Origin of the sequence: Pseudomonas hormoni (assembly GCF_018502625.1) — a bacterium.
In the GTDB taxonomy this organism is placed as follows: Bacteria; Pseudomonadota; Gammaproteobacteria; order Pseudomonadales; family Pseudomonadaceae; genus Aquipseudomonas; species Aquipseudomonas hormoni.
This window is the reverse complement of record NZ_CP075566.1, coordinates 4,998,543-5,053,522: the sequence shown is the minus strand read 5'-3', so window position 1 is coordinate 5,053,522 and position 54,980 is coordinate 4,998,543. Positions and strand designations below refer to the sequence as shown.

Annotated in this window: 63 protein-coding genes (2 of these 63 cut by a window edge); 43 read left to right on the top strand and 20 right to left on the bottom strand. The window is 58.3% G+C overall.

The window, feature by feature from the left end; all coding sequences use genetic code 11:
- From rpsL to bfr, 34 genes are all read left to right on the top strand, one after another.
- On the top strand, positions 1-138 hold the final stretch of the coding sequence (rpsL, locus tag KJF94_RS23580; RefSeq protein WP_002555494.1) for a 30S ribosomal protein S12. The gene continues 234 nt to the left of window position 1, outside the view; 138 of the gene's 372 nt are visible here — the last part of the coding sequence; the start codon falls outside the window, past its left edge; its stop codon occupies positions 136-138.
- Between the two features lie 118 nt (positions 139-256).
- Positions 257-727 (top strand): 30S ribosomal protein S7, encoded by a 471-nt coding sequence (gene rpsG, locus KJF94_RS23575; protein WP_002555493.1) that lies wholly within the window; start codon positions 257-259, stop codon positions 725-727.
- A gap of 30 nt (positions 728-757) precedes the next feature.
- The gene (gene fusA / locus KJF94_RS23570) at positions 758-2,863 is read left to right on the top strand and encodes an elongation factor G (protein WP_150582440.1); all 2,106 of its coding nucleotides are present in this window, start codon (positions 758-760) and stop codon (positions 2,861-2,863) included.
- Between the two features lie 30 nt (positions 2,864-2,893).
- A complete protein-coding gene (tuf, locus tag KJF94_RS23565) occupies positions 2,894-4,087 on the top strand; it encodes an elongation factor Tu (protein ID WP_007896660.1) in 1,194 nt (397 codons plus the stop codon).
- A gap of 156 nt (positions 4,088-4,243) precedes the next feature.
- Positions 4,244-4,555 (top strand): 30S ribosomal protein S10, encoded by a 312-nt coding sequence (rpsJ, locus tag KJF94_RS23560; RefSeq protein ID WP_003186070.1) that lies wholly within the window; start codon positions 4,244-4,246, stop codon positions 4,553-4,555.
- Positions 4,556-4,635: 80 nt separating this feature from the next.
- Positions 4,636-5,271, top strand: coding sequence for a 50S ribosomal protein L3 (gene rplC / locus KJF94_RS23555; RefSeq protein WP_003186059.1), 636 nt, complete (start codon positions 4,636-4,638; stop codon positions 5,269-5,271).
- A gap of 12 nt (positions 5,272-5,283) precedes the next feature.
- On the top strand, positions 5,284-5,886 hold the full coding sequence (rplD, locus tag KJF94_RS23550) for a 50S ribosomal protein L4 (protein ID WP_007896707.1): 603 nt from the start codon (positions 5,284-5,286) through the stop codon (positions 5,884-5,886).
- Positions 5,883-6,182 (top strand): 50S ribosomal protein L23, encoded by a 300-nt coding sequence (gene rplW, locus KJF94_RS23545; RefSeq protein ID WP_002555488.1) that lies wholly within the window; start codon positions 5,883-5,885, stop codon positions 6,180-6,182. The genes rplD and rplW overlap by 4 nt, the downstream gene beginning before the upstream one ends.
- 14 nt (positions 6,183-6,196) lie before the next feature.
- On the top strand, positions 6,197-7,021 hold the full coding sequence (rplB, locus tag KJF94_RS23540; protein WP_003210080.1) for a 50S ribosomal protein L2: 825 nt from the start codon (positions 6,197-6,199) through the stop codon (positions 7,019-7,021).
- A 16-nt stretch (positions 7,022-7,037) separates the two neighbouring features.
- The gene (gene rpsS / locus KJF94_RS23535) at positions 7,038-7,313 is read left to right on the top strand and encodes a 30S ribosomal protein S19 (RefSeq protein ID WP_002555486.1); all 276 of its coding nucleotides are present in this window, start codon (positions 7,038-7,040) and stop codon (positions 7,311-7,313) included.
- Positions 7,314-7,324: 11 nt separating this feature from the next.
- Entirely contained in the window at positions 7,325-7,657 is a 333-nt protein-coding gene (gene rplV, locus KJF94_RS23530; RefSeq protein WP_003103908.1) for a 50S ribosomal protein L22, read from the top strand.
- A 13-nt stretch (positions 7,658-7,670) separates the two neighbouring features.
- Positions 7,671-8,357: a 30S ribosomal protein S3 gene (rpsC, locus tag KJF94_RS23525; protein WP_003176422.1), complete on the top strand. Its 687-nt coding sequence runs from the start codon at positions 7,671-7,673 to the stop codon at positions 8,355-8,357.
- A 12-nt stretch (positions 8,358-8,369) separates the two neighbouring features.
- The gene (gene rplP, locus KJF94_RS23520) at positions 8,370-8,783 is read left to right on the top strand and encodes a 50S ribosomal protein L16 (RefSeq protein ID WP_007896757.1); all 414 of its coding nucleotides are present in this window, start codon (positions 8,370-8,372) and stop codon (positions 8,781-8,783) included.
- Positions 8,783-8,974: a 50S ribosomal protein L29 gene (gene rpmC / locus KJF94_RS23515; protein WP_008030901.1), complete on the top strand. Its 192-nt coding sequence runs from the start codon at positions 8,783-8,785 to the stop codon at positions 8,972-8,974. Before rplP ends, rpmC begins: the two co-directional genes overlap by 1 nt.
- Positions 8,975-8,976: 2 nt before the next feature.
- The gene (rpsQ, locus tag KJF94_RS23510) at positions 8,977-9,243 is read left to right on the top strand and encodes a 30S ribosomal protein S17 (RefSeq protein WP_003176419.1); all 267 of its coding nucleotides are present in this window, start codon (positions 8,977-8,979) and stop codon (positions 9,241-9,243) included.
- A 23-nt stretch (positions 9,244-9,266) separates the two neighbouring features.
- Entirely contained in the window at positions 9,267-9,635 is a 369-nt protein-coding gene (gene rplN, locus KJF94_RS23505; protein ID WP_002555479.1) for a 50S ribosomal protein L14, read from the top strand.
- Between the two features lie 11 nt (positions 9,636-9,646).
- On the top strand, positions 9,647-9,961 hold the full coding sequence (gene rplX, locus KJF94_RS23500) for a 50S ribosomal protein L24 (RefSeq protein ID WP_003176416.1): 315 nt from the start codon (positions 9,647-9,649) through the stop codon (positions 9,959-9,961).
- A gap of 20 nt (positions 9,962-9,981) precedes the next feature.
- A complete protein-coding gene (rplE, locus tag KJF94_RS23495; protein ID WP_003176415.1) occupies positions 9,982-10,521 on the top strand; it encodes a 50S ribosomal protein L5 in 540 nt (179 codons plus the stop codon).
- 13 nt (positions 10,522-10,534) lie between these two features.
- Positions 10,535-10,840, top strand: coding sequence for a 30S ribosomal protein S14 (rpsN, locus tag KJF94_RS23490; protein WP_003176414.1), 306 nt, complete (start codon positions 10,535-10,537; stop codon positions 10,838-10,840).
- Positions 10,841-11,049: 209 nt separating this feature from the next.
- Positions 11,050-11,442: a 30S ribosomal protein S8 gene (gene rpsH, locus KJF94_RS23485; protein WP_003186040.1), complete on the top strand. Its 393-nt coding sequence runs from the start codon at positions 11,050-11,052 to the stop codon at positions 11,440-11,442.
- Between the two features lie 12 nt (positions 11,443-11,454).
- Entirely contained in the window at positions 11,455-11,988 is a 534-nt protein-coding gene (rplF, locus tag KJF94_RS23480) for a 50S ribosomal protein L6 (RefSeq protein ID WP_007896774.1), read from the top strand.
- A gap of 10 nt (positions 11,989-11,998) precedes the next feature.
- A complete protein-coding gene (gene rplR, locus KJF94_RS23475) occupies positions 11,999-12,349 on the top strand; it encodes a 50S ribosomal protein L18 (protein ID WP_003186037.1) in 351 nt (116 codons plus the stop codon).
- A gap of 3 nt (positions 12,350-12,352) precedes the next feature.
- Complete coding sequence (gene rpsE, locus KJF94_RS23470; protein ID WP_007943782.1) at positions 12,353-12,853, top strand: 30S ribosomal protein S5; 501 nt, start codon at positions 12,353-12,355, stop codon at positions 12,851-12,853.
- 2 nt (positions 12,854-12,855) lie between these two features.
- Complete coding sequence (gene rpmD, locus KJF94_RS23465; protein ID WP_003186033.1) at positions 12,856-13,032, top strand: 50S ribosomal protein L30; 177 nt, start codon at positions 12,856-12,858, stop codon at positions 13,030-13,032.
- A gap of 3 nt (positions 13,033-13,035) precedes the next feature.
- Entirely contained in the window at positions 13,036-13,473 is a 438-nt protein-coding gene (gene rplO / locus KJF94_RS23460; RefSeq protein ID WP_007896782.1) for a 50S ribosomal protein L15, read from the top strand.
- The gene (gene secY / locus KJF94_RS23455; protein ID WP_003228718.1) at positions 13,474-14,802 is read left to right on the top strand and encodes a preprotein translocase subunit SecY; all 1,329 of its coding nucleotides are present in this window, start codon (positions 13,474-13,476) and stop codon (positions 14,800-14,802) included.
- 27 nt (positions 14,803-14,829) lie between these two features.
- On the top strand, positions 14,830-14,946 hold the full coding sequence (gene rpmJ / locus KJF94_RS23450; RefSeq protein ID WP_002555468.1) for a 50S ribosomal protein L36: 117 nt from the start codon (positions 14,830-14,832) through the stop codon (positions 14,944-14,946).
- A gap of 130 nt (positions 14,947-15,076) precedes the next feature.
- The gene (rpsM, locus tag KJF94_RS23445; RefSeq protein ID WP_003186020.1) at positions 15,077-15,433 is read left to right on the top strand and encodes a 30S ribosomal protein S13; all 357 of its coding nucleotides are present in this window, start codon (positions 15,077-15,079) and stop codon (positions 15,431-15,433) included.
- 30 nt (positions 15,434-15,463) lie between these two features.
- A complete protein-coding gene (gene rpsK / locus KJF94_RS23440; protein WP_002555466.1) occupies positions 15,464-15,853 on the top strand; it encodes a 30S ribosomal protein S11 in 390 nt (129 codons plus the stop codon).
- A gap of 18 nt (positions 15,854-15,871) precedes the next feature.
- Entirely contained in the window at positions 15,872-16,492 is a 621-nt protein-coding gene (gene rpsD / locus KJF94_RS23435) for a 30S ribosomal protein S4 (RefSeq protein ID WP_003210056.1), read from the top strand.
- A 22-nt stretch (positions 16,493-16,514) separates the two neighbouring features.
- A complete protein-coding gene (locus tag KJF94_RS23430) occupies positions 16,515-17,516 on the top strand; it encodes a DNA-directed RNA polymerase subunit alpha (RefSeq protein WP_003186012.1) in 1,002 nt (333 codons plus the stop codon).
- Positions 17,517-17,558: 42 nt separating this feature from the next.
- The gene (gene rplQ, locus KJF94_RS23425) at positions 17,559-17,945 is read left to right on the top strand and encodes a 50S ribosomal protein L17 (protein WP_007943777.1); all 387 of its coding nucleotides are present in this window, start codon (positions 17,559-17,561) and stop codon (positions 17,943-17,945) included.
- A 200-nt stretch (positions 17,946-18,145) separates the two neighbouring features.
- Positions 18,146-19,600 carry a catalase gene (locus KJF94_RS23420; protein WP_214379165.1) on the top strand — a complete coding sequence of 485 codons (1,455 nt, stop codon included), beginning with the start codon at positions 18,146-18,148 and terminating at the stop codon, positions 19,598-19,600.
- A gap of 149 nt (positions 19,601-19,749) precedes the next feature.
- On the top strand, positions 19,750-20,214 hold the full coding sequence (gene bfr, locus KJF94_RS23415) for a bacterioferritin (protein WP_007943775.1): 465 nt from the start codon (positions 19,750-19,752) through the stop codon (positions 20,212-20,214).
- A gap of 66 nt (positions 20,215-20,280) precedes the next feature.
- Here the strand turns inward: bfr and uvrA are convergent, their stop codons facing one another.
- A complete protein-coding gene (gene uvrA / locus KJF94_RS23410; protein ID WP_084319639.1) occupies positions 20,281-23,115 on the bottom strand; it encodes an excinuclease ABC subunit UvrA in 2,835 nt (944 codons plus the stop codon).
- Between the two features lie 191 nt (positions 23,116-23,306).
- On the opposite strand from uvrA, the gene KJF94_RS23405 reads away from it, so the two are divergent.
- Positions 23,307-24,704, top strand: a complete 1,398-nt coding sequence (locus tag KJF94_RS23405) for an MFS transporter (protein ID WP_214379163.1) — start codon at positions 23,307-23,309, stop codon at positions 24,702-24,704.
- 9 nt (positions 24,705-24,713) lie between these two features.
- Entirely contained in the window at positions 24,714-25,241 is a 528-nt protein-coding gene (locus KJF94_RS23400; RefSeq protein ID WP_017341065.1) for a single-stranded DNA-binding protein, read from the top strand.
- A 70-nt stretch (positions 25,242-25,311) separates the two neighbouring features.
- Here KJF94_RS23400 and KJF94_RS23395 read toward each other — a convergent pair whose 3' ends face one another.
- The 10 genes from KJF94_RS23395 to KJF94_RS23350 all read right to left on the bottom strand — a co-directional run bounded on the left by KJF94_RS23395 (position 25,312) and on the right by KJF94_RS23350 (position 34,720).
- Positions 25,312-27,516, bottom strand: a complete 2,205-nt coding sequence (locus KJF94_RS23395) for an OsmC domain/YcaO domain-containing protein (RefSeq protein WP_214379162.1) — start codon at positions 27,514-27,516, stop codon at positions 25,312-25,314.
- 157 nt (positions 27,517-27,673) lie between these two features.
- Positions 27,674-28,831, bottom strand: coding sequence for a glutathionylspermidine synthase family protein (locus KJF94_RS23390; protein ID WP_214379159.1), 1,158 nt, complete (start codon positions 28,829-28,831; stop codon positions 27,674-27,676).
- 12 nt (positions 28,832-28,843) lie between these two features.
- On the bottom strand, positions 28,844-29,557 hold the full coding sequence (locus KJF94_RS23385; RefSeq protein ID WP_214379157.1) for a DUF1190 domain-containing protein: 714 nt from the start codon (positions 29,555-29,557) through the stop codon (positions 28,844-28,846).
- Positions 29,558-29,575: 18 nt separating this feature from the next.
- Positions 29,576-30,004, bottom strand: a complete 429-nt coding sequence (locus KJF94_RS23380) for a DUF350 domain-containing protein (RefSeq protein ID WP_214379155.1) — start codon at positions 30,002-30,004, stop codon at positions 29,576-29,578.
- A 14-nt stretch (positions 30,005-30,018) separates the two neighbouring features.
- Positions 30,019-30,693: a DUF2491 family protein gene (locus KJF94_RS23375; RefSeq protein WP_214379153.1), complete on the bottom strand. Its 675-nt coding sequence runs from the start codon at positions 30,691-30,693 to the stop codon at positions 30,019-30,021.
- On the bottom strand, positions 30,680-31,714 hold the full coding sequence (locus KJF94_RS23370; RefSeq protein WP_214379151.1) for an ion channel: 1,035 nt from the start codon (positions 31,712-31,714) through the stop codon (positions 30,680-30,682). Before KJF94_RS23370 ends, KJF94_RS23375 begins: the two co-directional genes overlap by 14 nt.
- A gap of 71 nt (positions 31,715-31,785) precedes the next feature.
- On the bottom strand, positions 31,786-32,349 hold the full coding sequence (locus KJF94_RS23365; protein WP_214379149.1) for a rhomboid family intramembrane serine protease: 564 nt from the start codon (positions 32,347-32,349) through the stop codon (positions 31,786-31,788).
- Between the two features lie 212 nt (positions 32,350-32,561).
- Positions 32,562-33,260, bottom strand: coding sequence for a PspA/IM30 family protein (locus KJF94_RS23360; protein ID WP_214379147.1), 699 nt, complete (start codon positions 33,258-33,260; stop codon positions 32,562-32,564).
- Positions 33,261-33,284: 24 nt separating this feature from the next.
- Entirely contained in the window at positions 33,285-33,866 is a 582-nt protein-coding gene (locus KJF94_RS23355) for a YjfI family protein (protein WP_214379145.1), read from the bottom strand.
- A 299-nt stretch (positions 33,867-34,165) separates the two neighbouring features.
- A complete protein-coding gene (locus KJF94_RS23350) occupies positions 34,166-34,720 on the bottom strand; it encodes a cysteine hydrolase family protein (protein ID WP_214379143.1) in 555 nt (184 codons plus the stop codon).
- A gap of 102 nt (positions 34,721-34,822) precedes the next feature.
- On the opposite strand from KJF94_RS23350, the gene KJF94_RS23345 reads away from it, so the two are divergent.
- The 3 genes from KJF94_RS23345 to KJF94_RS23335 all read left to right on the top strand — a co-directional run bounded on the left by KJF94_RS23345 (position 34,823) and on the right by KJF94_RS23335 (position 37,937).
- Positions 34,823-35,815: a GlxA family transcriptional regulator gene (locus KJF94_RS23345; RefSeq protein ID WP_214379141.1), complete on the top strand. Its 993-nt coding sequence runs from the start codon at positions 34,823-34,825 to the stop codon at positions 35,813-35,815.
- Between the two features lie 264 nt (positions 35,816-36,079).
- Positions 36,080-37,189 (top strand): DUF3182 family protein, encoded by a 1,110-nt coding sequence (locus KJF94_RS23340; RefSeq protein ID WP_214379139.1) that lies wholly within the window; start codon positions 36,080-36,082, stop codon positions 37,187-37,189.
- Entirely contained in the window at positions 37,179-37,937 is a 759-nt protein-coding gene (locus KJF94_RS23335; RefSeq protein WP_214379136.1) for an alpha/beta hydrolase family protein, read from the top strand. Before KJF94_RS23340 ends, KJF94_RS23335 begins: the two co-directional genes overlap by 11 nt.
- A gap of 117 nt (positions 37,938-38,054) precedes the next feature.
- On the opposite strand, the gene KJF94_RS23330 is transcribed toward KJF94_RS23335, so the two are convergent.
- The 5 genes from KJF94_RS23330 to KJF94_RS23310 all read right to left on the bottom strand — a co-directional run bounded on the left by KJF94_RS23330 (position 38,055) and on the right by KJF94_RS23310 (position 43,458).
- Positions 38,055-39,041, bottom strand: coding sequence for a lysylphosphatidylglycerol synthase domain-containing protein (locus KJF94_RS23330; RefSeq protein WP_214379135.1), 987 nt, complete (start codon positions 39,039-39,041; stop codon positions 38,055-38,057).
- A complete protein-coding gene (gene clsB, locus KJF94_RS23325) occupies positions 39,028-40,323 on the bottom strand; it encodes a cardiolipin synthase ClsB (protein ID WP_214379133.1) in 1,296 nt (431 codons plus the stop codon). Before clsB ends, KJF94_RS23330 begins: the two co-directional genes overlap by 14 nt.
- Positions 40,320-41,117 carry an endonuclease/exonuclease/phosphatase family protein gene (locus tag KJF94_RS23320; RefSeq protein ID WP_214379131.1) on the bottom strand — a complete coding sequence of 266 codons (798 nt, stop codon included), beginning with the start codon at positions 41,115-41,117 and terminating at the stop codon, positions 40,320-40,322. The genes clsB and KJF94_RS23320 overlap by 4 nt, the downstream gene beginning before the upstream one ends.
- A complete protein-coding gene (locus tag KJF94_RS23315; RefSeq protein WP_214379129.1) occupies positions 41,114-42,040 on the bottom strand; it encodes a DUF72 domain-containing protein in 927 nt (308 codons plus the stop codon). Before KJF94_RS23315 ends, KJF94_RS23320 begins: the two co-directional genes overlap by 4 nt.
- Before the next feature lie 206 nt (positions 42,041-42,246).
- The gene (locus tag KJF94_RS23310) at positions 42,247-43,458 is read right to left on the bottom strand and encodes an MFS transporter (RefSeq protein ID WP_214379127.1); all 1,212 of its coding nucleotides are present in this window, start codon (positions 43,456-43,458) and stop codon (positions 42,247-42,249) included.
- A 346-nt stretch (positions 43,459-43,804) separates the two neighbouring features.
- Between KJF94_RS23310 and KJF94_RS23305 the strand changes: the two genes are divergently transcribed.
- On the top strand, positions 43,805-45,922 hold the full coding sequence (locus tag KJF94_RS23305) for a mechanosensitive ion channel family protein (protein ID WP_214379125.1): 2,118 nt from the start codon (positions 43,805-43,807) through the stop codon (positions 45,920-45,922).
- Positions 45,923-46,021: 99 nt separating this feature from the next.
- On the opposite strand, the gene KJF94_RS23300 is transcribed toward KJF94_RS23305, so the two are convergent.
- On the bottom strand, positions 46,022-50,341 hold the full coding sequence (locus KJF94_RS23300) for a DEAD/DEAH box helicase (RefSeq protein WP_214379123.1): 4,320 nt from the start codon (positions 50,339-50,341) through the stop codon (positions 46,022-46,024).
- Positions 50,342-50,687: 346 nt separating this feature from the next.
- Between KJF94_RS23300 and KJF94_RS23295 the strand changes: the two genes are divergently transcribed.
- From KJF94_RS23295 to KJF94_RS23285, 3 genes are read left to right on the top strand one after another with little or no spacing between them, the layout of a single operon-like run.
- On the top strand, positions 50,688-51,572 hold the full coding sequence (locus KJF94_RS23295; RefSeq protein ID WP_214379121.1) for a sugar nucleotide-binding protein: 885 nt from the start codon (positions 50,688-50,690) through the stop codon (positions 51,570-51,572).
- The gene (locus tag KJF94_RS23290; RefSeq protein WP_214379119.1) at positions 51,565-52,494 is read left to right on the top strand and encodes an NAD-dependent epimerase/dehydratase family protein; all 930 of its coding nucleotides are present in this window, start codon (positions 51,565-51,567) and stop codon (positions 52,492-52,494) included. Before KJF94_RS23295 ends, KJF94_RS23290 begins: the two co-directional genes overlap by 8 nt.
- A 45-nt stretch (positions 52,495-52,539) precedes the next feature.
- Positions 52,540-52,716 (top strand): hypothetical protein, encoded by a 177-nt coding sequence (locus KJF94_RS23285; protein ID WP_214379117.1) that lies wholly within the window; start codon positions 52,540-52,542, stop codon positions 52,714-52,716.
- A gap of 7 nt (positions 52,717-52,723) precedes the next feature.
- On the opposite strand, the gene KJF94_RS23280 is transcribed toward KJF94_RS23285, so the two are convergent.
- From KJF94_RS23280 to KJF94_RS23270, 3 genes are all read right to left on the bottom strand, one after another.
- A complete protein-coding gene (locus tag KJF94_RS23280; RefSeq protein ID WP_214379115.1) occupies positions 52,724-53,422 on the bottom strand; it encodes an OmpW/AlkL family protein in 699 nt (232 codons plus the stop codon).
- Between the two features lie 221 nt (positions 53,423-53,643).
- Positions 53,644-54,162: a DUF3299 domain-containing protein gene (locus KJF94_RS23275; protein ID WP_214379113.1), complete on the bottom strand. Its 519-nt coding sequence runs from the start codon at positions 54,160-54,162 to the stop codon at positions 53,644-53,646.
- A gap of 11 nt (positions 54,163-54,173) precedes the next feature.
- Positions 54,174-54,980, bottom strand: partial view of an ABC transporter permease gene (locus KJF94_RS23270; protein WP_214379111.1) — the 3' portion only. 459 nt of this gene lie beyond the right edge of the window; only the last 807 of its 1,266 coding nucleotides appear in the window; its start codon lies off the right edge, out of view — the gene reads right to left on this strand; the stop codon is at positions 54,174-54,176.

The window sequence follows — 54,980 nt, the reverse complement described above, 5'->3', positions numbered from 1 at the left end:
GTCGTACTGATCCGTGGCGGCCGTGTAAAAGACTTGCCAGGTGTTCGTTACCACACCGTTCGCGGTTCTTTGGATACTTCCGGCGTTAAAGGTCGTAACCAGGGTCGTTCGAAGTACGGTACCAAGAAGCCTAAGTAGTAGTGGCTTTTTGTAAAAACAGATTTTCTATTTTTCTGAGTCGATAAGAGTAAGGTCGGAGGCGTCCCGAAAGGGCACTGATTCCGAGCGAACCTGAAGACCGTTTGAGGGCTTATCCATGCCAAGAAGACGCGTAGCAGCCAAGCGCGAAGTGCTTGACGATCCAAAATACGGCAGCCAGATCCTGGCCAAGTTCATGAACCACGTAATGGAAAGCGGCAAGAAAGCCGTTGCCGAGCGTATCGTTTATGGCGCGCTGGAAAAAGTTAAAGAACGCAAGAACAGCGACCCCCTGGAAATCTTCGAGAAAGCTCTCGACGCCATCGCTCCGCTGGTCGAAGTAAAGTCGCGCCGTGTAGGCGGTGCTACTTACCAGGTTCCGGTTGAAGTTCGTCCGTCCCGTCGTAACGCTCTGGCAATGCGCTGGTTGGTAGACTTCGCCCGTAAGCGCGGCGAGAAGTCTATGGCTCTGCGTTTGGCTGGCGAACTGTTGGACGCTGCCGAAGGTAAAGGTGCTGCAGTTAAGAAGCGTGAAGACGTGCACCGTATGGCTGAAGCCAACAAGGCTTTCTCGCACTACCGCTTCTAATTTTAGCGTCACTAATTTTGCGAGGGCTTTATGGCTCGTACAACACCGATTAATCGCTACCGTAACATTGGTATCGTTGCTCACGTGGATGCTGGTAAAACCACCACCACCGAGCGCGTCCTTTTTTACACTGGCAAAAGTCACAAAATGGGCGAGGTGCATGACGGCGCCGCGACCACAGACTGGATGGTTCAGGAGCAGGAGCGTGGTATTACCATTACTTCTGCTGCCATTACCGCCTTCTGGCAGGGTTCCGAGAAGCAGCACAAAGACCAATACCGCTTCAACGTCATCGACACCCCGGGCCACGTTGACTTCACTATTGAAGTTGAGCGTTCCCTGCGTGTTCTCGACGGCGCGGTCGTTGTGTTCTGCGGTACCTCGGGTGTTGAGCCTCAGTCGGAAACCGTATGGCGTCAAGCCAACAAATACGGCGTTCCACGTCTTGTTTACGTAAACAAGATGGACCGTGCTGGTGCGAACTTCCTGCGCGTGATCGGTCAGATCAAGCAGCGTCTGGGTCACACCCCGGTGCCAATCCAGTTGGCTATCGGTTCCGAAGACAACTTCCAGGGTCAGATCGATCTGATGGCCATGGAAGCTGTTTACTGGAATGACTCCGACAAAGGCATGGTTCCAGTTCGCAAGCCTATCCCTGCTGAACTGCAGGAACTGGCTGACGAATGGCGCGGCAACATGGTTGAGGCTGCGGCCGAAGCCAGCGAAGAGCTGATGAACAAGTACCTCGAAGGTGAAGAACTCACCAACGCGGAAATCAAGGCCGCTCTGCGTCAGCGTACTATCGCTGGTGAGATCGTTCTGGCTGTTTGCGGTTCTTCCTTCAAGAACAAGGGTGTTCCCCTGGTTCTCGACGCCGTTATCGATTACCTGCCTGCTCCAACCGACATTCCTGCCATCAAGGGTACTGACCCGGATGACGAGGAAAAGCAAATGGAGCGTCACGCAGATGACAGCGAGCCGTTCTCGGCTCTGGCTTTCAAAATTGCTACCGACCCATTCGTGGGTACCTTGACCTTCGTCCGCGTTTACTCGGGCGTGTTGGCCTCCGGCGACGGCGTGATCAACTCGGTTAAGGGCAAGAAAGAGCGCGTGGGTCGTATGGTGCAAATGCACGCAAACGCCCGTGAAGAAATCAAGGAAGTACGCGCTGGTGACATCGCGGCCTTGATCGGCATGAAGGACGTCACCACTGGTGAAACCTTGTGCAGCGCTGACAAGCCAATCATCCTGGTTCGCATGGACTTCCCGGAGCCGGTTATTTCGGTTGCCGTAGAGCCTAAGACCAAGGATGACCAGGAAAAAATGGGTATCGCTCTGGGCAAACTTGCTCAGGAAGATCCATCTTTCCGCGTCAAGACTGATGAAGAGACTGGTCAAACGATCATCTCCGGCATGGGCGAGTTGCACCTGGACATCCTGGTTGACAGGATGCGCCGTGAGTTCAACGTCGAAGCCAACATCGGTAAGCCTCAGGTTTCCTATCGTGAGCGCATCACGAAGAACTGTGAAATCGAAGGCAAGTTCGTTCGTCAATCCGGCGGTCGTGGTCAGTTCGGCCATTGCTGGATCCGTTTTGCTCCTGCTGACGAAGGTCAGGAAGGTCTGCAATTCGTGAACGAAGTAGTGGGTGGTGTGGTTCCTAAGGAATACATCCCGGCTATCCAGAAAGGTATCGAAGAGCAGATGAAGAACGGCGTAGTTGCCGGCTATCCGCTGATCGGCCTGAAGGCTACCGTGTTTGATGGTTCCTACCACGACGTCGACTCGAACGAGATGGCGTTTAAGGTGGCTGCTTCCATGGCGACCAAGCAACTGGCCCAGAAGGGCGGTGGTGAGTTGCTCGAGCCGATCATGGCGGTAGAGGTTGTTACACCTGAAGACTATATGGGTGACGTGATGGGCGACCTTAACCGTCGTCGCGGCATGATCCTGGGTATGGAAGATACGGTTTCCGGTAAAGTAATTCGTGCCGAGGTTCCGTTGGGCGAGATGTTCGGTTATGCGACCGACGTTCGTTCCATGTCCCAAGGTCGCGCAAGCTACTCTATGGAATTCAAAAAATACAATACGGCTCCGTCGCACATCGTCGAAACCGTTACCAAAAAACAAGGCTGATTCAGTCCTTTAGGCTAGGAGTTAATTGTCGTGGCTAAAGAAAAATTTGACCGTACCCTCCCGCACGTCAACGTTGGCACCATTGGTCACGTTGACCACGGTAAAACCACGCTGACCGCTGCTCTGACTCGCGTTTGCTCCGAAGTTTTCGGTTCGGCCGTTGTTGCTTTCGACAAGATCGACAGCGCTCCGGAAGAGAAAGCTCGTGGTATCACCATCAACACCGCGCACGTTGAATACAACTCGCTGATCCGTCACTACGCTCACGTTGACTGCCCAGGTCACGCTGACTATGTGAAGAACATGATCACCGGTGCTGCTCAGATGGACGGCGCTATCCTGGTTTGCTCGGCCGCTGATGGTCCGATGCCACAAACCCGTGAGCACATCCTGCTGTCCCGTCAGGTTGGCGTTCCGTACATCGTTGTCTTCCTGAACAAGGCTGACATGGTTGACGACGCTGAGCTGCTGGAACTGGTTGAGATGGAAGTGCGCGATCTGCTGAGCACTTACGACTTCCCAGGTGACGACACTCCGATCATCATCGGTTCGGCTCTGATGGCTCTGAACGGCCAAGACGACAACGAAATGGGCACCACTGCCGTTCGTAAACTGGTTGAGACTCTGGACAGCTACATCCCAGATCCAGTTCGTGTTATCGACAAGCCGTTCCTGATGCCAATCGAAGACGTATTCTCGATCTCCGGTCGCGGTACTGTTGTAACTGGCCGTATCGAGCGCGGTATCGTCAAGGTTCAGGATCCACTGGAAATCGTTGGTCTGCGTGACACCACCGTCACCACCTGCACCGGTGTTGAAATGTTCCGTAAGCTGCTCGACGAAGGTCGTGCTGGCGAGAACTGCGGCGTTCTGCTGCGTGGTACCAAGCGTGACGACGTTGAGCGTGGCCAGGTTCTGGTTAAGCCAGGTTCGGTTAAGCCGCACACCAAGTTCGAAGCTGAAGTCTACGTACTGAGCAAAGAAGAAGGCGGCCGTCACACTCCGTTCTTCAAAGGCTACCGTCCACAGTTCTACTTCCGTACTACTGACGTGACTGGTAACTGCGAGCTGCCGGAAGGCGTTGAAATGGTAATGCCAGGCGACAACATCAAAATGGTTGTCACCCTGATCAAGACCATCGCAATGGAAGACGGTCTGCGTTTCGCTATCCGTGAAGGCGGTCGTACCGTCGGCGCTGGCGTCGTAGCCAAAATCATCGAGTAAGCTCTTTTTGAGTGAGCTTTGATGAGTTGAAAAAGCCCCCGCTTAGCGGGGGCTTTTTTATTGGGTTGACACCTATCTGGGGCGTCTATAGAATTGCGCCTCCTTTTAACGGGCGTATTGCGCCCGGTGGGAATAGCAGCCGGAGTCTGAAATCCAATGCAAAATCAGCAAATCCGTATCAGGTTGAAGGCTTTTGACCATCGCCTGATCGACCAATCCACCCAGGAAATCGTGGAAACCGCGAAACGTACTGGTGCTCAAGTGCGTGGTCCAATTCCACTGCCTACCCGTAAAGAGCGGTTCACCGTTCTGGTCTCCCCGCACGTCAACAAAGACGCGCGTGACCAGTACGAGATCCGTACTCATAAGCGCGTTCTGGACATCGTCCAGCCAACGGATAAAACCGTTGATGCTCTTATGAAGCTTGATCTTGCGGCCGGTGTGGAAGTGCAGATCAGCCTCGGCTAAGACTCGGTCTTAGTCGTGTAACGCTCTGAAATGGGCGGCCATAGCGGGTGAAAGCCCCGTACACTCATGAGGTTTACAACATGACTATTGGTGTAGTCGGTCGTAAATGCGGTATGACCCGTATTTTCACCGAAGAAGGTGTCTCCATTCCGGTCACGGTCATTGAGATCGAGCCGAATCGCGTCACCCAGTTCAAAACTGAAGAGACCGATGGCTATCGTGCAGTGCAAGTCACTGTAGGCGAGCGTCGTGCTTCGCGTGTAACAGCTGCTCAAGCTGGCCACTTCGCTAAGGCGAACGTTGCCGCTGGTCGTACCGTAATGGAATTCCGCCTTGAAGAAGGCGAGTACCAGGCCGGCGATCTGATCAACGCTGAAATCTTCGCCGCTGGTCAACTGGTTGATGTAACCGGTCAGTCCAAAGGTAAAGGCTTCCAGGGTACGATCAAGCGTTGGAACTTCCGCGGGCAAGATAATACCCACGGTAACTCCGTGTCCCACCGCGTTCCAGGCTCTATCGGCCAGTGCCAGACTCCTGGTCGTGTATTCAAGGGCAAAAAAATGTCCGGTCATATGGGCGCTGAGCGCGTGACCGTGCAGTCCCTTGAAGTAGTGCGCGTGGACGCTGAACGCAATCTGTTGTTGGTCAAGGGCGCTGTTCCTGGCGCTACTGGCGGCAACTTGGTTGTACGTCCAGCAGCCAAGGCTCGCGGTTAAGGGGAAGCTGACATGCAATTAAATGTAAATGACGCTCAAGCGATCGAAGTTTCCGAACTGACATTTGGCGGCGAATTCAACGAGACGCTGGTTCACCAAGCAGTCGTGGCCTACATGGCCGGCGGCCGTCAAGGTAGCAAGCAGCAAAAGACCCGTTCCGACGTTCGTGGTGGCGGTAAGCGCCCATGGCGTCAGAAAGGTACTGGCCGTGCTCGTGCCGGTACTATCCGTAGCCCAATCTGGCGTGGCGGCGGTACCACTTTCGCAGCTCGTCCTCAGGATCACACCCAGAAGCTGAACAAGAAGATGTATCGCGCAGCAATGCGTTCCATCCTTGCTGAGCTGGTGCGTACTGATCGTCTGGTTGTGGTTCAGGACTTCGCTGTTGATGCACCGAAGACCAAAGATCTGCTGAACAAACTGACCGGCATGGGCCTGACTGATGTCTTGATCGTGTCTGAAGTAGTTGATCAGAACCTGTACCTGGCTGCTCGCAACCTGCCACACGTTGATGTACGTGACGTGCAAGGTTCCGATCCAGTTAGTCTGATCGCATACGACAAGGTGTTGATCACCGTGTCGGCCGTGAAGAAATTCGAGGAGCTGCTGGGATGAACCAGGAACGCGTATTTAAAGTTCTGCTTGGCCCGCACGTTTCCGAGAAGGCTACGGTTCTGGCTGACAAGAAAGGCCAGTTCGTTTTCAAGGTTGCAACTGACGCAACCAAGCTGGAAATCAAGAAGGCCGTCGAAAGCCTGTTCAGCGTGAAAGTAGAGCGTGTTACTACCCTGAATGTTCTGGGTAAGAGCAAGCGCACTGCTCGCGGTCTGGGCAAGCGTAATGACTGGAAGAAGGCAGTTATCTCCCTTCAGCCAGGCCAAGATCTCGATTTCAGCAGCAGTGCTGAGTAAGGAAGGGGTGCATCATGGCAATCGTTAAATGCAAACCGACTTCCCCTGGCCGCCGTTTTGTGGTCAAGGTGGTCAACCAGGAGCTGCATAAAGGCGCTCCTCACGCACCGCTGCTCGAGAAAAAATCGAAGACTGGTGGTCGTAACAACAATGGTCGTATTACCACTCGTCACATCGGTGGTGGCCATAAGCAGCATTATCGTCTGGTCGATTTCCGTCGCAACGACAAAGATGGCATCGCTGCCACTGTCGAGCGTATCGAATACGATCCAAACCGTACTGCTCACATCGCTCTGCTGCTGTACGCAGATGGCGAGCGTCGCTACATCATCGCCCCTAAAGGCGTGAGTGCTGGCGACCAGCTGATCGCAGGTGCTCTGGCACCGATCAAGCCGGGCAACGCTCTGCAACTGCGTAACATTCCAGTTGGTAGCACCGTACACGGCATCGAATTGAAGCCAGGTAAAGGCGCACAAATCGCTCGTTCCGCTGGTGCTTCGGCTCAGCTGATCGCTCGTGAAGGTGTCTACGTGACCCTGCGTCTGCGTTCTGGTGAGATGCGTAAAGTGCTGGCTGAATGCCGCGCGACCCTGGGTGAAGTCTCGAACTCCGAGCACAGCCTGCGTTCGCTGGGTAAAGCTGGTGCCAAACGCTGGCGTGGCGTTCGCCCAACCGTTCGTGGTGTTGCCATGAACCCGGTTGACCACCCACATGGTGGTGGTGAAGGTCGTACCTCTGGTGGTCGTCATCCGGTATCGCCATGGGGCTTCCCGACTAAGGGCGCGAAGACTCGTGGTAATAAGCGTACCGACAAAATGATCGTCCGTCGTCGCAAGTAAATAGAGGGATACGACAGTGCCACGTTCTCTGAAAAAAGGTCCTTTTATCGATCTTCACCTACTGAAGAAGATCGAAGTGGCGGCGGAAAAGAACGATCGCAAACCAGTTAAAACCTGGTCGCGCCGTTCGATGATCCTGCCACAAATGGTCGGTCTGACCATCGCAGTACACAACGGTCGTCAACATGTGCCAGTTCTCGTGAACGAAGACATGGTCGGCCACAAACTGGGCGAGTTCGCCGGTACCCGCACATATCGTGGGCACGTGGCTGACAAGAAAGCCAAGCGTTAAGGGGTTAGGAAATGGAAGTAGCCGCTAAGTTGTCGGGCGCTCGAATCTCCGCCCAGAAAGCCCGCTTGGTCGCCGACCAGATCCGCGGGAAGAAGGTGGGCGAAGCGCTCAACTTGTTGGCTTTCAGCAGTAAGAAAGCCGCCGAGATCATGAAGAAAGTGCTGGAGTCGGCCGTAGCCAACGCCGAGCATAACGAAGGCGCAGACGTTGATGACCTTAAAGTCAGCACCGTTTTCGTCAACGAAGGGCGTTCGCTGAAGCGAATCATGCCACGTGCCAAAGGCCGTGCTGATCGCATCGTCAAGCGGTCTTGCCATATCACTGTCAAGGTTGCTGACAAGTAACGGAGTCGAAGAGATGGGTCAGAAAGTACATCCCATTGGCATTCGCCTGGGAATCGTCAAGGAGCACACCTCCGTCTGGTACGCAGACGGTCGGACTTATGCGGACTATTTGTTCGCTGATCTGAAGGTGCGTGAGTATCTCCAAGACAAACTAAAAAGCGCGTCCGTAAGCCGTATCGATATCCATCGTCCGGCCCAAACTGCACGTATCACCATCCACACCGCTCGTCCAGGTATCGTTATCGGGAAGAAAGGTGAAGATGTTGAGAAACTGCGTCAGGACCTGACCAAGCAAATGGGTGTGCCTGTGCACATCAATATCGAAGAAATCCGCAAGCCGGAACTCGACGGTATGTTGGTTGCGCAGAGCGTAGCTCAGCAGCTGGAGCGTCGCGTAATGTTCCGTCGCGCTATGAAGCGCGCTGTACAGAACGCCATGCGCATTGGTGCCAAAGGCATCAAAATCCAAGTGAGCGGTCGTCTCGGCGGTGCTGAAATCGCACGTACTGAATGGTATCGCGAAGGTCGTGTGCCACTGCACACCCTGCGTGCCGACATCGACTATGCCAACTACGAAGCTCACACCACTTACGGTGTGATCGGTGTAAAGGTTTGGATCTTCAAAGGCGAAGTAATTGGTGGTCGCCAAGAAGAACTGAAACCACAAGCACCAGCGCCTCGTAAAAAAGCTGCTAAGTAAGGGGTACGCCAAATGTTGCAACCAAAGCGTACGAAGTTCCGCAAGCAGATGACAGGCCACAACCGTGGTCTGGCTCAGCGCGGTAGCAAAGTCAGCTTCGGCGAGTTCGCGCTGAAGTCTGTAGCTCGTGGTCGTCTCACCGCTCGTCAGATCGAGTCAGCGCGTCGTGCACTGACCCGTCACGTTAAACGTGGCGGCAAGATCTGGATCCGTGTATTCCCGGACAAGCCTATTTCCAAAAAGCCTCTCGAAGTTCGGATGGGTAAAGGTAAGGGTAGTGTGGAGTACTGGGTTGCCCAGATTCAGCCAGGCAAAGTCCTGTATGAAATCGAGGGTGTTTCTGAAGAGCTGGCGCGTGAGGCTTTTGCCCTGGCTGCTGCAAAGCTGCCGCTCGCCACCGCCTTTGTTAAACGGACGGTGATGTGATGAAAGCGAACGAACTTCGTGAAAAAGACGCGCCGCAGCTTAACGAGCAACTGCTCGGCCTGCTGCGCGACCAGTTCAATCTGCGTATGCAGAAAGCAACTGGCCAGTTGGGGCAGTCTCACCTGCTCCGGCAAGTTAAGCGTGACATCGCTCGCGTGAAGACTGTGCTCAAACAGCAGGCAGGTAAGTAATCATGGCTGAAGCCGAAAAAACCGTCCGTACGCTGACTGGCCGTGTTGTCAGCGACAAAATGGACAAGACCATCACCGTTCTGATCGAGCGTCGCGTTAAGCACCCGATCTACGGTAAATACGTTAAGCGTTCGACTAAGCTGCACGCGCACGACGAAACCAATCAGTGCCACATCGGCGACAAAGTCACTATTCGTGAAACTCGTCCTTTGGCCAAGACTAAGTCTTGGGCGCTGGTTGATGTTCTCGAACGCGCTGTGGAAGTCTAAGGACTAGGGGTCGGAGAAATTATATGATTCAGACTCAATCCATGCTCGATGTGGCCGATAACAGCGGCGCACGCCGCGTTATGTGCATCAAGGTGCTGGGTGGCTCCCATCGTCGTTACGCTGGTATCGGTGACATCATCAAGGTTACCGTAAAGGAAGCAATTCCTCGCGGTAAAGTGAAAAAAGGCCAAGTGATGACTGCTGTTGTAGTCCGCACTCGTCACGGCGTACGTCGTGCTGATGGCTCCATTATCCGCTTTGATGGCAACGCTGCTGTTCTTCTGAACAACAAGCAAGAGCCGATCGGCACCCGTATCTTTGGGCCAGTGACCCGTGAACTTCGTACTGAGAAGTTCATGAAGATCGTCTCGCTCGCCCCAGAAGTGCTGTAAGGAGATCCGACATGCAAAAGATTCGTCGTGACGACGAGATCATCGTGATCGCCGGCAAAGACAAAGGTAAGCGCGGTAAGGTGCTTAAGGTTCTCGCTAATAACCGTCTGGTTATTGGTGGTCTGAACCTGGTTAAGCGTCATACCAAGCCTAACCCGATGTCGGGCGTACAAGGCGGTATCGTCGAAAAAGAAGCTCCACTGGACGCTTCTAACGTCGCCATTTTCAACGGCGAAACCAACAAGGCTGATCGCGTTGGTTTCAAAGTAGAAGACGGCAAGAAAATTCGTGTCTTCAAGTCGACCCAAAAAGCGGTTGATGCTTGAACACTGCTAGGTAGAAGACCATGGCACGACTAAAAGAGATTTACTGGAAGGAAATCGCACCGAAGCTTAAGGAAGAACTTAAGCTCTCGAACGTGATGGAAGTTCCACGCGTTACAAAAATCACCCTGAACATGGGTCTGGGCGAAGCGGTCGGTGACAAGAAAGTCATTGAGCATGCTGTTGCCGACCTGGAAAAGATCACCGGTCAGAAAGTCGTTGTGACTTACGCTCGGAAATCCATCGCTGGCTTTAAAGTCCGTGAAGGTTGGCCGATCGGCGTCAAAGTGACCCTGCGCCGTGAGCGTATGTACGAGTTCCTGGATCGTCTGCTGTCGATCTCCCTGCCTCGGGTTCGCGACTTCCGCGGCCTGAATGCCAAGTCCTTCGATGGTCGTGGTAACTACAGCATGGGCGTTAAAGAGCAGATCATTTTCCCGGAAATCGACTACGACAAGATCGATGCTCTCCGCGGTCTGGACATTACCCTGACCACCACTGCCAAGAACGATGATGAAGGTCGCGCCCTGTTGCGTGCTTTCAAATTCCCGTTCCGCAACTGATTGGAGTAGGAAAATGGCCAAGATGAGCATGAAAAACCGCGAGCTGAAGCGTCAGCTCACGGTTGCCAAGTACGCCAAAAAGCGTGCAGCACTGAAAGCTATCATCGTTGATCTGAACGCAAGTCCAGAAGCGCGTTGGGAAGCTACAGTAGCTCTGCAGAAGCAGCCACGTGACGCAAGCGCTTCGCGCATGCGTAACCGCTGCCGCCTGACCGGTCGTCCACACGGCGTTTACCGCAAGTTCGGCCTTGGCCGTAACAAACTGCGTGAAGCGGCAATGCGTGGTGACGTGCCTGGTCTGGTTAAAGCCAGCTGGTAAGCACTATCAAAGTCTCGGTGTTCAGGATCGTGAGATCCTGACCGCCGGTGACCTTGAACTTGAATCAAGCCCCTTTTGGGGCTTGATTCATTTGTGGGGTGTGTCTAGAATACCCGGCTCGCCTGAGCCCGTGCTTTTTTCGCATGGATGAACTCGGCGACACGTAGTAGCCGCAAGGCTAATTTTTTTGTATTAGGAGCGTCTAGCCCATGAGTATGCAGGACCCGTTAGCGGACATGCTAACTCGAATCCGTAATGCCCAGATGGCTGAAAAGTCCGTCGTAAGCATGCCATCTTCTACTTTGAAGGTAGCTGTTGCCAAAGTCCTGAAGGACGAAGGTTACATTGCGGGTTATCAGATCAGCAGCGAAATCAAGCCACTGCTGTCCATCGAGCTGAAGTACTTCGAAGGCCGTCCGGTCATCGAGGAAGTGAAGCGCGTTAGCCGTCCAGGCCTGCGTCAGTACAAGTCCGTCGATGATCTGCCAAAAGTTCGTGGCGGTCTCGGTGTGTCTATCGTCTCCACCAACAAAGGTGTGATGACGGATCGTGCTGCGCGCGCTGCCGGTGTCGGCGGCGAAGTTCTTTGCACTGTGTTCTAAGGGGGGATAAGCATGTCACGCGTCGCTAAGAACCCCGTTAAGCTGCCAGCCGGTGTCGAAGTCAAATTCGCAGGCCAACAGCTTTCGGTGAAGGGTGCCAAGGGCACTCTCGAACTGAACATCCATTCGTCCGTTGAGATCGTTGAAGAAGCTGGTGAGCTGCGTTTCGCTGCTCGCAATGGCGATCAACAAACTCGCGCAATGGCTGGTACCACTCGTGCGTTGGTAAACAACATGGTCCAAGGCGTAAGCCAAGGCTTCGAGCGCAAGCTCCAGCTGGTCGGTGTTGGTTACAAAGCGCAAGCAAAAGGCACAGTGCTGAACCTGGCTCTTGGCTTCTCGCACCCAGTGGATTATGAACTGCCGGAAGGCATCACCGCTGAGACTCCTAGCCAAACCGACATCCTGATCCGGGGTATCGATAAGCAGCTGGTAGGTCAAGTGGCCGCCGAGATCCGCGACTTCCGTCCACCAGAGCCGTACAAAGGCAAAGGTGTGCGCTACGCGGACGAAGTCGTCCGTCGTAAAGAAGCCAAGAAGAAGTAGGGCATAGCAAATGACCGACAAAAAAGTTACTCGACTGCGTCGCGCTCGCAAAGCACGCCTGAAAATGCACGAACTCGAAGTCGTGCGTCTCTGCGTGTTCCGCTCGTCGCAGCACATCTACGCCCAGGTCATTTCGGCCGACGGCAACAAAGTCCTGGCATCTGCCTCGACTTTGGATAAAGAACTGCGTGATGGCGCCACTGGCAACATCGACGCGGCCACTAAGGTTGGCCAGCTGGTCGCTACGCGTGCTAAAGCCGCTGGCGTCTCGCAGGTGGCTTTCGACCGCTCTGGCTTCAAGTACCACGGCCGCGTCAAGGCGCTGGCTGATGCTGCTCGTGAAGCTGGGCTGGAGTTCTAAGTTATGTCAAATAACGACCAAAAGCGCGACGAAGGCTACATTGAGAAGCTGGTTCAAGTTAACCGCGTAGCCAAAACCGTAAAAGGCGGCCGTATCTTCACTTTCACCGCGTTGACCGTGGTTGGTGATGGTAAAGGGCGTGTTGGCTTCGGCCGTGGCAAGTCACGTGAAGTGCCTGCTGCGATCCAGAAGGCAATGGAAGCTGCTCGTCGCAACATGATCCAAGTTGATCTGAACGGCACCACTCTGCAGTACGCAATGAAGTCCGGTCACGGCGCTTCGAAGGTGTACATGCAGCCTGCTTCTGAAGGTACCGGTATCATCGCTGGCGGCGCTATGCGTGCTGTCCTCGAAGTAGCTGGCGTTCAGAACGTTCTGGCCAAGTGCTACGGCTCGACTAACCCGGTAAACGTGGTTCACGCCACTTTTAAAGGTTTGAAGGCCATGCAGTCTCCTGAATCCATTGCCGCCAAGCGTGGCAAAAGCGTCAAGGAGATCTTCTGATCATGGCTACCGTTAAAGTTACGCTGATCAAAAGCATGACCGGCCGCATCCCTAACCACAAACTGTGCGTAAAGGGTCTGGGTCTGCGTCGCATCGGTCACACTGTAGAAGTACTTGATACTCCCGAGAATCGCGGGATGATCAACAAGGCTTACTACATGCTGCGTGTCGAGGGTTAATCGATGAAACTCAATGATCTGAGTCCAGCGCCGGGTTCCCGTCGCGAAAAGCATCGTCCGGGCCGTGGTATCGGTAGTGGTTTGGGCAAGACCGGTGGCCGTGGCCACAAAGGTCAGTCCTCCCGCTCCGGTGGCACCATTGCTCCAGGCTTTGAAGGCGGTCAACAGCCGCTGCATCGTCGCCTGCCGAAGTTCGGTTTCGTTTCCCTGAAAGCCATGGACCGCGCAGAAGTGCGTTTGTCCGAACTGGCTAAAGTGGAAGGCGACATCGTCACCGTGCAGTCCTTGAAAGATGCCAACGTGATCAACGTCAACGTACAGCGTGTGAAAATCATGCTGTCCGGCGAAGTGACTCGCGCTGTTACCATCGGAAAGGGAATCGGCGCCACCAAAGGTGCGCGTGCGGCTATCGAAGCAGCTGGCGGCAAGTTCGAGGAATAAATGGCTAAGCAAGGTGCTCTCTCTGCGCTCGGCAAAGGCGGTATGTCTGAACTCTGGGCTCGTCTGCGTTTTCTGTTCCTGGCGATTATCGTCTACCGAATAGGCGCACACATCCCGGTTCCAGGTATCAACCCGGACCGACTCGCGGACCTGTTTCGACAGAATGAGGGGACCATTCTTAGCTTGTTCAACATGTTTTCCGGCGGCGCGCTGGAGCGGATGAGCATCTTTGCACTGGGGATCATGCCGTACATCTCGGCATCGATCATCATGCAACTGATGACCGCCGTCAGCCCGCAGCTGGAGCAGTTGAAGAAGGAAGGTGAAGCTGGCCGTCGCAAGATCAGCCAGTACACCCGCTACGGCACTGTCGTCCTCGCTCTTGTTCAGGCAATTGGCATGTCCATTGGTCTGGCAGGGCAGGGCGTTGCGTTCACTGGTGACTTTGGCTTCCATTTCGTCGCGGTATCCACTTTTGTGGCTGGTGCGATGTTCATGATGTGGCTGGGTGAGCAGATTACTGAGCGTGGTGTTGGCAACGGTATCTCGATGTTGATTTTTTCGGGTATCGTCGCCGGTCTTCCGAGAGCGATCGGGCAGTCTTTCGAGTCTGCACGTCAGGGTGATATCAACATCTTCGCCCTGGTTGCCATCGGTTTGCTGGCAGTAGCGATTATCGGTTTCGTGGTGTTCATTGAGCGTGGTCAGCGTCGTATTGCTGTTCACTACGCCAAGCGTCAGCAGGGTCGTAAGGTCTTCGCTGCGCAGACTAGCCACTTGCCGCTGAAGGTGAACATGGCCGGTGTTATTCCGGCCATTTTCGCGAGCAGCATTTTGCTGTTCCCGGCTTCGTTGGGTGCCTGGTTCGGCCAGTCTGAAGGTATGGGCTGGTTGCAGGACATCTCGCAGTCGATCGCTCCTGGTCAGCCGTTGAATATTCTGCTGTTTAGTGCAGGGATTATTTTCTTCTGCTTCTTCTATACGGCGTTGATGTTCAATCCGAAAGACGTAGCGGAAAACCTGAAGAAGTCCGGTGCCTTTATTCCGGGTATCCGTCCAGGTGAGCAGTCTGCGCGCTACATTGATGGCGTTCTGACTCGCTTGACCATGTTCGGTGCTCTTTACATGACGGCCGTGTGTCTGCTTCCCCAGTTCCTGGTGGTTGCGGCAAACGTACCGTTCTACCTTGGCGGGACCTCGTTGCTGATCGTCGTCGTGGTTGTGATGGACTTCATGTCCCAAGTACAATCGCACCTCGTTTCGCACCAGTACGAATCCCTGATGAAGAAAGCCAACCTGAAGGGTTACGGCAGCGGCATGTTGCGCTGAGTACCCATAAGGTTCGAGGAGTTGGTGATGAAAGTTCGTGCATCGGTGAAAAAGCTGTGCCGTAACTGCAAGATTATTCGCCGCGAAGGTGTTGTTCGAGTAATTTGCAGCGCGGAACCGCGTCACAAACAGCGCCAAGGCTGAGTGTGATTGTGCTTCAAGCCCGGTAGCTAGTGCGCTACCGGGTTGATTATTTGTTATTACAGCGATATTATCTCGCGCCCTATTTCTTGGCTTCCGGGGCGTAGGTAGCTGTCAATTGGAGTCCCACTGAATGGCCCGTATTGCAGGCGTTAACATTCCAGATAACAAGCATACTGTTATCTCGCTGACCTACATCTATGGTGTTGGTCGCACTACTGCACAGAAGATCTGTGCAGTGACTGGGGTAAACCCAGCCGCAAAGATCAAGGATCTGAGCGACGAGCAGATTGAACAGCTGCGTGGCGAAGTGGCGAAGTTCACCACTGAAGGTGACCTGCGTCGCGAAATCAACATGAAAATCAAGCGTTTGATGGACCTCGGTTGCTATCGCGGTCTGCGTCATCGTCGTGGTCTTCCAGTGCGCGGTCAGCGTACCAAGACTAACGCGCGTACCCGTAAAGGTCCGCGTAAGCCGATCCGCAAGTAATCGCCCCAGCGAATCGACAGGAAATTAATCATGGCTAAACCTGCTGCTCGTCCTCGTAAAAAAGTTAAAAAGACAGTGGTTGATGGCATCGCCCACATCCATGCTTCTTTTAACAACACAATCGTGACCATCACCGACCGTCAAGGCAACGCTCTTTCCTGGGCTACCTCCGGTGGTTCGGGTTTCCGCGGTTCCCGCAAGTCCACCCCGTTTGCTGCTCAAGTAGCTGCTGAACGTGCTGGTCAAGCTGCGCTGGAATACGGTCTGAAAAACCTCGACGTTAACGTCAAAGGTCCAGGCCCAGGTCGTGAATCTGCAGTCCGCGCTTTGAACGGCTGTGGCTACAAGATCGCCAGCATCACCGACGTGACGCCAATCCCGCACAACGGGTGCCGTCCGCCGAAGAAGCGCCGCGTGTAATCCAGGAGATTGTAAAGAATGGCTCGTTACATTGGTCCAAAATGCAAACTCGCTCGTCGCGAAGGCACCGATCTCTTTCTGAAGAGCGGCGTGCGCGCGATCGAATCGAAGTGCAACATTGAAGCAGCACCTGGTATCCACGGCCAACGCCGCGGTCGCCAGTCCGATTACGGCACCCAACTGCGTGAAAAGCAGAAGGTCCGTCGTATCTACGGCGTTCTCGAGCGTCAATTCAGCGGCTACTACAAAGAAGCTGCTGGCAAGAAAGGTGCAACTGGTGAGAACCTGCTGCAACTGCTCGAATGCCGTCTGGACAACGTTGTATACCGTATGGGTTTTGGCTCTACTCGTGCCGAATCCCGTCAGCTGGTATCGCACAAATCCGTCAGCGTTAACGGTCAGACCGTAAACGTGCCGTCGTACCAGGTTCGTGCTGGTGACGTGGTCGCGATTCGCGAGAAAGCAAAGAACCAACTTCGCATTGTCCAAGCTCTCGATCTGTGTGCCCAACGTGGCCGCGTAGAATGGGTAGAAGTAGACACTGAGAAGAAGTCGGGCGTTTTCAAGAACGTTCCAGCTCGCAGTGATCTGTCCGCCGACATCAACGAAAGCCTGATTGTCGAGCTCTACTCCAAGTAAGGGCTAGAAAATAGGTGCATCCATGCAGATTTCGGTAAATGAGTTCCTGACACCCCGCCATATTGATGTGCAGGTTGTCAGTCCAACCCGCGCCAAGATCACTCTCGAGCCTCTCGAGCGTGGTTTCGGCCACACCCTGGGCAACGCGCTGCGCCGCATCCTGTTGTCCTCAATGCCCGGCTGTGCAGTAGTCGAGGCCGAGATTGACGGTGTACTCCATGAGTACAGCGCCATCGAAGGCGTACAGGAAGACGTAATTGAAATCCTGTTGAACCTTAAAGGTCTGGCTATTAAGCTGCACGGTCGTGACGAAGTTACGCTGACCTTGTCGAAGAAGGGTTCGGGGGTGGTTACCGCTGCCGATATTCAGCTGGATCATGATGTCGAGATCGTTAACCCCGATCACGTAATCGCTAACCTGGCGTCTAACGGCGCCCTGAACATGAAGCTCACCGTAGCTCGTGGTCGTGGTTATGAACCGGCAGACTCGCGTCAGAGCGATGAAGACGAAAGCCGCAGCATCGGTCGCTTGCAGCTTGACTCTTCGTTCAGCCCGGTTCGCCGTATCGCATACGTGGTGGAAAACGCCCGTGTCGAGCAGCGTACTAACCTGGACAAGCTGGTTATTGATCTGGAAACCAACGGTACCCTGGATCCTGAAGAGGCTATCCGCCGCGCTGCAACCATTCTGCAACAGCAGTTGGCTGCGTTCGTCGACCTCAAAGGTGACAGTGAGCCAGTGGTTGTCGAGCAGGAAGACGAGATCGATCCGATCCTGCTTCGCCCGGTTGACGATCTGGAACTGACTGTACGTTCGGCTAACTGCCTTAAGGCGGAAAACATCTACTACATCGGTGACCTGATTCAGCGTACCGAAGTAGAGCTGTTGAAGACTCCGAACCTTGGCAAGAAATCCTTGACTGAAATCAAGGACGTTCTGGCCTCCCGCGGTCTGTCCCTCGGCATGCGCCTCGACAACTGGCCGCCTGCAAGTCTTAAGAAGGACGACAAGGCGACTGCCTGATCGTCGTAATCACCGAACGTCGTGTTTGGTAAGGAATGAACCATGCGTCATCGTAAAAGTGGTCGTCACCTGAGCCGCACTAGCTCGCACCGCAAGGCCATGTTTCAAAACATGGCAGTGTCGCTGTTCGAGCACGAGCTGATCAAAACTACACTGCCGAAAGCTAAAGAACTGCGTCGCGTTGCTGAGCCGCTGATCACTTTGGCCAAGACAGACAGCCTGGCTAACCGCCGTCTGGCTTTCGACCGTACTCGTTCGAAAGCTATCGTTGGTAAGCTCTTCAACGACCTGGGCAAGCGTTACGCTACCCGTGAGGGTGGCTACCTGCGCATCCTCAAGTGCGGTTTCCGCACTGGCGACAACGCGCCTATGGCGTACGTCGAGTTGGTTGATCGTGCTACCGGCGGTGAAGCTGTATCCGCTGAGTAAGACGTCAGTCTGAAACGAAAAACCGGGCCTTGTGCCCGGTTTTTTGTGGGCGATCGAAAAGTTTTGCCCGTACGACTCGTTAATTAGTTATTTTCTATCGACGCCTACAGGTTAATGAATTAGTCGGTGTAACGTTCCTGATCAATACTCCCTCTCAGCCGGTTAGCCGGCAGTTAAAGACTGACAGAGGAAGAGATCGCATGAGCCAAAATAAAACACTTACAACCGCCAGTGGCGCTCCTGTCGCCGACAACCAGAATTCTCGCTCCGCCGGCCCACGCGGCCCATTGCTCCTCGACGATTTCCACCTGATCGAGAAGCTTGCCCACTTCAACCGTGAAAATATCCCGGAGCGCCGCGTGCACGCCAAAGGTTCGGGTGCTTACGGGACGTTCACCGTCACGCGTGACATCACGGAGTACACCAGCGCCAAACTGTTTGAGTCCGTCGGCAAACACACCCCAACCTTCCTGCGGTTTTCCACCGTGGGTGGTGAGCGCGGTTCGGCCGACACAGAGCGCGATCCACGTGGCTTTGCCCTGAAGTTCTACACCGAGGAAGGCAACTGGGACATCGTCGGCAACAACACGCCGGTGTTCTTCATTCGCGATCCGCTCAAATTCCCGGACTTTATCCACACTCAAAAACGCCTGCCGCAGAGCAACCTGAAAAGCGCGCAGATGATGTGGGACTTCTGGTCGCACTCGCCTGAGGCGCTGCACCAGGTCACCATCCTGTTTTCGGACCGTGGCATTCCTGACGGCTATCGTCACATGCATGGCTTCGGGAGCCACACCTACAGCCTGATCAACGCCAGCGGCGAGCGTCACTGGGTGAAGTGGCACTACAAGACCCAACAAGGGATAAAGAACCTCGCGCCGGCAGAAGCTGCACGCCTGGCCGGTACGGATCCGGATTACGCACAGCGCGACTTGTTTGGTGCAATTGAGCGCGGTGATTTCCCGAAATGGCGCGTCTGCTTTCAGATCATGACCGAGGCCCAGGCTGCGGCGCATTACGAGAACCCTTTCGACGTGACCAAGACGTGGTCGCAGAAAGAGTTTCCACTGATCGAAGTCGGTGAACTGGAACTGAACCGCAATCCGCTGAACTACTTCGCTGAAGTCGAGCAGGCGGCGTTCGGTCCGAGCAACATGGTGCCGGGTGTCGGCCTGTCGCCAGACCGCATGCTGCAAGGTCGCGTGTTCGCTTATGCCGATGCGCAGCGCTACCGTGTCGGCACCAATCACCAGCAACTCCCGGTGAATGCGCCTCGCAGCCCGGTCAACAGCTACCAGCGTGATGGCTCCATGGCGTTTGGCAGCAATGGCGGAGCTGCGCCGAACTACGAGCCGAACAGCTACGTCGAGTCGCCGAAACAGGCACCTCGCTATGCTGAGCCAGCTCTGGCATTGAGTGGCGCGGCTGATCGTTACGATCATCGCGAAGACACCGACTACTACAGCCATGCCGGTGCGCTGTTCCGACTCATGAGTGATGAGCAGAAGGCGCTGTTGGTCAACAACATTGCCGGGGCGATGGCTGGTGTTTCAAGTGATGTGGTTGATCGCCAATTGCAGCATTTCTTCAAGGCCGACCCGGCGTATGGAGAAGCAATCGCAAAGGCACTCAACGTACAGATTAACGAAGTCTAAACGAGAAGCAGAACCGCCCTCATTTGGGCGGTTTTTGCGCTATTTAAACCACTTTTCTCAGAACATCTTCGCTTTTATCGCGCAAACCAAGTGACCAAACAGTCGCTGTGGTTCAAACTACAAACTTTCAAGCAGGGAGATGTAGGGCGATGCAAGGCCACCCAGACGTAATCGATTACCTCAACACGTTGCTGACCGGCGAACTGGCGGCGCGTGATCAATATTTCGTCCATTCGCGGATGTATGAGGACTGGGGTTTCACCAAGCTCTACGAACGTATCAACCACGAAATGGAAGAGGAAGCCGGGCACGCTGATGCCCTGATGCGCCGTATCCTGATGCTTGAAGGTACGCCGCGCATGCGTCCGGACGACCTTGATGTTGGCACCACTGTGCCAGACATGCTCGCTGCTGACCTGCGCCTGGAATACAAAGTCCGCGCCGCACTCTGCAAGGGCATCAAGCTCTGCGAGCAGCATAAGGACTATGTCAGTCGCGAGATGCTGCGGGTTCAATTACATGACACCGAAGAAGACCACACCTACTGGCTTGAAAAGCAGATGGGTCTGATCAAATTGATCGGTCTCGAGAACTACCTGCAATCTCACGCCTGATTGCTCCCGATACAAAAAAAGCCCCTGTCACCGACAAAGTGACAGGGGCTTTTTTATGGGCCTGATTCAGGCCTTGTCGCGAGCCAGCAGCGGCTTGAGGTAGAAGCCGGTGTGAGACTGCTTCATCTCGGAGACTTCTTCAGGCGTACCGACCGCAATGATCTGCCCGCCCTTGGAACCACCTTCCGGCCCAAGATCCACCAACCAGTCAGCCGTCTTGATCACATCCAGATTGTGCTCGATCACCACCACGGTGTTGCCGTGGTCGCGCAGACGATGCAGCACGTCGAGCAGTTGCTGGATATCCGCGAAGTGCAGGCCAGTGGTTGGCTCATCAAGAATATAGAGCGTCTTGCCGGTATCACGCTTGGACAGTTCGCGGGACAGTTTCACCCGCTGCGCTTCACCACCAGACAGCGTGGTCGCCGATTGCCCGAGCTTGATGTACGACAGGCCGACATCCATCAACGTCTGAAGCTTGCGCGCCAGTGCCGGCACCGCGTCGAAGAACACCCGAGCTTCCTCGATGGTCATCTCGAGGGTTTCATGGATGCTCTTGCCCTTGTACTTGATCTCCAGCGTTTCGCGGTTGTAGCGCTTGCTCTTGCAGACATCGCACGGAACATAGATGTCCGGCAGGAAGTGCATTTCAACCTTGATCAGACCATCGCCCTGACAGGCCTCGCAGCGTCCGCCCTTCACGTTGAAGGAGAAACGCCCCGGCCCGTAACCGCGCGAACGTGATTCCGGCACGCCGGCGAACAGCTCGCGAATCGGTGTGAACAACCCGGTGTACGTCGCCGGGTTGGAGCGTGGGGTGCGGCCGATCGGGCTCTGGTCGATGTCGACGACCTTGTCCAGATGCTCCAGTCCTTTGATGCTGTCGTGAGCCGATGCTTCCAGCGTCGTTGCACCGTTGAGTGCGGTAGCGCTCAACGGAAACAGTGTGTTGTTGATCAGTGTCGATTTGCCCGAGCCAGACACGCCGGTGACACAGGTCAGCAGGCCAATCGGAATGTCCAGATCGACGTTGCGCAGGTTGTTGCCGCGAGCGCCCTTGAGGGACAGCGACAACTTCTTGTTACGTGGTGTGCGTTTGGCCGGTACGGCGATCTTCACCCGGCCCGACAAGTACTTGCCGGTCAGCGAGTCTGGGTGAGCCATGACCTCGGCCGGCGTGCCTTCGGCGACGATATGCCCGCCATGCACGCCAGCACCCGGGCCGATATCCACCACATAGTCAGCCAGGCGAATCGCATCTTCATCGTGCTCGACCACGATCACCGTGTTGCCGATATCGCGCAGGTGCTTGAGCGTGCCAAGCAATCGATCGTTATCACGTTGGTGCAGACCAATCGACGGTTCATCGAGGATGTACAGAACGCCAACCAGACCGGCGCCGATCTGACTGGCCAGACGAATCCGCTGAGCTTCACCGCCAGACAACGTGTCGGCACTGCGATCCAGCGACAGATAGTCGAGGCCGACGTTGACCAGGAACTGCAGACGCTCGCGGATTTCCTTGAGGATCTTGTCGGCAATTTCACCGCGACGCCCGGTCAGCTTCAGCACACCGAAGTATTCGCACGCATCGCCAATCGGCAGATTGGTGACGGCCGGCAAAGTCTTCTCGCCCACCCAGACATGCCGCGCCTCACGACGCAGACGTGTGCCACGGCAATCCGGGCACGGCTGGGTACTGAGGAACTTGGCCAGCTCTTCGCGCACGGAGGCCGATTCGGTTTCGCGGTAGCGACGTTCCAGGTTCGGTACGATGCCTTCGAACGGGTGCGAGCGTTTGACGATGTCGCCACGGTCGTTCAGGTACTTGAAATCGACGTTTTGCGAGCCGCTGCCGTGCAGGATGAATTTCTGCTGATCGGCCGGCAGGTCGTTGAACGGTACTTCGAGGCTGAACTTGTAATGCGACGCCAGCGACCCGAGCATCTGGAAGTAATAGACGTTGCGCCTGTCCCAGCCGCGGATCGCGCCCTCAGCCAGGGTCAGTTCGCCATTGACCAATCGCTTGATGTCGAAGAACTGCTTCACGCCCAGGCCATCGCACGTCGGGCAGGCGCCGGCCGGGTTGTTGAAGGAGAACAGTTTGGGTTCCAGCTCGCTGATGGCATGGCCGCAAATCGGGCAGGCGAAGCGCGCGGAGAAGATGATTTCTTCACCCGGCTCATCGTCCATCGGCGCAACCAGGGCAATGCCGTCCGCCAGCTTCAGCGCGGTCTCGAACGATTCGGCGAGGCGCTGTTGCAGGTCGGCGCGAACCTTGAAGCGGTCGACTATTACATCAATCGAATGCTTCTTTTGTTTATCCAGCTTCGGCAGTTCATCCAGCTCGCAGATCCTGCCGTTGACCCGGGCCCGTACAAAGCCCTGGGCGCGCAGCTCTTCGAAGACCGAAAGGTGTTCACCTTTGCGCTCGCGAATCACCGGCGCCAGCAGCATCAGCTTGCTGCCCTCCGGTTGCGCGAGGACCAGGTCGACCATCTGGCTGACAGTCTGCGCTTCCAGCGGAATGTCGTGATCCGGGCAGCGCGGAATACCCACGCGAGCGTAAAGCAGGCGCAGGTAGTCGTAGATTTCGGTGATGGTGCCGACGGTCGAGCGCGGGTTATGCGAGGTCGACTTCTGCTCGATGGAAATGGCTGGCGACAGGCCTTCAATGGTGTCGACGTCAGGTTTTTCCATCATCGACAAAAACTGCCGGGCATAGGCCGACAGCGATTCGACATAGCGGCGCTGGCCTTCGGCGTACAGCGTGTCGAATGCCAGGGACGATTTGCCGGATCCGGACAGGCCGGTGATGACGATCAGTTTGTCCCGTGGCAGGGTCAGGTCGATGTTCTTCAGGTTGTGGGTTCGGGCCCCACGAATCAGGATCTTGTCCAAAGTGGCCTCGCTCGGCGGGCGTCGAAAACGTAGGAGTATACGGCCAAATACTGGATGGATGCACACTATCAAACGAGTGGGTGACTGTCGTACATGAAGAGTCTGTCAGCGAAGCGCGTCAAAGCGTCGCGATATACCCTGTCAATCGATGGGACTGGTAGAATCGCCGCCGGTTCACATGAGGTTTTTCCATGCACGATCCCCACAGCGAACGCATGAGTGGCAGTGAGACCCGCGCAGCAAGCGGTCTGGCCCTCGTGTTCGCCTTCCGTATGCTTGGCATGTTCATGGTGTTGCCGGTATTGGCGACCTATGGGATGGATCTGGCAGGAGCGACCCCGGCCCTCATCGGGCTGGCGATTGGCGCTTACGGCCTGACCCAGGCGATTTTTCAGATTCCTTTCGGTTTCATTTCCGACCGCATCGGGCGCCGCCCGGTGATTTACCTGGGGCTGATCGTCTTCGCCCTCGGCAGCGTGCTGGCGGCCAATGCCGATTCGATCTGGGGCGTTATCGCCGGACGAATCCTGCAAGGCGCCGGGGCCATTTCCGCGGCCGTGATGGCGTTGCTGTCAGACCTGACCCGGGAACAGCATCGGACGAAAGCCATGGCCATGATCGGCATGACGATCGGTCTGTCGTTCGCGGTCGCCATGGTGGTAGGACCGTTGCTGACCCGTGCTTTCGGACTGTCCGGACTGTTTCTCGCCACGGGTGGCATGGCGCTGTTTGGCATCGTGATTGTGATGTTCATGGTGCCGCGTTCCACCGGGCCGTTGCAGCATCGCGAGTCCGGCGTCGCACGCCAGGCGCTGATGCCGACGCTCAAACACCCGGACCTGCTGCGCCTGGACCTGGGCATTTTTGTGTTGCACGCGATGTTGATGTCGAGCTTCGTTGCATTGCCGCTGGCCCTGGTCGAAAAAGCCGGGCTGCCCAAAGAGCAGCACTGGTGGGTCTATTTGACCGCGCTGCTGATTTCTTTCTTCGCCATGATCCCGTTCATTATCTACGGCGAGAAGAAACGCAAAATGAAACGAGTTTTATTGGGCGCGGTGCTGACGCTGATGCTCACTGAGCTATTCTTCTGGCAGTTCGGCGATAGCTTGCGGGCTCTGGTGATCGGGACGGTGGTGTTCTTTACCGCGTTCAATCTGCTGGAAGCTTCGTTGCCATCGCTGATCAGCAAGGTTTCACCGGCCGGCGGCAAGGGCACGGCGATGGGGGTTTATTCCACCAGCCAGTTCCTCGGTTCGGCGCTGGGCGGGATACTCGGTGGTTGGCTTTTCCAGCATGGCGGTTTGTCGGTTGTGTTCTTGGGATGTGCCGGGCTGGCTGCACTTTGGCTAGTCTTTGCTGTTACCATGCGGGAACCTCCGTATGTGACGAGCCTGCGCTTGCCGTTGTCGCCCGAAGCGATTCGTGAAGCTGGCCTGATCGAGCGCCTCAAGGCCGTCGTTGGAGTAACCGATGCAATCGTGGTTGCCGATGAAGCGGCGATTTACATCAAACTGGACACCGAATTATTGGATCGCACTACCCTCGAGCGTCTGGTGAACAACCCGGCCGCGACAGCGTGCGAAGCCTAGGAGAACGTTATGGCCCGTGGGGTTAACAAAGTCATATTGGTCGGCACTTGCGGCCAGGATCCCGAAGTTCGCTACTTGCCTAACGGTAACGCCGTGACCAACCTGAGTCTGGCGACCAGCGAACAGTGGACCGACAAGCAAACCGGTCAGAAGGTCGAGAAGACTGAATGGCACCGTGTGTCGATGTTCGGCAAGGTGGCGGAAATCGCCGGCGAGTACCTGCGTAAAGGTTCGCAGGTCTACATCGAAGGCAAGTTGCAAACCCGCGAGTGGGAAAAAGACGGTATCAAGCGTTACACCACCGAAATCGTGGTCGACATGCAAGGCACCATGCAATTGCTCGGCGGCCGTCCACAGCAGGGCGACCAACAAGGCGGGGGCAATAACTATCAGCAGTCCGCTCCGGCCCCACGCCAGCAGGCTCCGCGTCCGCAGCAGTCGTCGGCACCACAACAGTCGCGTCCGGCTCCACAGCAGCAGGCCGCTCCTCAGCCGGCTCCGGATTTCGACAGCTTTGATGACGATATCCCGTTCTAAAAAGCGGCTATTCGGTCAGTAACAAAAAAAGCGAAGCCAGTGATCTGGCTTCGCTTTTTTGTGGGCGCCGTTAACTGGATAAAGCAGTCACATTGGCCCGCGCCGAGTGCAGTTTCTTGTAGCTGTCGATCAGGCGCAGGTGTCTATCGAGCCCCTCCAGTTTCATGCTGGTCGGCGTCAAGCCATGGAAACGCACGCTACCGTCCACCGAGCCGATCGCTGCATCCATCCGCTCGTTGCCAAACATCCGGCGGAAATTGGCCTCGTAGTCTTCCAGTTCCAGGTCTTCGTCCAGCTTCATCTCCAGCACCACATTGACGGCTTGGTAGAACAAGCCACGTTCAACCGTGTTGTCGTTGTACTGCAGGAACATTTCCACCGCCTCTTTTGCCTCTTCATATTGCTGCAAGGCGAGATAAATCAGCAGTTTCAACTCCAGGATCGTCAACTGACCCCAGGCGGTATTGTCGTCAAATTCGATGCCGATCAAGCTGGTGATGTCGGTGTAGTCGTCCAGCTCGCTTTCCACCAGTCGCTCAGCCAGTGCCTTCAGTTCGTCTTCGTCCAGGCGATGCAGGTTCAGGATGTCGGCGCGGAAAAACAGCGCTTTGTTGGTGTTGTCCCAGATCAGATCGTCTACCGGATAAATTTCCGAATAGTCCGGCACCAGAATACGGCAGGCCGTCGCGCCGATATGCTCGTAGACCGCCATGTACACTTCCTTGCCCATGCCCTCGAGAATGCCGAACAAGGTTGCGGCTTCTTCGGCGTTCGAGTTTTCACCCTGGCCGGAGAAGTCCCACTCCACGAACTCGTAATCCGACTTGGAGCTGAAGAAGCGCCACGACACCACGCCGCTGGAGTCGATGAAGTGCTCGACGAAGTTATTCGGCTCGGTCACCGCATGTCCTTCAAACGTCGGCTGGGGCAAGTCGTTGAGGCCTTCGAAGCTGCGGCCCTGGAGCAATTCGGTCAGGCTGCGTTCCAGCGCCACTTCCAGGCTCGGGTGCGCGCCGAACGAGGCGAACACACCGCCGGTACGCGGGTTCATCAACGTGACGCACATCACCGGGAACTCACCCCCCAGGGACGCATCCTTCACCAACACCGGGAACCCCTGTTCTTCCAGCGCTTGAATACCGGCCAGTATCCCGGGGTACTTCGCCAGCACGTGGGCCGGCACATCCGGCAGTGCAAATTCACCTTCGATGATTTCGCGTTTTACCGCGCGCTCGAAGATCTCCGACAGGCACTGCACCTGGGCTTCGGCCAGCGTGTTACCGGCGCTCATGCCGTTGCTCAGGAACAGGTTTTCAATCAGGTTGGACGGGAAGTACACCACCTCGCCGTCCGACTGGCGCACGTACGGCAGCGAGCAGATGCCACGCTCTTCATTGCCCGAGTTGGTATCGATCAGATGGGAACCACGCAGCTCGCCGTCGCGGTTGTAAATCTTCAGGCAGTACTCGTCGAGAATTTCGGCCGGCAGTGCATCTTTGCGGCCCGGCTTGAACCAGCGTTCGTCCGGGTAGTGCACAAACGCGGCGTTGGCGATGTCTTCGCCCCAGAACTGGTCGTTGTAGAAGAAGTTGCAGTTGAGTCGCTCGATAAACTCGCCCAACGCCGACGCCAACGCGCCTTCCTTGGTCGCACCCTTGCCGTTGGTAAAGCACATCGGCGAGTGTGCATCGCGGATATGCAGCGACCACACGTTGGGAACGATATTGCGCCACGAGGCGATTTCAATCTTCATGCCCAGGTCCGCCAGAATGGCCGACATATTGGCGATGGTTTGCTCCAGCGGCAGATCCTTGCCGGCAATGTAAGTGCTCGCCTCGGAACTGGACGCAGGCATCAGCAACGCCTGGGCATCGGCATCGAGGTTTTCCACCTCTTCGATCACAAACTCAGGCCCGGCTTGCACCACTTTTTTCACGGTGCAACGGTCGATGGATCGCAGGATGCCTTGGCGGTCCTTGTCGGAGATGTCCGCCGGCAACTCGACCTGGATCTTGAAAATCTGGTTGTAACGGTTTTCCGGGTCAACAATGTTGTTCTGCGACAGGCGGATGTTTTCGGTGGGAATACTGCGAGTGTCGCAGTACAGCTTCACGAAATAAGCCGCACACAACGCCGACGAAGCCAGGAAGTAGTCGAACGGACCTGGTGCCGAGCCATCGCCTTTGTAGCGGATAGGTTGATCGGCCACCACCGTGAAGTCGTCGAACTTGGCTTCAAGTCGAAGGTTGTCGAGAAAGTTGACCTTGATTTCCATGGGGGATTACCAGAATAACGGGCTAGACGATTTGGCCGCCATTATCCGGCTTTTCAGCGTTAAGTCTTGTGGTTGTCTGGTCCTTGATCAGGTTTACGCCTGTTTCACCCCAATGCCCGATGCATGGCAGCGGGCCTTTTCACGAATGATGAAATGTTCAGTCGAGTATCAGGTGCGGCAAGAACCGGCTGGAATCCTTGGTGATCAAGCTGTTGTCCTCACGCACACCAATCCCCGCCGCCTGATCGCCGATCACCCAGGAACCGATCAGCGTGTAGCTGTCGCCAAACTGCGGAAGTGGTGCGAACTCCTGAAGGATAAACGGCGCATCCGTGTAGGGCCCGTCCTCTTTGACAATCAGACCGTCGGCAGTTTGCAACTCGATGTTGGCGCCTTCCCGGGAGAAGAATGGCTTGCGCACCCAGCCCTTGGGCACCGCTTTGTTCGGCTCGGTATCCAGGTGGGCGGCGAGCAGGTTCGGGTGACCTTTGTTGAACTCCCACAGCAGCGGCAGGATACCTTTGTTGGAAATGATGGATTTCCAGGCTGGCTCGAAAAACTGCGTATCACTCTGGGCAATCGCTGCGCCAAAGGGCTCGTGGAAGATGAACTCCCAGGCATGCAGCTTGAACAGGTGAGGAATCCAGCGATCTTCGAGGTCGACGAAATGTCCTTCGCTGGTGAGGCCAATGTCTTCGATGTCGATGTGGCGTGATTCTATGCCGACTTTCTCCGCAATCAGGCGCAGGTAGTCGGTGGTGCCTTTGTCTTCGACCGAGTCTTTCATCGATGCAAAGTAGAAGGGCTGAGTCAGTTGCAGTTGGGCGAAGGCCTGATGCAGCTTGGTGTCGATGCTGTTGAACTGGTCGGCGTGCTTGGGCAGCAAACCGCGTTCAATGCACTGCTCCAGCCAGCCCCATTGAAACGCCGCAGCCTCATACAGGCTGGTCGGCGTGTCGTAGTTGAGTTCGAGCAGTTTGGCGGGTCCGCTGCCGTTGTAGGAGAAGTCCATGCGCCCATAAAGATGCGGATGGCCTTCGAGCCATGAAGTACGAACCATGTCTTGGAACGGTGCCGGAATGCTCAGGCGCGCCAGCAATTCCTCGCTCTGCACCACGCGGGCCACCAGGTCCATGCACATCTCATGAATCTCGGTGGTCGGGTCTTCGAGATCGTTCTCGATCTGCTTGAGCGTGAACTGGTAGTACGCGCTCTCGTCCCAATAAGGTTCGTCGTCGATGGTGTGGAACAGAAAGCCGAGGCTCTCGGCGGTCTGTTTCCAGTCATGACGCTCTGCGCAGAGAATTTTCTTCATGGCTCTGTTTCCTTAACTGCTCGACCCGCCGCCGCCCCAGCCGCTGCGTGCACTGGCTTTGCTGCCGAAGCCGCCACGGGAGGTGGACGAGGCAACGGAAACCGGTTTGCCGGCGGAGCGAATGGAGTCGGCGTAGTTGCTGCTTCCGTATCTGGCCTGATTGGATTTGGTAAACGTCGAGCCCTTGGCAATCCGTTGGCCGAGCGTTGAAGACGAATAACTGCCACGGTCATCGCGGTAGCGGTACACCGGCTCGGAATAGTAGCTGTTGCGGTTGTTGCTCAGCATGTTGCCGATCAGCAGACCGGTCAGCAGGCTGGTGCCGGAGAATCCGGAGCCGCCACTGTTCGCTTCCGAGGCGGGCAATTGAGCCTTGGCGGCGTCCACCTGGGATTGCGTCACCTCGCCATCGGCGGTCAGTTCGAAGCCACCCAGTTTCGGGATGAACTTGCCGGCGGAATCCTGCTGGCACCAGTCGGCGACGAAGTCGGCATCGCAATCGGCCTGGTTGTCGTACACCGGCGCAATGCGTCGATGCTCAGCCATGGCGGTCATGAAGGCGTCCGAGCAGACATCTACCGGAAGCTTTTCATCGGCGCATTGCTGCACGGACTGGAAGTTGTACTTTTTCTGTACCGAGTAAGTTTTTTCCGTCGGCCCGCAACCTGATATCGCCATGGCGACCGACGCAGCCAGCGAGAGCTGAACGTACTTGCTTCGTTTCATCGGGAGCTCCGTGCGCAATCAGTTCTGGGAAGGGGTCATGCAGGCGGCGTTCAACATGCCGACGCTGATAGCCACTGCTGCCACGTAGATGCCCGCAGCGATTTCGCCTTTCTTGATGCGCTCGGAGGTGCCCTTGAGCACCAGACTGGTCATCAGGAAAGCCAGCAATTGCACGAACGCGGCGATCACGGCCCAGACGACGAAGTCGAGAATGCTGATCGAATAGGCAATCACATTGCTGGCCGGAATCGCGAAACCGATGATGGCGCCGCCCAAGGCAATCGCGGCAGCCACGTTGCCCGAACGAATCAATTCGAACTCTTTATGCGGGGTAAGTCGGGTGTAGATGAACTGGAACAGCGCGAACAGCACGGCAGCGCCGAGGATGTACGAAACGAAGCCGAACACCGCGGCTTTGTTCAGGGAGATGGAGAGTGCTTCTAGCATGGACGTCTTCCTTTTTAGAACGTATTCAGGTCGGTTGTGTATAGCGAGATGCCCAGCGACGTGCTCAAACTGATGGTGCCTTCGGCGTCTTCTTCGACGGAAAACAGCAGGAATTCCCGGCGATCGGTCAGGCCGGTTTCGCGGGCGTACAGCATCGAACGGTGTTCGATGTGGTAGGACTCCTCCGGATTTTTCAGCTGTTCGCTCAGTGCCACCAATTCTGTCTGGCCATTTTCGGTGCCCCATTCGCGGGTGTATTCGACGTCGTTGTGGGTGTAGGTCGGCAGCCCGATCAGGCTTTGCGGGCCGGCCAGCCGACGCAGTTCCGCTTCGCTGCTGATGGTGACGTAGCTGAGGTAGTTGAACAGGATCACCGACTCGATCTGGCCGGCGATGTCGCCGGTGGTGTGCACTTGCAGCCAGTAGTCTTCGTCGTTCATGTAGTAGCGCGACAGCCAGGTCGACTGTCCGAGGTCAATGGTGCCGTTGCTCCAGATCTGTTGGGAGCCCGGGATGACCACGGCGGTTTTTTCGTCGAGCAGCAATTTAAGCGTGGTGTCGAACATCACGCCTTTGCCCAGCGCCAGACCCAGCGGGCCGGTGGCCGGCTGAGTTTCGCTGGCTGTCCAATTCGATTCCGTCTTCGCGTTCGGGGCCTCAAGCCCCATCAGCTGTTTAAACCATCCCATTGGAGATTTCCTTCAGGCGGGTGGAGGCGATATAGAAGAGTTCGCCGCCGTCAACGCGTGTCGCGCTGGGCGGGTTGATCGACGGTTGCCGGGCGCCTTTGGCGCGGTAGCCGATGAGTGTGGCGTTGTGGTGTTCTTTCATCTGCGTGTACAGATCGCCGAACGTAGCGTTGAACGTCTCGGGCAGTTTCATCAGGTACTGGGTGGCGCCTTGGCCTACGCACAGCAATTCGTTGATGACCACGGACGAACCCGGGTCCTGAGACGCGCGCACCAGCATCTCGATGGCCATGCTTGACGTGCACTCCAGGCTGGGCGCGTAGGCGCTGGCGAGCGCGGCGATTTCACTGTCATTGAAGTGCGCGACCACATGCCCGACAGGCTTCAGTTGATTGACCGCCAGCACCGTGGCCAGGGTCAGGTCGTCTGAATGGGTTCGCACCAGGACGCGTTCGGCGCCCGGAACACCCGCGCGCAGTAACAGCGCCACCGAGGACAGGCTTTCACCCTTGATGAAGGCGGCCTGGCCCGGCATGGGGTTTTCTTCAAGAGTGCAATCGCAAATGACGATCAGGTTGTCGTTGGAGGTTTCATCCTGAAGCAACAATTCAACGACCCGTTCGCTGGCTGCACCTTCCCAGCCGATGAGCACCGTATGCCCGACCTTGCCGGTGTAATCACCTTTGCCCTTCATGCCTTTTCTCCATACATCGATAACGCTGCTGGTGGTTTTACCAATGGCTGCCGTCAGCAGCGCAATGCCCCCGAGCATGACCCAGGTGGCCACGAAAATACGTCCCGCCGATGTCTGGGGCGCGAGATCGCCATAGCCGACAGTGAGCGTGGTGGTGAGATAGAAGTAGGTAAACGTGGCGGGGGCGGTGAGGTGCTGTTCGCCCAGCAACACCAGCCCCAGATACGCTGTGGTCAGGTGTACGCCCAGGGCAATCACCAGTCCCGCCCAACCGAACCGGTGGAAGAGGGACGAGGCGTACATGCGCAGCAAAAGGAAAATCGACATTTCGTCCCTGACTCCATGGGGGCTCATTCCTGGCGAGGTAATCGCCCCGGCGTCTGAATGCTGGAGTGCGGCTACCGAGCGGCATTAAACCTGCTGCGCGGTGCAGATAAAAGTACCTTGGCTGCAATAAATCCGGCGAACGCACCAAACAGATGCCCTTCGAAGGAAACGCCGTGACGGGGAAGGAAGCCAAAGATCAGGCCTCCATAGAGCAAGGCCACGACGCTGGCAGTGATCAGGTTGCCCCAGCTCCTGTGGAACCAGGCACGAGACAGAAGGTAGGCCCACAATCCGAATACCCAGCCGCTGGCGCCAATGTGCACGCCGGCAAAACCGAACAGCCAGACCAGCGAGCCGCCCAGCAGAATGATGATCGCGCTGACGGCAAGGAACCGGTTGAGCCCGTCGACAATGACCAGGGTACCCAGAATCAGGAAGGGAATCAGGTTGGCGCTGAGGTGCGCAAAGGATGCGTGTAAAAAGGGCGAGGTGATGATGCCGACCAGTCCGTGGACTGTTCTCGGCACCAGGCCGAATGCCACAAGGCTGTAGCCCGTCGCGACGTTGAGCAGTTGCAGCGCAACCATGAAAATGGCGAGGCTTGCGATTGTCTTGAAACCCTTCAAGGCATCCATCCTTGACCTCTATTCAACAAAAAAACAGCCCCTTGTAGGAGCAGAATGCTGTTCACTTAAGCGCGGGTGCCCACATTTTGTGGCGAGCGAGCTTGCTCGCGCTGGGCTGCGTAGCAGCCCCAAAAATCTGACAACCATTGTTGATTTTTGTGAGTGCTACGCACTCAAGCGGGAGCAAGCTCCCTCGCCACAGGTAATGCATCCGGCCCTTTTTACTCGGCCGATTTTTGCTTCAGGCGTTCCAGAATCGCATTGGCGCTGCCGGTATCTGGCGTGATGCCGGCTTCGCGAAGTTTGCGCTCAAGGTCGGTACCGGTCGACGCATCGGCCAGTTGGTCCTGCGCTTCCAGTTCAGCGGCGCGTTGCTGCTGCTTGGCTTGCAAGCGGTTCAGCGTGCCGACCGCGGTTTCAAGCTTGCCGTTGGCACCGCCACTGGCGATGGACGCACTGACCTGGGCTTTCTGCACACTTTCGCGCGCCTTGGCCATGTCCACTTGCTGACGCAGGCTTTTGATGCGGCTTTCAGCCTTGGTGATGTCTTTGCGCATGTTGTCCGCATAACCGCCGAATTCGGTGGCCTGCTTTTGCTCGACATCCAGTTCGTTGGTCAGGGTTGAAATGGCTTCGGCCACTTCCAGTGCCAGGTCTTCACGGTTGGCCTGGATCGCGGCCAGGGCCTTGGATTCCAGGTCCTTGATCTTGGCGTTGTATTCGCTGACGCGGTCGGCCGACAGTTTGTGCTTGGCCATGATGGTGACCAGCTCACGCTTGGCGTTGGCCAGCGCGCTGTCAGCATCGCGAATTTCCTGGTCGAGGATGCGCAGGGCCTGCTGGTCGACGATCGATTCGCCGACTTCATTGGCACCGCCACGCAGCGCGGTGAACAATTTGCTCCAGATGGACTGAGTCATTGGATATTCCCTATTCCCGAATAATTAATTGAAGAAACGTTCGAAGGCTTCGCTGGCGCGCTGGACGTTGTCGACGAGGGTTTTGACCTCGGTCACGACGTTGGTCAGGCTCGAGTCGGAGCTCAACGCGCCGAACATGTTGTAAACGACCTGTCCATTGGGCATTGACTCGATACCGATCGACGACAGCGGAAACATTTCCCGGCTGCGCAACACGGCATCATTGAAGACCGGCACGTCCTTGATCGACTCGACGTCGACCAGCACGGTATCGACGATGATCTGGTCGCCCACCACCGCGATGTAAATCGGCAAGCCACCGAAGTCGTTCATTTCCAGCTTGATGCTGGACTCGGAGCCTTGAACCAGGGAGAGGGTGATGTCGTTCGAGACCACTTCGTCCAGGGCTTGAAGGGCGCTGTAGAGGCGATCGATGTTCCAGTTGTTACCTGCGCTCATGTAATTCTCCGACATGAATGAGCCAGCCAGAATCGGTTGGCGTAGCTGTTTCTCCATCTGCTTGAGCAGGCTTCGGTTTTCGGGAAGCACCCAAGTCTCGTGTTTTACATAACCGGCGGCACCCAGGCCCGCGCGCATCTGCTTCATGTAGAAGCTCGACGGTTTTTTCGCGGACGGCTTCGAGCGCTCTCCCTTGCGGCTCGCGGAATCGGTCACAGACCCGGAAGCCGGATCTGGTGGAGAGCTGCTGTTCATGATGCTGACCTCGTTGTGAAAAACTCACGCGTGAGAAACACTACAGGCAATTTTCGCTGCCCTCAATAGCTCACGCGTGAGATTTTGTGACGGGCAGGCAAGGGCGGAACAAAAGAAGGCCAGTAGCGTATGAACGCTACCGGCCTTTCATTTTTCTGGGGCGTCGACTTGTAAACGCTCGACGAAAAACCTTAGCGGCTGGCCGCCACGAACTCGTCGGTGGACACCACGCTGGCATAGGCAAAACCCAGGGCCGACATGAACGCGGCGTGAACGTGGGCGGCCGGAACGGTGATACCGTTGAACTCCAGGTCACGGGAGGCGCAGGCGTCGTGAATGACCGTGACGGCGTAACCCATGTCGGCGGCTGCGCGGGTAATGCCGTCGACGCACATGTGGCTCATGCTGCCGACCACCACCAGTTCCTTGATGTCTTGTTCGTCGAGGATCGACTTCAGTTCGGTTTCGCGGAACGAGTTGACGAAATGCTTGAGCACCACCGGCTCGTCGGCACGGTTGAGGACTTTGGGGTGCAGCTTCGCGCCTTCGGAGCCCGGAGTGAAAAATGGTGCTTCGTCGGAAGTGAATTCGTGACGGATGTGCACCACCGAATCACCGGCATCGCGGAAGGCTTTGAGCAGGCGTACGGCATTGTCCGCAGCAGCATCCGCGCCGACCAGTGGCCACTTGCCTTGGGGGAAGTAGTCGTTTTGGATATCGACTACGATGAGTGCTTGCTTGGCCATGACTGTTTCCTCGAAGTGTGTGTTGGGTGTGGAATGAAGTATCGGGTCTGGCAGGCCGTCCGAGGATTGGCCGCACCGACAATAGAAGGGGGAAAACTGACAATGGACGCACAAAGGGCAATCGCCGAGCTGGGCGTGCTGATTTATCCGGGCGCACAGATGGCGGCGGTGCACGGGCTGACGGACTTGTTCGGGGTGGCGAACCGGATTGCCGCCGACCATCAGGCGTCGCAGTTACCGCTGTTGCGGGTCAGCCATTGGCAAGTCGATGGCGATCAGGCACCCAAGCGCGTCTACGACAGCCATCCCGCGCCGGACGGTGCATTGGTGGCGGTGTTGATCCCGCCGTCGATTGGCGGTTTTTCCGAAGGCCAGGCGCCGCAAGGCTTGCTGAGCTGGATTCGGCAGCAACATGCACAAGGCGCGACCCTCGGCGGTGTCTGCGTGGGCTCGATTCTATTGGCCGAAAGCGGTCTGCTCGACGGCCGCAGCGCCACCACCCACTGGACCTCGGCCAAGGCATTCGCCGAGCGTTACCCGGCGATCAGACTCAAGGCCGACACACCGATCGTCGACGACGGCGACCTGATTACCACCGCCGGGTTGATGGCCTGGTCCGAGCTGGGTCTGCGTCTGGTCGACCGACTGTTGGGACCGAGTATCGCCACCGGCACGGCGCGTTTTCTGGTGGTAGAACACAGCGACAGCGCGAGCGAATGCGGCAGTAATTTTTCACCTATTCTCAGCCATGGCGACGCCTCGATTCTCAAGGTTCAGCACTGGCTGCAAAGCACCGGGGCGACGGATGTGTCGCTGACGGCGATGGCCGAACGGGCAGGGCTGGAAGAGCGCACGTTCCTGCGCCGATTCCGCGCGGCGACCGGGTTGAAACCCACCGAGTACTGCCAGCACCTGCGGGTCGGCAAGGCCCGGGAAATGCTTGAATTCACCAACGGCACCATCGATCACATTGCCTGGACCGTGGGCTATCAGGACCCGAGCGCCTTTCGCGCGACGTTCAAGAAGATAACCGGGCTGGCGCCGAGTGATTATCGGGCGCGGTTTGGTGTTACGCCCTCAACCGTGGCTCGTTAGCCAGAACGCCATGCTGAGAGACGGCACCGAATGGCGATGACGAATGGCAGGGTGAAGACAGTTGCTCCCACATTAGAGCTGCGCGAGGCCTGGGTCGTGCAAATTGCCGGAACTGAATCAGGTGTCGTGCAGAATGAGACAGGCTCAGTGCTATCACCGTTTCGGCAACTGGTTGAATTGCTGAACCTTTCAGTCCCGCCACCGTTGGCCTGATCTCTGCACCCCTACAACTACATTCATCTAGCGCCGATTGAAGGGGGACGCATGACCCCAACAAACCGCAAAAAACTGGTAGTCGCCCATTCAGTGCGCCCCGACGCGCCACAACATGAAGTCGAAACCAATCGCGCGCTGGCCCGTTGGCTGGCGCATATCCTCGGGCTCAAATTCGGTGGCAGTTACGACCGCGAACGGCACAGCGGTCGAGACCTTTATCTGTTGCCCACCCAAACCCTGGTCGGTGCCGCTGCCGCGCGACAGCTCGGAGTCAGCGGACCGGAGGATTTGTGGGGTGGCTACGTCGAGCATGATTTCATCTGCACCAAAGCCATCAGCCACGGCCTGCGCAACAAAAACGCTCATGCCCCGCAAGGTTGGTCGCCGCTGTTTTCCGAACGGGTGCGCAGTGTGGTGCTTGATGGCCTCAGCGTGTTTTCCCTCGACGATGCGCGTCCTGCGGCGGAACACTTGCTCTACAGCGGCCCGATTCGCCTCAAGCCGATTCATGCCTGTGCCGGGCGGGGTCAGGAGGTGATCAACAGCCTTGATCAGTTCGACGCAGTCCTTGCCAGACCCGATGCCCAAACGCTGTTCACCGAAGGCGTGGTGCTGGAACAGGACCTGACCGACGTGGTGACCCACAGCGTCGGCCAAAGCTTCATCGGCGACAAAGTATTGAGCTACTGCGGTGATCAATACTTGACCAAAGATGGTCAGGGCGAGCAGGTTTATGGTGGGTCCAACCTGCTCGTGGTGCAGGGTAACTACGACGACTTGCTCGAGCTGGATCTGCCGGATGAGGTGCGATTGGCGATCCGGCAAGCACAGGTGTTCGACAACGCCGCGGATGAGGCCTATCCCGGTTTCTACGCGTCGCGGCGCAACTACGACATCGCGCAAGGCCTGGACACGAACGGCCGGCAGCGCAGTGGCGTGCTCGAACAGTCCTGGCGCATGGGCGGCGCGAGCAGCGCGGAAGTGGCGGCGTTGCAGAGTTTCGTCAATCACCCGGGCATGCGCGCCATCCGCGTGTCTTCGGTGGAAACCTACATCGATCAGGCGCTGCCGTCGGATGCCATCGAGGTGTACCGCGGGCCGGCGCAAAACAGTGAATTTCTTCTCAAGTACGTAACGGTCCAATCCTATGACGGCTAGAAGCGAAACCATTCAGATCGACATCGACGATGAACAGATGATCGGGACTTTTCTCAGCCCCAAGTCGAAAGTCCCCGGCGTGCTCTTCGTGCACGGCTGGGGTGGCAGCCAGGAACGCGACCTTGAGCGGGCCAAAGGCATAGCCGGTCTCGGCTGCGTGTGCCTGACGTTCGACTTGCGCGGGCACACCGGCGGCACCGGCATTTCGCTGACGCGAGTCTCCCGCGAAGACAACCTGCGCGACCTGCTGGCGGCGTACGACCGATTGCTCGCGCACCCGGCGCTCGATACCTCGGCGATTGCCGTGGTCGGCACCAGTTATGGCGGTTACCTGGCGTCGATCCTGACTTCATTGCGTCCGGTCCGCTGGCTGGCGCTGCGGGTGCCGGCGCTGTATCGCGACGAGCAATGGCATACGCCCAAGCGCGATCTGGACAAGATGGATTTGCGTGATTACCGCAGCACGCTGGTTCGCGCCGATAGCAATCGCGCGTTGCATGCCTGTTCGCAATTTACCGGGGATGTGCTGTTGGTGGAGTCTGAATCCGACGACTACGTGCCACACGCAACGATCATGAGCTACCGCGCCGCGTGCCAACAGACGCATTCGCTGACGCACCGCATTATCGACGGTGCCGATCATGCGTTGAGCGAGCCGGTTTCACAGCAGGCGTACACCTCGATTCTGGTGGACTGGATTACCGAGATGGTGGTGGGTGAGCGGTTGAGCATTATTCAATCCAAGTGATTTGTGGCGAGGGAGCTTGCTCCCGCTGGACTGCGTAGCAGTCCTCTTCTTTTCAGAGATAAAGGGGGCCGCTTCGCGACCCAGCGGGAGCAAGCTCCCTCGCCACAAGAGCCGTTATTACTTGGGCTTTTTCGCAATCCGCAGCGACTTCGCCTTGGCCTCGACGATCAAGTACATCACCAACGTAATCAGCAACGGCAAGATGAAATAAATCGCCCGATACGCCAGCAATCCCGCCACCAGGCTCCCCCGCGACACCTCATGCTGCAGCAACGCCACAAACACCGCCTCCAGCACCCCGAGCCCCGCCGGAATGTGCGTGATGACTCCGGCGATGGCGCTGATCAGCAACACCCCGAGCACCAGCGGATAATCCAGTTTGCTCGGCAGCAAGGTGAAAATCACCGCTGCCATCAACGACCAATTCAGCGCACCGAGTGCCAATTGCAGCACCGCCATGCGCAAGGAAGGCAGGTTGATTTCCACGCCCCGAATGGCCCACTCGCGTCGCGTGGAAAACCGGCACGCCGCCAGATAACCCGCGCTCACCAGCAACAACAAAATCCCCACACCTTGCAACGCACCACTGCTGAGTTTCCATCCGGGCGGCATGCGCACCAGTCCGCTGCTGAACACCGCGCCGGCAATCACCATGTAGCCGAACCAGTTCGTCGCCAGGCTCAGGCCGAGGATTTTCGCGATATTGCTTTTGCTCACGCCGAGTCGCGAGTACAGGCGATAACGCATGGCGATGCCGCCGACCCAGGCGCTGAGGTTGAGATTGAAGGCGTAGCTGATGATGCCCACCGGCAGAATCTGCTTCCAGGTCAGGTCCTGGCGAATGTAGGTGCGGCCGATCAGGTCGAAGCAGGCGTACACCAGAAAACTCACCAGCGTCAGCCCGGAGGCAATGATCAGCGTGCGCACTTTGAAGTCGGCAAGGTTGTCGAACACCTCGCTCCATTCGATGCGCTGGGCCAGCATCGTGAACAGCACGATCAGCGCCAGGAAAAACAGCATCGTCAGCGGTTTTTTCCAGCGGCTCAAACGCGACTTGTGCTGGCTGTCGGCGTGAGGCGCCGAGTGCGCTTCAACGCGGTTCATGATGGTCGCCTCCGTCGAGGTGGGTGAAGGGTTTCAGGCGCGGCTTGTGCGCCGGCAGCCAGCCGGCCCACGCCGGGAAGTGCCGCAGGAAGTGAAACACCAGGAAACCGACGGTCATGTGCCAGACCCGGCCGCGCGGGGATTTGTCCGCACACATGGCTTTGCAGTGGTTGTTGCTCAGCGTTTCGAGGCGTTCGAACAAATCGCGGTTGAAGGCGCGATCGCGGATCAGCACGTTGGCTTCCAGGTTCATCGACAGGCTCAGCGGGTCGAGGTTGCTCGAACCGACGGTGCTCCAGTCCTCGTCCACCAGCGCGACTTTGCCGTGCAGCGGGCGCTCGCAATATTCGTGGATCTGCACACCGGCCTTGAGCAAGTAGTCATAGGTCATGCGCGCCGCCAGTTTGGCCACCATCATGTCCGGCTGACCTTGCAGAATCAGCCGCACCTCGACACCACGGCGAGCGGCGTTGCGTATCTCGCGCAGCAGGCGATAGCCCGGGAAGAAATAGGCGTTGGCGATGACCACGCGGCGCTGGGCACTGCGCAGCACTTGTCGATAAACCTCTTCGATATCGGTCTGGTGATCGCCGTTGTCGCGGTACACCAAACGGACCTGGCCATCGTGGTCGCTGAAGGCCAGTTCCGAACGCCGCTGCCGGCGCCGCTGCCACCAATATTTGGCCCGCGCCGGGCGGCCGCTTTGCAGCAGGGCGAAATGATGAATGTCGGCCACCGCCGGGCCTTGCACTTCAACCGAGTAATCCTGCTTGGCCTCGGGGCCGAAGTCGGCAAGATGGTCGGCGGAAAAATTGATCCCGCCGATAAACGCGACCGTGCCGTCGACCACCACAATCTTGCGGTGCAGGCGCCGGAACCAGTTGGTGCGAAAGCCAAGACGTTTCGGCGCCGGGTCAAATATCTGAATGCGCACGCCGGCCTCGCTCAATGCCGTGAGATAGCCGGTCGTCAGCTCGCCGCAACCGAAACCGTCGAGGCTGGCGGTGACCCGCACGCCGCGCTGCGCCGCCTCGATCAGCACTTGCTGCAGCTCGTTGCCAACCTTGTCCTCGAACACGATGAAGGTTTCCAGGAGGATTTCAGTCTTGGCCTGGCGCATGGCCTCGAACACCCGCGGAAAATACCCTTCACCGTTTTCCAGCAGTTCCACCAGGTTGTTGCCCTGCCAGCCGTATTGGACGTCGACCACGCCGGGCTCACGGATCGGCGGGTTGGTGGACACGTGTTCCACGGTGGTTTTCTCCATCGGAGCGCTGCTCATAGCTCGATCTCCACCGATAGCGGTGCGTGGTCGGAAAGGTGTGACCAGGGCCGCGCCGCCAGGACTTTCGGGTGGCTGGCCTTGAGGTTGCGCACGTAGATGCGGTCCAGGCGCAAGGCAGGCATTCGAGCCGGAAAACTGCGCGCCGGTTTGCCGTGGTGTTCGGCGAACACCTCGCGCAAACCACAGGGCTTGAGCAGCGCATCGGCGCGCTGGCGCCAGTCGTTGAAGTCGCCGGCGACAATCACCGGGGCATCGGTCGGCAATTCTTCGAGGCGCTGGACCAGCAGCTTCAGCTGTTCGTTGCGATGGGTTTCGCGCAGCCCCAGATGGACGCAGATGGCGTGCAGTTCCGGGCCGTCGCCGGGCAGGCGCAATACGCAATGCAGGATGCCGCGGTTCTCGTGTCCGCTGATGGACACGTCGAGGTTGTCGTGGCGAATGATCTGGAATTTCGACAGCAACGCATTGCCGTGATCGCCCGCCGGGTACACCGCGTTGCGTCCGTAGGCGAATTGCGGCCATAGCGTGTCGGCGAGAAATTCGTACTGGGGCATCGTCGGCCAGTTGCTGTAGCGCCGGGGATGATGTTCGTGGGTGCCGTGGACTTCCTGCAAAAACACCACGTCGGCGGACACGCTGCGCACCGCTTCACGCAGTTCCGGCAGGATGAAACGCCGGTTGAGCGCGGTAAAACCCTTGTGCGTGTTGACCGTCAGCACGGTGAAGCGGCGCACGGCGGCCATGGCTGGCGGCTGATCATCGGCGGCGCTGAACGGCTCGGGCACATTCATGGCAGCACCCCTTCGGCAGCAGGCTCGCCGGGGGAGGTGGCGAGGCTCTTGTCGAGATGAAAGTGTTCGAGCAAGCGGCGGGCATCGAAGGGCGCGCGGACCTTGATGTCATTGTCGAAATAGCAAAACACATCCCGGGATTTGCGCGCCTTGGGCTTTTGCCGCGGTGCGATCAGTTGCGGGTCCGAGGGTTGCCGGCCGTGGTTCCAGGCGTCGATCCGCTCGCCCCAGCGCTCCAGCGCTTCGGGGGTGTAACCGCTGGCATAGAGTTCTTCGGCACCGTGCAGACGCAGGTAGACGAAGTCGCTGGTGATGTCTTCGCGATACGGCCATTTACCGGCCGTGTCAGCGATGACCAAGGCGACGTTGTGGCGTTTGAGCAGGCGGACAAACGCCGGGTCGACGAAGGTGTCGTTTCTGATCTCGACGGCATGGCGCAAAGGCTTTTTCTTGTACGCCCTCATGCTGGCGTGACCGGTCACGTGCGAATCATGCTGGCGGGCGAGGGTGGCGGCCTGTTCGGTGTCGTGGGGCAGTTGCTCGAGAAAGTGTTCGAACAGCTCGGCGTCGAATTTGAAGCTGGGCGGAAACTGCCAGAGAACCGGTCCGAGTTTTTCCTTGAGTTCCAGTACCCCTGAGGCAAAGAAATTCGCCAAGGGTTTGTGGATATCCCGCAGGCGTTTGATGTGGGTGATGAAGCGCGGGGCTTTGATGCTGAAGACGAAGTCTGCCGGGGTTTCGTCGTACCACTCGGCGTAACGTTCGGGCCGTTGCAGGGCGTAAAACGATCCATTGATTTCGATGCTGTTGACCGCTCGTGACGCGAACTGCAATTCGCGCTTCTGGGTCAGCCCCTTCGGGTAGAAGTCGCCCCGCCAGGGTGTGTAGCGCCAGCCTGAAATACCAATGTGAATCGCCGCCATGTCGCCTCCCGTCTGGTGGTCCTCGGTTGCCCCGGTCTTTTGATGACTGCGGGGCAAGCGAGAAAGTTTCGACGGCACTACGGACGGTAAACACACCATTTTTCGCATCTGTAGGAGCAAAGCTTGCTCGCGATGTCGGTTTATCAGTCAATCAGCATTGAATGTGACGCCGTCATCGCGGGCAAGCCTTGCTCCTACAAGAGCAATCAATGACCGGCGACGATGCGGGTCGAGCCTTCAGCCGGTTCGGCGTACACCGGGCCGAGACGATCCAGACGACCGCTCCACGCAGTCAACGCCAGCGCCACCAGCACCACCAGACCACCGATCCACGCGGTGTGGATCAGGCCCATGTGAGCGACGATCAAACCACCGCCCCACGCACCTCCGGCAATACCGAGGTTGAACGCGGCGATGTTCAGCCCAGAGGCCACGTCCACCGCGTGCGGCGTGTGATGTTCGGCCTGACGCACCACATACACCTGCAAACCCGGCACGTTGCCGAAAGCGACCGCGCCCCAGACCAGCACGGTGGCCAGCGCCAGCCATGGGTTGCCGGCGGTGAACGTCAGCACGAACAGCACGGCAGCGAGCAGGGCGAAGATGATTTTGAGGGCGCTGATCGGGCCGCGTTTGTCGGCCAGTTTACCGCCCCAGATGTTCCCGACCGCGACCGAGATGCCATAGACCAGCAACACCAGGCTGACGGTGCTGGCGCTGAAGCCGGAGATGTCCTGAAGAATCGGCGCCAGGAACGTAAATGCGATGAACGAGCCGCCGTAACCGACCGCCGTCATCGCATACACCAGCAGCAGACGCGGTTGCTTGAGCACCTGCAATTGCTGCAACAGCGAAGCCGGTTTGCTGTGGGCAATGTTTTTCGGCACGTAGAGCAGGCTGCCGATGAAGGCGATCACACCCAATGCAGAGACGGCGAGGAAGGTTTCACGCCAGCCGAAATGCTGACCGATAAACGTCCCCAATGGCACGCCGGTGACCAGCGCGACCGTCAGGCCGGTGAACATGATCGCAATCGCGCTGGCGGCTTTTTCCTTCGGCACCAGGCTGGTGGCGATGGTCGAACCGATCGAGAAAAACACCCCGTGGGCCAGGCCGGTGACGATCCGCGCAATGATCAGCGATTCGTAGCTCGGCGCTTTCCAGGCCAGCAGGTTGCCAAGGGTGAACAGCACCATCAGTGACAACAGCAACAGTTTGCGCGGGACTTTGCCGGTGAGGGCGGTCAGCACCGGGGCGCCGATGGCAACGCCCAGGGCGTAGAGACTGACCAGCAGGCCGGCGGACGGCAGGCTGACGCCGAGGTCCGCGCCTATCGTGGGTAACAGGCCAACGATGACGAACTCGGTCGTCCCGATGGCAAAGGCGCTGAGGGTCAGCGCGAGCAAGGCAATGGGCATGGCTGCAACTCCGGTGGATTGATTGATGGAGCGCAGTGTCCGGGTTTGGGTTGTGCGGAAAAATAGAGGGGTGGGCATTTGATATTTGCGTGAAGATCAAATATCCCGAGACTGAATGAAGCCTTGTGGCGAGGGAGCTTGCTCCCGCTGGGGAGCGAAGCGCCCCCAAAACCTGCAAATCGGTTAATTCAGATACACCGCGAGCAGTGGGTTTGCGACTGCTGCGCAGCCGAGCGGGAGTAAGCTCCCTCGCCACAGGGGATCGGGTTATCTCACGGACAAAACCGAACTTGCCGGGCATTTGCCAATCAGTTCCTTACCGACCCTTTTCAAGGAGCTCCCCGTTTTGCTCAAGTTCAAGACCGCGATGTTACTGGGGGCGTTGCTGTTTCTAGGCAGCAACGAACTGGAAGCCGCCACGCTGCCGGGGCTTCCCGCCGCAGCCGAGGAGCCGGCAAAACCTGAACCGCTGGTCCAGGGCGGTTTGCTCGGGGCGATCAGTTCCAGCATCGACGACGTTCAGGACAAGCTCGACCTCAACGAAAACCTGGTCGACGCGTGGCGCGTGCGGGCGGATCGGGCGGCGGATGAAGTCGACAAACTGGTGAACCAGCCTTCGTCTCGATCACCGATGAGCGTGGTCGGCGATTTCCTGTTGTTGTCCGGCGTCTGGCTCGGTGTGTTCGCCTTGCTCACGGTGCTCGGCGCACTGCTGGACAAGCGCTTGAGTGAAGGGCGCTTTTTTCGAAAACGGCAGCGCAGCCAGGACCTGCTCGGCTACCTGCTGCCATACACAATTCCCGCGTTGATCTGCCTGCCGCTGACGCTATACGTCAGCCATTTTCTGCCGAACTCGGTGGGCCGGGCGCTGGCCCTGTGTTTTGCCTACGCCACCAGCAGCGGCATTTTCTCCACCTCGATGTTCTTGTGCGTGATCGTCATGTTCAACACCGGGCACAAGCGCCGGGCGGTGCAGATCATTCGTGATTACTGCCCAAAACCGCTGTTTCTGATCGGCTTCCTCGCGGCGCTCAGCGACGCCTTGACCAGCCCGCAGATCGCCCGGCAACTGGGCGGTAACATCACCAGCAGCATCGCCGTATTTACCGGCCTGTTTGCCTCGATCATCTTTGGATTACTGGTGATTCGCCTGAGGCGTCCGGTGGCGCATCTGATCCGCAACCGGGCGCTGGCGCAGCGCTTGAAACAGCCTTCATTGCAGGAATCCCTGCGGATCTTTTCCGGGCTCTGGTACTGGCCGATTCTGCTGATGGTGATGGTCTCGGCGATCAACCTGATCGGCGTCGGCGAGGACAATCAGAAAGCCCTGCGCTGTGCGTTGTTCACCACCATTCTGTTGATCGCCACGGTGTTCCTCAGCACGATTTTCCAGCACCTGTTCAAATCCGGAAAAGCCCAGGCGATCCAGCGCAGCAGTGCCTACAAGGAGCGCTTTCTCAGCTTGCTGCATGCGCTGCTGCGGATTGTCATGGCTGTTGTGTTCATCGAAATTCTCGGGCGGATCTGGGGCGTCTCGCTGTTCGAGTTCGCCGAGCGCAACTCGGTAGGCCGGGCGATCAGCGAATCGCTGAGTAGCATGGGCCTGATCTTTCTGGTGACCTGGTTACTGTGGGTGGTGCTCGATACAGCGATTCAGGAAGCGCTGAAACCGCCGATCAATAAACGCACGACACAGCCCAGTACGCGGGTCAAAACCATCCTTCCGCTGCTGCGCAACGCGATCAAAATCATCCTCGTGGTGATCTGCGCAATCACCACCATGGCCAACCTCGGGATCAACGTCGCACCGCTGTTGGCGGGTGCCGGGGTGGTCGGTCTGGCCATCGGTTTTGGCTCGCAGCAACTGGTGCAGGACGTGATCACCGGCCTGTTCATCATCATTGAAGACACGCTGTCGATTGGCGATTGGGTGGTGCTCGATTCCGGGCATGCCGGCACCGTCGAAGGCCTGACCATCCGCACCTTGCGCCTGCGCGACGGTAAAGGGTTTGTGCACTCGGTGCCGTTCGGGCAGATCAAGGCTGTGACAAACCAGTCGCGGCAATTCGCCTATGCGTTTTTCTCGGTGCAGTTCACCTACGACACCGACGTGGACAAGGCCATCGAGCTGATTCGCGAGGCGGGGGAGTCGATCCGTGAGGACGCGTTTCTCAAGTACAACCTGCAAGGGCCGCTGGACGTGTTTGGCGTCGACAAAATGGACCTCAACGGCGTGGTGCTGACAGCGCAGTTCCGCACGGTATCGGGTGGGCAGTATGCGGTGAGCCGGGCGTTTAACCAGCGCTTGAAGAAGCTTGTGGATAACAGCCCGTGGGTGCATTTTGCGCAGACTTATCCACAGCAGGTTTTGATGCCGAAGCATGCGATGGCCGGGCAGGAAGACGATGGTCCGGCACCGGAGAATTCGCCAGTGTTGTTGCCTGATCAACCACGAACCCAGTAACAACACCTCCCTTGTAGGAGCGAGGCTTGCCCGCGAAGAGGCAATAACATTCAGCAGAGATGTCGACTGCCAGATCGCCTTCGCGGGCAAGCCTCGCTCCTACAGAGGGTGGTGGCGAGTCAGCTTAGTGTGCAGTTCAGCGGAACCCTGCTGATCCAGCTCCAACCAGAAAACCTGCTTCCCGGCGATCTCGGCAGCCGCCGGAAGACCATCGCGATACACCAGCCGATTACTCGCCAACGCCGGTACTTTCGCGCCGGGTAACAGCGTACCCGCCAGGTTCAGCGGATCAACCCCGCACACCGCGATCAGACTCCCGTCATGCGCCCGCCGCCGCACTTCCCGCAGCAACGGAATCGCCTCGGGCAAGGCAAACTGCTCACCGGCCAGACCACTGACGAACCGCCCACCGCGAATCTCCCCGCGCGCCTCCAGCCGATGGAACGTGCGCAGCAATTCGCGCCAGCTCGGCAACCAGTCCGCTTCGCGCTCCAGCAGGCGCCAGAACACCACGCCGTAGCGGCGCAGCAAGGTCATGGCGATGTGTTCCAGCGTGTCGCTCGGCGTTGGATGTTTGTTGTCCACAGTCGGCACTGGCGGCCCGCGTCGAAGCAAGGCCCAGCGACCGGCATCGTCCATGCCACCGATAAACGCCCCGCGCCCGCGTCGACTGCTGCGGGCCTGGCGTTTACTCGCCGGCGTAATCAGCGCCCGCAAACCGGCAAAGCTGTCGGCGTTTACCAGCCCGGCGCCGACCAGTTCCTGCAAGGCGATTTCCAGCTCCGAACGCAGTAGATGAGCCTCGTGAATCAGCTCATCGAAAAACAGCGCGCCGTGTTGACTGAGGGCTTCGTAAACCTTTTGCGTTTTCGGCGACAGTTCGCTGACCGGTGTCTGTTCGGTCAGACTGCTCCACAACCCGACCTGACTGCGCGGCAGCAGCACAATGGGCGTGCTGCGCAACGCGGTGCTGGCGCTTTTGCTGCGTGCGGTCAGGCGCGTCCAGACCAGTTTGCCGCTGCGGCACAGGTCATCCAGCCAACTTGCCGAATAACCTTTGATCCGCGCCGGCAGAATATCGCTGTCCCAAGCGGAAGCAGCGGCTGGGTAGCCTTCGAACTGCCCGACAATCGCGGGCAACACGGCGCTGCCCTGGCCCTGGGTCGCTGCAGAAAGATGCTGCCAGTCGAACAGAAAACGCATGAAATCCTGCAACGCCACGGGTTCGATTTCCCGCCGCAGGCGCTTGACCGTGTAGCGATGAATCCGCGCCAGCAGGTGCCGTTCGCACCATTCCTGCTGATATGCGCCGGGGGTGAATTGCCCGCGCAGCACATAACCTTCGCGTTCCAGTTGCGCCAGCGCCTGGGTGATGTGTATCGAAGGTAATCCCAGAGGTTCGGCAATCGCGCTCAGCGGCAACGGACCAAACGCGCTGAGTCGCGCGCGGATGACTTCCAGCACCGCCTCGCCCGGTTCCCAGGCTTCATCGAACCCCGGCAGCGCCTCCAGCGGTGGGAATAATTTCGCCTGTGGATAAATCGCCCGCAGGCACGTCAGTCGTTCAAGCGCCAGCCACAGAGATCGTTCGGCATCGACCTGCAAACGACTGGCGCGACCGCTCTCGGCAAGTGCATTCAACCAATCGAGCCACTGCGGATTGGCCCGCGCCTCGGCATCGCTGATGCACGCCAGACTCATCAGTGCCTCATGCATTTCATCAAGGCTGGTCGGCGTCGGCCAGGCCTCATCGCGCACCGCTTGAATCGCCTCGGCATCCAGTGCGCCGAGGTCGCCGGTGGACTGCGGATCGGTCCAGCGCCGGTTGAGCACGGCTTGGGTGCGGCGTTCTTCCAGTGGCGCGTCGTCAAGAAAGGTGTAAGGCCGGGCGCTGAGAATTTCTGCGGCCAGCGGCGAGGGCGCCGGCAGGTCGCGGCTGATCAAGCGAACGTCGCCGCTTTCCATGCGCCGCAGCAAGGTCAGCCAGCCTTCGCAATCCATGGCCTCGTGCAAGCAATCGTCGAGGGTTTGTTCCACCAGTGGATGCTCGGGAATCTCGCGCTCGCCGGCGAGGTTTTCCACGCAGGCGATCTGGTCGGGGAACACGCTGGCGATCAGGTCTTCGCTTTTCATCCGCTGAATCTGCGGCGCGACTTTGCGTCCGCCGGTGTACCTCGGCAACGCCAGCGCGACCCCGGCATTCCAGCGCCAGCGCACGCCGAACAGCGGTGCATCGAGCACCGCTTGAATCAGCAGGTGCTCGGCGCTGTTGCTGTGCAGGTAGCGCCAGACATCATCGAGCTCGAAACTGTGGCTGGTGGACAGCGACAGGACGATCGCGTCTTCGCTGGCGGCGGCCTGCAATTCGAAGTTGAAGGTGCGGCAGAATCGCTTGCGCAAGGCCAGGCCCCAGGCGCGGTTGATACGGCTGCCGAACGGCGTGTGGATGATCAGTTGCGTTCCGCCGGACTCGTCGAAAAAACGCTCCATCAGCAGCGTGTCCTGCGACGGCAGGGCGCCCAGTGTCAGGCGTGCGCGGGCGAGGTAATCCACCAGTTGTTCGGCGCTGGCGAGGTTCAGGCCGAGGGTGTCGGTCAGCCAGTCGAGGGCGGGCTGCAAGTTGCCGGGCGTGGCGCCGAGCAGCTCATCGAGTTGCGCTTGCAGGCGCGCCACGGCGAAGGACAACTCAGCGCTGCGCCCCGGCGCTTCACCGAGCCAGAATGGAATGGTCGGCGGCTGCCCGTGAGCATCCTCGACCCGGACCTTGCCGGTGTCGACCCGCAGGATTCGGTACGACGTATTGCCCAACTGAAAGATATCGCCGGCGATGCTTTCCACGGCGAAGTCTTCGTTGACGCTGCCGATGTTCAGCCCTTGCGGTTCCAGCAGCACGCTGTAGTCGGCGTTGTCCGGGATGGTGCCGCCGCTGGTGACGGCGGTCAGCTTGCTGCCGCGGCGACCACGCAACGTGCGAGTCACGGCGTCGCGGTGCAGGTAGGCGCTGCGGATGCCCTGACGACCGTTGTAGCCTTCGGCGAGCATCTGCAGTAGCGCCTGATAATGTTGTTCGTCGAGTCCGGCGTAGGGCGAGGCTTTGCGGAACATCTCCAGCAGCGCTTGCTCCGGCCATTCCTGGCAACTGACCTCGGCGATGATCTGCTGGGCCAGCACGTCCAGCGGCGCGTGAGGAATCTGCAAGGTGTCGAGTTCTCCCCGGCGCACGCAGTCGAGCAGGGCGGTGCATTCGATCAGGTCATCGCGGCTGGTGGCGAATAACCGGCCCTTCGGCGTGCCGCCGACCTGATGGCCGGAACGGCCAACCCGTTGCAGAAAACCGGCAATCGAACGCGGCGAGGCGATCTGACAAACCAGATCGATATCGCCGATGTCGATCCCCAACTCCAGCGACGCCGTGGCAATCAGCACTTGCAGGTCGCCGCGCTTGAGCCGCTGTTCGGCGTCGAGGCGAAACTCCTTTGCCAGGCTGCCATGGTGGGCGGCGACCGCTTCCTTGCCGAGACGCTCGCTCAAATGCCGGCTCAGGCGTTCGGCCAAGCGTCGGGTGTTGACGAAAATCAGCGTGGTGCGGTGTTCGCGGGCGAGGACGGCGAGGCGGTCGTAGACCAGTTCCCAGACATCATTGGCCATGACGGCGGACAACGGCACCGGCGGCACTTCGATGCCCAGATCCCGTGGGCGAGCGTGGCCGATGTCGATGATCTCGCACTCGCGATCACGGCCCACCAAAAAGCGCGAAACGGCTTCGATCGGTTTTTGCGTGGCGGACAGGCCGATACGCATCAACGGGGCTGCGCACAATGCCTGCAAACGCTCCAGGCTCAGGGCCAGATGACTGCCGCGTTTGCTGGCGGCGATGGCGTGGATTTCGTCGACGATGACCGTGCGCGTGGTGCGGAGCATTTGCCGGCCGGAGTCGGAGCCGAGCAGCACGTAAAGGGATTCCGGGGTAGTGACCAGAATGTGCGGCGCGGTTTTGCGCATCGCCGAGCGGTCTTTTTGCGGCGTATCGCCGGTGCGTACGGCGGTGGTGATCTGCAGTTCGGGCAAACCCATTACACGTAACTGCTCAGTGATGCCGGCCAGCGGGTTTTGCAGGTTGATCTGGATGTCGTTGGACAGGGCCTTGAGCGGCGAGACGTAGACCACCAGCGTTTCGTCGGGCAAACCGCCTGCGGTTTCCAGCCCGCGGTGAACCAGCTCGTCGATGACGGCGAGAAACGCGGTGAGGGTTTTGCCGGAGCCGGTGGGTGCGGCGATCAACGTCGAACGGTGCTGGCGGATCAGCGGCCACGCCCGGGCCTGGGCGGCGGTGACCGTCGGGAAGGTGCTGCTGAACCAGGCGCTGATGGCGGGGTGGAAGCCTGCCAGGGCCTCGTCCGTGGGGATGGGCAGATTCATGGAACAATTTATGCGGGTGGGGATGGGAAGATGCAAGTACCGCTCGGTTTATCGCCGTCCCTGTGGCGAGGGAGCTTGCTCCCGCTGGGCTGCGAAGCATCCCCAAAACCTGCCTCCTTGTTAATCCTGACACTCCAAACCGCCCGATTTTACGACTGCTTCGCAGCCGAACGGGAGCAAGCTCCCTCGCCACAGGGGCCGCAGTGAACCAAGGGATCTACACTTTACGGATGACGGTTGCGCACTAAACCCGCAAAATGCAACGATTCCGGCATCTATCGACGGCATCGCCCCCGAGCGGTGTCGATAAAGCCATTGTTCCAATCAGACTGGGCCTGCTGACTCTATGCGAATGCGCCTTATGTTACTGGGCGGCGGAAATGCCCTTGGGCAGGCGCTGATTCGCCTCGGTGCGGAGGAAGACATCGGTTTCCTCGCCCCCCGCCCACCGCAAGACGGCTGGGATGCCGCGAGCCTGACGCAACTGCTCGACGACACCCGCCCCGACGCGTTGATCAACCTCGCCTACTACTTCGACTGGTTTCAGGCGGAGACGGTCAGCGAGCCGCGTCTGGCCGGGCAGGAGCGCGCAGTCGAGCGTCTGGCCGAACTGTGCCAGCACCACAACATCGTTCTGCTGCAACCCTCGAGCTATCGCGTGTTCGACGGCTCGCGGGCGACGGCCTACAGCGAAAAAGACGAGCCGGTGCCTTTGGGCCTGCGTGGTCAGGCCTTGTGGCGGATCGAGCAAAGCGTGCGCGCGACCTGCCCGCAGCATGTGCTGCTGCGTTTCGGCTGGTTGCTTGATGACAGCCCCGACGGCACCCTTGGGCGTTTCCTGTCCCGTGCCGAAAAACCGGAAGAACTGTTGATGGCCGATGATCGCCGGGGCAATCCGACACCGGTGGACGACGCGGCCCGAGTGATCATTTCGGTGCTCAAGCAACTCGATTGCGCGGCGCCGCTGTGGGGCACCTACCATTACGCCGGGCACGAGGCGACCACACCGCTGGCGCTGGGGCAGGCGATTCTCACCGAAGCCCGCGCGTTACACCCGCTAGCCATCGAAGCGCCGACCGCCCAGGCTCACGCCGCGCGCCCGGACGCTGCCGAAGAGCCGCAACATGCGGTGCTGGCCTGCAAGAAAATCCTCCACACCTTCGGGATCAAGCCCCGTGCCTGGCGTGCAGCACTCCCGAGTTTACTGGACAGGTTCTATCGCCATGGCTGACGGCCCCGTTTTAATCACCGGCGGCGCCGGTTTCATCGGCTCGCACCTCACCGACGCCTTGCTTGCCAAGGGCCATACGGTGCGGATTCTCGATGATCTGTCCACCGGCAAACGCAGCAACCTGCCGCTGGATAACCCTGGGGTCGAGCTGATTGTCGGCGACGTCGCCGATGCCGTGCTGGTCGCCAAGGCGATGGCCGGTTGCAGTGCGGTCGCGCATCTGGCGGCGGTGGCTTCGGTGCAGGCCTCGGTGGACGACCCGGTGAAGACGCACCAGAGCAATTTCATCGGCTCGCTGAATGTCTGCGAAGCCATGCGCCAGACCGGCGTCAAGCGAGTGCTGTTTGCCTCCAGCGCAGCGGTCTACGGCAACAATGGTGAAGGTGAGTCGATCAACGAAGACACGCCCAAGGCGCCGTTGACACCGTACGCGTCGGACAAGTTGGCCAGCGAACATTACTTCGATTTCTACCGTCACCAGCATGGGCTGGAACCGGTGATTTTCCGCTTCTTCAACATCTTCGGCCCACGCCAGGATCCGTCCTCGCCGTACTCCGGGGTGATCAGCATTTTCAGCGAGCGCGCGCAGAAAGGCCTGCCGATCACCGTGTTCGGCGACGGCGAGCAGACGCGGGATTTCGTGTACGTCGAGGACCTGGTCGATGTGCTGGTGCAAGCGATCGAGAAACCGCAGGTTGAAAACGGCGCGGTCAATGTCGGCTGGAACCAGGCCACCAGCCTCAAGCAAATGCTGGAAGCGTTGGCCCAAGTGGTCGGTGAATTGCCGCCGGTGACCCATAGTCCGGCGCGTTCCGGTGACATCCGCCATTCACGGGCGAACAACCAGCGGTTGCTGGAGCGCTTTACTCCCCCGACGCAGACACCGATGAGTGTCGGCCTGGCGCGGCTCTTGGGGCGCTGAGTTTTTTGCAGCCATGAAAAAGGCGCCTTTCGAGGCGCCTTTTTCATGGGCATCATTTACCAAAACTGTGGCGAGGAGCTTGCTCCCGCTCGGCTGCGAAGCAGCCGCAACTACGGTAAATACGGTTTTTCTGAATCACCGCTGTTGCCGATCATGGGGCTGCTTCGCAGCCCAGCGGGAGCAAGCTCCCTCGCCACATTGCCCGCATTCACCACCACGTGATTGCTCGTTAGAACTTGTAACCCAGGCCCACCATGTAGATGAACGGATCAACGTCCACATTGACCTTGGCCCGAGTGCCCGGTGCCACTGCGTTGTTTTCCACGGTCGCCTGGGTATCGATGTCGATGTAGCGCACCTGGGCGTTGAGCATGATGTTGTCGGTAATCATGTAATCAGCACCGACCTGAAACGCCATGCCCCAGGAGTTTTTCGCCTTGAAGTTGCTGAAGCCGTTGGCCTGGGCTTCGTTACCGACGTGCTCGTCGTAGATCCAGGTGTAGTTGATACCGGCACCCACATACGGCTGGAATGCGGACTTCGCATCCAGTGGGTAGTACACGACGCTAAGGGTGGGCGGCAGGTGTTTCAGGGTGCCGAGTTTGCCGTTGGCCGCGCCCAGGGCGGTGCCTTTGAGCTTCACGTCATGCTCGAACGGCGAGGCGGCGAGCAGCTCGATACCCCAGTGGCTGTCGAGCATGTAAGCGAAGTTCAGACCCAGTTGCGTGTCGCTGCTCATGGTGGCCTTGCCACCCAGGTCGGCGCCGGCCAACGGGCCTTGATCGACCTTGACGCTGGAGCTGTCGGCTTTCGGGTTGACGGTGATTGCACCGGCACGAACGATGATGTCGCCCGCCTCGTGGGCGTAGGCGAGCGGGGTTGCGAGCGCGAGGGCAAACAGCGAAGCGCTGAGCAAGGACTTGTGCATGGGGGCTCCAAAGGACGTTGAAAATGTTCGATGTCCAATGGTACGGAGCCGTCTGGTACGGACTTTTGATTCAGCTCAATGAAACGGTGATGACCCTGAGTTTTGCGGAACCTTTGGGGCCTCTTCGCGGGCAAGCCTCGCTCCTACAGGTGCTGCGTTAACCCGTAGGAGCGAGGCTAGCCCGCGAAAGCGTCCTCTAAATCAACACATGACTACCGGATTCACTCCGGCAGTTCATACACATAAATCTTGTCCGCCTCCATCTGATACCCAGCATCCGCCAACTCGCTGGTCGACGCCTTGACCTGCAACGCCCCCTCGATCCAGTACGGCTGATACAGCTCATCCAGCTTCACGCCGACTTCGCTTTTCACATGCACGATCTGGTTCGACGGCGGTGGCGGCACATGGATGCAGGCGCCGAAATACGGCACCAGCAGAAACTCCGTGGTGCGACCTTCTTCGCTCACTTCCAGCGGCACGATGTAGCCCGGCAGGCGAATGTTCTGGCCGTCGAGACTTTTAACCACCGGCGCATTCGGCATGTCCTGTTTGGCGGCGGGCGCCGACTCGGCGGACAGCGCGTTGCCCATCTGCGACAGGTCATGCAAGGGCGTCATGTTCGGCACCTCCGGCATGGCGTCCGGCGGGATCATTTCCGACCAGGTCAGCTCTTTCGGCTCGGCCGCCCACAACGGCAGGGCAACCAGCATCAACAGCGCAAGCAGAGCGCGGGGCATCGTTAACGTCCTCATAGTCGGATCGACAGGCCATCGGCCAGGGATTGGCGATACGCGCGCCAGGCCGGCACGCTGCCCATCAGCAGCGCGGCGATCAGGATGCCACCGAGCAGCGTCCATTCATATTCGCTGGGCCAGGCCAGCGGCAAATACAAACCGTAATTGGCCTGCACGTAACCCTGAGCGGCAGCGATGCACACGTAAAGCAGGGCCACGCCGGCGATCACGCCCGACAGCGCCAGGGCGAACGCCTCCAGCACCAGCAAGGTTGCGATATGCCACGGCCGTGCACCGACCGAACGCAGAATCGCCATCTCGCGCCGGCGTTCATTGAGGCTGGTGAGAATCGCCGTGAGCATGCCGATCAACCCGGTCAGCACCACGAACAGCGAGACCACGAACAAGGCTTTTTCCGCCGTGCTCATCAAACTCCACAACTCTTGCAGCGCCACGCCCGGCAGGATCGCCAGCATCGGTTCGCCGCGGAATTCGTTGATCTCGCGCTGCAGCGCAAAGGTCGAAATCTTGCTGTTGAGGCCAAGCATGAACGCGGTGATCGCTTGCGGCGTCAGGTCCATGTTGCGCGCCTGATCGGCACTGATCCGGCCTTGGCCCTGAGCGGGCACACCGTTGTGCCAGTCGATGTGAATCGCTTCCATGCCGCCGAGACTGATGTGCAGCGTGCGGTCCACCGGGGTGCCGGTGCGTTTCAGAATGCCGACCACGGTGAACGGTTTGTCGTCGTGTTTGACCAGGCTGATCACCGCCACGCCGTGGGCCAGCACTAGTTTGTCGCCGAGTTTGTAGTGCAGCGCATC

Excerpts from the sequence above, each read along its gene's own strand:
- rpsE (WP_007943782.1), top strand. The coding sequence starts at position 12,353 with ATGTCAAATAACGACCAAAAGCGCGACGAAGGCTACATTGAGAAGCTG.
- rplW (WP_002555488.1), top strand. The coding sequence starts at position 5,883 with ATGAACCAGGAACGCGTATTTAAAGTTCTGCTTGGCCCGCACGTTTCC.
- rplQ (WP_007943777.1), top strand. The coding sequence starts at position 17,559 with ATGCGTCATCGTAAAAGTGGTCGTCACCTGAGCCGCACTAGCTCGCAC.
- KJF94_RS23335 (WP_214379136.1), top strand. The coding sequence starts at position 37,179 with ATGACGGCTAGAAGCGAAACCATTCAGATCGACATCGACGATGAACAG.
- KJF94_RS23395 (WP_214379162.1), bottom strand. The coding sequence starts at position 27,516 with ATGGAAATCAAGGTCAACTTTCTCGACAACCTTCGACTTGAAGCCAAG.
- rpsD (WP_003210056.1), top strand. The coding sequence starts at position 15,872 with ATGGCTCGTTACATTGGTCCAAAATGCAAACTCGCTCGTCGCGAAGGC.
- KJF94_RS23275 (WP_214379113.1), bottom strand. The coding sequence starts at position 54,162 with ATGCCCCGCGCTCTGCTTGCGCTGTTGATGCTGGTTGCCCTGCCGTTG.
- rpsG (WP_002555493.1), top strand. The coding sequence starts at position 257 with ATGCCAAGAAGACGCGTAGCAGCCAAGCGCGAAGTGCTTGACGATCCA.
- rplO (WP_007896782.1), top strand. The coding sequence starts at position 13,036 with ATGAAACTCAATGATCTGAGTCCAGCGCCGGGTTCCCGTCGCGAAAAG.
- KJF94_RS23345 (WP_214379141.1), top strand. The coding sequence starts at position 34,823 with ATGGACGCACAAAGGGCAATCGCCGAGCTGGGCGTGCTGATTTATCCG.
- KJF94_RS23340 (WP_214379139.1), top strand. The coding sequence starts at position 36,080 with ATGACCCCAACAAACCGCAAAAAACTGGTAGTCGCCCATTCAGTGCGC.
- KJF94_RS23320 (WP_214379131.1), bottom strand. The coding sequence starts at position 41,117 with ATGAATGTGCCCGAGCCGTTCAGCGCCGCCGATGATCAGCCGCCAGCC.
- KJF94_RS23285 (WP_214379117.1), top strand. The coding sequence starts at position 52,540 with ATGGGCATCATTTACCAAAACTGTGGCGAGGAGCTTGCTCCCGCTCGG.
- rpmJ (WP_002555468.1), top strand. The coding sequence starts at position 14,830 with ATGAAAGTTCGTGCATCGGTGAAAAAGCTGTGCCGTAACTGCAAGATT.
- rpsK (WP_002555466.1), top strand. The coding sequence starts at position 15,464 with ATGGCTAAACCTGCTGCTCGTCCTCGTAAAAAAGTTAAAAAGACAGTG.
- KJF94_RS23430 (WP_003186012.1), top strand. The coding sequence starts at position 16,515 with ATGCAGATTTCGGTAAATGAGTTCCTGACACCCCGCCATATTGATGTG.
- rplN (WP_002555479.1), top strand. The coding sequence starts at position 9,267 with ATGATTCAGACTCAATCCATGCTCGATGTGGCCGATAACAGCGGCGCA.
- bfr (WP_007943775.1), top strand. The coding sequence starts at position 19,750 with ATGCAAGGCCACCCAGACGTAATCGATTACCTCAACACGTTGCTGACC.
- KJF94_RS23280 (WP_214379115.1), bottom strand. The coding sequence starts at position 53,422 with ATGCACAAGTCCTTGCTCAGCGCTTCGCTGTTTGCCCTCGCGCTCGCA.
- KJF94_RS23300 (WP_214379123.1), bottom strand. The coding sequence starts at position 50,341 with ATGAATCTGCCCATCCCCACGGACGAGGCCCTGGCAGGCTTCCACCCC.
- KJF94_RS23370 (WP_214379151.1), bottom strand. The coding sequence starts at position 31,714 with ATGTCGATTTTCCTTTTGCTGCGCATGTACGCCTCGTCCCTCTTCCAC.
- KJF94_RS23400 (WP_017341065.1), top strand. The coding sequence starts at position 24,714 with ATGGCCCGTGGGGTTAACAAAGTCATATTGGTCGGCACTTGCGGCCAG.
- secY (WP_003228718.1), top strand. The coding sequence starts at position 13,474 with ATGGCTAAGCAAGGTGCTCTCTCTGCGCTCGGCAAAGGCGGTATGTCT.
- KJF94_RS23355 (WP_214379145.1), bottom strand. The coding sequence starts at position 33,866 with ATGAAGCAGATGCGCGCGGGCCTGGGTGCCGCCGGTTATGTAAAACAC.
- rpmD (WP_003186033.1), top strand. The coding sequence starts at position 12,856 with ATGGCTACCGTTAAAGTTACGCTGATCAAAAGCATGACCGGCCGCATC.
- rpsQ (WP_003176419.1), top strand. The coding sequence starts at position 8,977 with ATGGCTGAAGCCGAAAAAACCGTCCGTACGCTGACTGGCCGTGTTGTC.
- rpmC (WP_008030901.1), top strand. The coding sequence starts at position 8,783 with ATGAAAGCGAACGAACTTCGTGAAAAAGACGCGCCGCAGCTTAACGAG.
- KJF94_RS23375 (WP_214379153.1), bottom strand. The coding sequence starts at position 30,693 with ATGGGATGGTTTAAACAGCTGATGGGGCTTGAGGCCCCGAACGCGAAG.
- KJF94_RS23310 (WP_214379127.1), bottom strand. The coding sequence starts at position 43,458 with ATGCCCATTGCCTTGCTCGCGCTGACCCTCAGCGCCTTTGCCATCGGG.
- rplX (WP_003176416.1), top strand. The coding sequence starts at position 9,647 with ATGCAAAAGATTCGTCGTGACGACGAGATCATCGTGATCGCCGGCAAA.
- fusA (WP_150582440.1), top strand. The coding sequence starts at position 758 with ATGGCTCGTACAACACCGATTAATCGCTACCGTAACATTGGTATCGTT.
- KJF94_RS23390 (WP_214379159.1), bottom strand. The coding sequence starts at position 28,831 with ATGAAGAAAATTCTCTGCGCAGAGCGTCATGACTGGAAACAGACCGCC.
- rplC (WP_003186059.1), top strand. The coding sequence starts at position 4,636 with ATGACTATTGGTGTAGTCGGTCGTAAATGCGGTATGACCCGTATTTTC.
- rpsC (WP_003176422.1), top strand. The coding sequence starts at position 7,671 with ATGGGTCAGAAAGTACATCCCATTGGCATTCGCCTGGGAATCGTCAAG.
- rpsH (WP_003186040.1), top strand. The coding sequence starts at position 11,050 with ATGAGTATGCAGGACCCGTTAGCGGACATGCTAACTCGAATCCGTAAT.
- KJF94_RS23295 (WP_214379121.1), top strand. The coding sequence starts at position 50,688 with ATGCGAATGCGCCTTATGTTACTGGGCGGCGGAAATGCCCTTGGGCAG.
- KJF94_RS23420 (WP_214379165.1), top strand. The coding sequence starts at position 18,146 with ATGAGCCAAAATAAAACACTTACAACCGCCAGTGGCGCTCCTGTCGCC.
- rpsM (WP_003186020.1), top strand. The coding sequence starts at position 15,077 with ATGGCCCGTATTGCAGGCGTTAACATTCCAGATAACAAGCATACTGTT.
- KJF94_RS23315 (WP_214379129.1), bottom strand. The coding sequence starts at position 42,040 with ATGGCGGCGATTCACATTGGTATTTCAGGCTGGCGCTACACACCCTGG.
- KJF94_RS23385 (WP_214379157.1), bottom strand. The coding sequence starts at position 29,557 with ATGAAACGAAGCAAGTACGTTCAGCTCTCGCTGGCTGCGTCGGTCGCC.
- rpsJ (WP_003186070.1), top strand. The coding sequence starts at position 4,244 with ATGCAAAATCAGCAAATCCGTATCAGGTTGAAGGCTTTTGACCATCGC.
- KJF94_RS23290 (WP_214379119.1), top strand. The coding sequence starts at position 51,565 with ATGGCTGACGGCCCCGTTTTAATCACCGGCGGCGCCGGTTTCATCGGC.
- rplV (WP_003103908.1), top strand. The coding sequence starts at position 7,325 with ATGGAAGTAGCCGCTAAGTTGTCGGGCGCTCGAATCTCCGCCCAGAAA.
- rplB (WP_003210080.1), top strand. The coding sequence starts at position 6,197 with ATGGCAATCGTTAAATGCAAACCGACTTCCCCTGGCCGCCGTTTTGTG.
- KJF94_RS23360 (WP_214379147.1), bottom strand. The coding sequence starts at position 33,260 with ATGACTCAGTCCATCTGGAGCAAATTGTTCACCGCGCTGCGTGGCGGT.
- clsB (WP_214379133.1), bottom strand. The coding sequence starts at position 40,323 with ATGAGCAGCGCTCCGATGGAGAAAACCACCGTGGAACACGTGTCCACC.
- rplF (WP_007896774.1), top strand. The coding sequence starts at position 11,455 with ATGTCACGCGTCGCTAAGAACCCCGTTAAGCTGCCAGCCGGTGTCGAA.
- KJF94_RS23365 (WP_214379149.1), bottom strand. The coding sequence starts at position 32,349 with ATGGATGCCTTGAAGGGTTTCAAGACAATCGCAAGCCTCGCCATTTTC.
- KJF94_RS23380 (WP_214379155.1), bottom strand. The coding sequence starts at position 30,004 with ATGCTAGAAGCACTCTCCATCTCCCTGAACAAAGCCGCGGTGTTCGGC.
- rplD (WP_007896707.1), top strand. The coding sequence starts at position 5,284 with ATGCAATTAAATGTAAATGACGCTCAAGCGATCGAAGTTTCCGAACTG.
- KJF94_RS23405 (WP_214379163.1), top strand. The coding sequence starts at position 23,307 with ATGCACGATCCCCACAGCGAACGCATGAGTGGCAGTGAGACCCGCGCA.
- rplE (WP_003176415.1), top strand. The coding sequence starts at position 9,982 with ATGGCACGACTAAAAGAGATTTACTGGAAGGAAATCGCACCGAAGCTT.
- rpsN (WP_003176414.1), top strand. The coding sequence starts at position 10,535 with ATGGCCAAGATGAGCATGAAAAACCGCGAGCTGAAGCGTCAGCTCACG.
- KJF94_RS23350 (WP_214379143.1), bottom strand. The coding sequence starts at position 34,720 with ATGGCCAAGCAAGCACTCATCGTAGTCGATATCCAAAACGACTACTTC.
- rplP (WP_007896757.1), top strand. The coding sequence starts at position 8,370 with ATGTTGCAACCAAAGCGTACGAAGTTCCGCAAGCAGATGACAGGCCAC.
- rplR (WP_003186037.1), top strand. The coding sequence starts at position 11,999 with ATGACCGACAAAAAAGTTACTCGACTGCGTCGCGCTCGCAAAGCACGC.
- KJF94_RS23330 (WP_214379135.1), bottom strand. The coding sequence starts at position 39,041 with ATGAACCGCGTTGAAGCGCACTCGGCGCCTCACGCCGACAGCCAGCAC.